The sequence below is a fragment of the Roseateles sp. genome, from assembly GCF_052436255.1.
Taxonomy (GTDB): Bacteria; Pseudomonadota; Gammaproteobacteria; order Burkholderiales; family Burkholderiaceae_C; genus Pelomonas.
This window is the reverse complement of sequence record NZ_JBQVNP010000026.1, coordinates 1-47,366: the sequence shown is the minus strand read 5'-3', so window position 1 is coordinate 47,366 and position 47,366 is coordinate 1. Positions and strand designations below refer to the sequence as shown.

The 47,366-nt window shown below is 66.0% G+C and carries 45 protein-coding genes and 2 pseudogenes; 24 read left to right on the top strand and 23 right to left on the bottom strand.

The genetic code is table 11. The annotated features are described in order from the left end of the window. Positions 1-279: 279 nt before the first annotated feature. From ACT6S0_RS08790 to ku, 7 genes are all read right to left on the bottom strand, one after another. The gene (locus tag ACT6S0_RS08790; protein ID WP_444763519.1) at positions 280-834 is read right to left on the bottom strand and encodes a nuclear transport factor 2 family protein; all 555 of its coding nucleotides are present in this window, start codon (positions 832-834) and stop codon (positions 280-282) included. A gap of 211 nt (positions 835-1,045) precedes the next feature. Beyond that, positions 1,046-1,204 carry a DUF3309 family protein gene (locus tag ACT6S0_RS08785; protein ID WP_444763518.1) on the bottom strand — a complete coding sequence of 53 codons (159 nt, stop codon included), beginning with the start codon at positions 1,202-1,204 and terminating at the stop codon, positions 1,046-1,048. A 154-nt stretch (positions 1,205-1,358) separates the two neighbouring features. After that, the gene (locus ACT6S0_RS08780) at positions 1,359-2,441 is read right to left on the bottom strand and encodes an ATP-binding protein (RefSeq protein ID WP_444763517.1); all 1,083 of its coding nucleotides are present in this window, start codon (positions 2,439-2,441) and stop codon (positions 1,359-1,361) included. 41 nt (positions 2,442-2,482) lie between these two features. Then, positions 2,483-3,286, bottom strand: coding sequence for an alpha/beta fold hydrolase (locus ACT6S0_RS08775; RefSeq protein ID WP_444763516.1), 804 nt, complete (start codon positions 3,284-3,286; stop codon positions 2,483-2,485). A gap of 184 nt (positions 3,287-3,470) precedes the next feature. Next, positions 3,471-3,950 (bottom strand): VOC family protein, encoded by a 480-nt coding sequence (locus ACT6S0_RS08770; RefSeq protein ID WP_444763515.1) that lies wholly within the window; start codon positions 3,948-3,950, stop codon positions 3,471-3,473. Positions 3,951-4,088: 138 nt separating this feature from the next. Then, positions 4,089-5,156 (bottom strand): endonuclease/exonuclease/phosphatase family protein, encoded by a 1,068-nt coding sequence (locus tag ACT6S0_RS08765; RefSeq protein WP_444763514.1) that lies wholly within the window; start codon positions 5,154-5,156, stop codon positions 4,089-4,091. Between the two features lie 57 nt (positions 5,157-5,213). Further along, a complete protein-coding gene (ku, locus tag ACT6S0_RS08760) occupies positions 5,214-6,110 on the bottom strand; it encodes a non-homologous end joining protein Ku (protein ID WP_444763513.1) in 897 nt (298 codons plus the stop codon). Between the two features lie 258 nt (positions 6,111-6,368). Here ku and ACT6S0_RS08755 point away from each other — a divergent pair, with 258 nt between their 5' ends. The 3 genes from ACT6S0_RS08755 (at position 6,369) to ACT6S0_RS08745 (ending at position 8,073) form a co-directional block, all read left to right on the top strand. After that, positions 6,369-6,719 carry a PRC-barrel domain-containing protein gene (locus ACT6S0_RS08755; protein ID WP_444763512.1) on the top strand — a complete coding sequence of 117 codons (351 nt, stop codon included), beginning with the start codon at positions 6,369-6,371 and terminating at the stop codon, positions 6,717-6,719. Positions 6,720-6,792: 73 nt separating this feature from the next. Then, positions 6,793-6,987 (top strand): hypothetical protein, encoded by a 195-nt coding sequence (locus ACT6S0_RS08750; RefSeq protein WP_444763511.1) that lies wholly within the window; start codon positions 6,793-6,795, stop codon positions 6,985-6,987. A 126-nt stretch (positions 6,988-7,113) separates the two neighbouring features. After that, positions 7,114-8,073 carry an alpha/beta hydrolase gene (locus ACT6S0_RS08745; protein ID WP_444763510.1) on the top strand — a complete coding sequence of 320 codons (960 nt, stop codon included), beginning with the start codon at positions 7,114-7,116 and terminating at the stop codon, positions 8,071-8,073. 37 nt (positions 8,074-8,110) lie between these two features. On the opposite strand, the gene ACT6S0_RS08740 is transcribed toward ACT6S0_RS08745, so the two are convergent. The 3 genes from ACT6S0_RS08740 to ACT6S0_RS08730 form a co-directional block, all read right to left on the bottom strand. Continuing rightward, on the bottom strand, positions 8,111-9,622 hold the full coding sequence (locus ACT6S0_RS08740) for an N-6 DNA methylase (protein WP_444763509.1): 1,512 nt from the start codon (positions 9,620-9,622) through the stop codon (positions 8,111-8,113). Positions 9,623-9,810: 188 nt separating this feature from the next. Continuing rightward, a complete protein-coding gene (locus tag ACT6S0_RS08735; protein ID WP_444763508.1) occupies positions 9,811-11,217 on the bottom strand; it encodes an AlbA family DNA-binding domain-containing protein in 1,407 nt (468 codons plus the stop codon). Beyond that, entirely contained in the window at positions 11,214-11,582 is a 369-nt protein-coding gene (locus ACT6S0_RS08730) for a restriction endonuclease subunit S (RefSeq protein WP_444763507.1), read from the bottom strand. The genes ACT6S0_RS08735 and ACT6S0_RS08730 overlap by 4 nt, the downstream gene beginning before the upstream one ends. An 81-nt stretch (positions 11,583-11,663) precedes the next feature. Here ACT6S0_RS08730 and ACT6S0_RS08725 point away from each other — a divergent pair. From ACT6S0_RS08725 to gapS4b, 4 genes and pseudogenes are all read left to right on the top strand, one after another. Next, positions 11,664-12,314 (top strand): annotated as a pseudogene (locus ACT6S0_RS08725) (transposase); the annotation flags it as partial. A 182-nt stretch (positions 12,315-12,496) separates the two neighbouring features. Beyond that, on the top strand, positions 12,497-13,510 hold the full coding sequence (locus tag ACT6S0_RS08720) for a nucleoid-associated protein (protein WP_444763506.1): 1,014 nt from the start codon (positions 12,497-12,499) through the stop codon (positions 13,508-13,510). Positions 13,511-13,512: 2 nt separating this feature from the next. Further along, positions 13,513-14,448 (top strand): GapS4a family protein, encoded by a 936-nt coding sequence (gene gapS4a / locus ACT6S0_RS08715; RefSeq protein ID WP_444763505.1) that lies wholly within the window; start codon positions 13,513-13,515, stop codon positions 14,446-14,448. A 1-nt stretch (position 14,449) separates the two neighbouring features. Beyond that, the gene (gapS4b, locus tag ACT6S0_RS08710) at positions 14,450-15,616 is read left to right on the top strand and encodes a GapS4b family protein (RefSeq protein ID WP_444763504.1); all 1,167 of its coding nucleotides are present in this window, start codon (positions 14,450-14,452) and stop codon (positions 15,614-15,616) included. Between the two features lie 240 nt (positions 15,617-15,856). Here gapS4b and gyrB read toward each other — a convergent pair whose 3' ends face one another. From gyrB to dnaA, 3 genes are all read right to left on the bottom strand, one after another. After that, on the bottom strand, positions 15,857-18,406 hold the full coding sequence (gene gyrB, locus ACT6S0_RS08705; RefSeq protein WP_444763503.1) for a DNA topoisomerase (ATP-hydrolyzing) subunit B: 2,550 nt from the start codon (positions 18,404-18,406) through the stop codon (positions 15,857-15,859). A 111-nt stretch (positions 18,407-18,517) separates the two neighbouring features. Further along, a complete protein-coding gene (gene dnaN, locus ACT6S0_RS08700) occupies positions 18,518-19,639 on the bottom strand; it encodes a DNA polymerase III subunit beta (protein ID WP_444763502.1) in 1,122 nt (373 codons plus the stop codon). A gap of 139 nt (positions 19,640-19,778) precedes the next feature. Then, positions 19,779-21,293 (bottom strand): chromosomal replication initiator protein DnaA, encoded by a 1,515-nt coding sequence (gene dnaA, locus ACT6S0_RS08695; RefSeq protein ID WP_444763501.1) that lies wholly within the window; start codon positions 21,291-21,293, stop codon positions 19,779-19,781. A 284-nt stretch (positions 21,294-21,577) separates the two neighbouring features. On the opposite strand from dnaA, the gene rpmH reads away from it, so the two are divergent. The 5 genes from rpmH (at position 21,578) to mnmE (ending at position 25,851) form a co-directional block, all read left to right on the top strand. Next, positions 21,578-21,712: a 50S ribosomal protein L34 gene (gene rpmH, locus ACT6S0_RS08690; RefSeq protein WP_054021782.1), complete on the top strand. Its 135-nt coding sequence runs from the start codon at positions 21,578-21,580 to the stop codon at positions 21,710-21,712. Positions 21,713-21,763: 51 nt separating this feature from the next. Next, positions 21,764-22,243 carry a ribonuclease P protein component gene (locus tag ACT6S0_RS08685; RefSeq protein ID WP_444763500.1) on the top strand — a complete coding sequence of 160 codons (480 nt, stop codon included), beginning with the start codon at positions 21,764-21,766 and terminating at the stop codon, positions 22,241-22,243. Then, positions 22,240-22,566 (top strand): membrane protein insertion efficiency factor YidD, encoded by a 327-nt coding sequence (yidD, locus tag ACT6S0_RS08680; RefSeq protein ID WP_444763499.1) that lies wholly within the window; start codon positions 22,240-22,242, stop codon positions 22,564-22,566. The genes ACT6S0_RS08685 and yidD overlap by 4 nt, the downstream gene beginning before the upstream one ends. Then, on the top strand, positions 22,559-24,277 hold the full coding sequence (yidC, locus tag ACT6S0_RS08675) for a membrane protein insertase YidC (protein WP_444763498.1): 1,719 nt from the start codon (positions 22,559-22,561) through the stop codon (positions 24,275-24,277). The genes yidD and yidC overlap by 8 nt, the downstream gene beginning before the upstream one ends. A 197-nt stretch (positions 24,278-24,474) precedes the next feature. Then, positions 24,475-25,851: a tRNA uridine-5-carboxymethylaminomethyl(34) synthesis GTPase MnmE gene (mnmE, locus tag ACT6S0_RS08670; RefSeq protein ID WP_444763497.1), complete on the top strand. Its 1,377-nt coding sequence runs from the start codon at positions 24,475-24,477 to the stop codon at positions 25,849-25,851. A 6-nt stretch (positions 25,852-25,857) separates the two neighbouring features. Here mnmE and ACT6S0_RS08665 read toward each other — a convergent pair whose 3' ends face one another. From ACT6S0_RS08665 to ACT6S0_RS08650, 4 genes are read right to left on the bottom strand one after another with little or no spacing between them, the layout of a single operon-like run. Then, entirely contained in the window at positions 25,858-26,781 is a 924-nt protein-coding gene (locus tag ACT6S0_RS08665; protein ID WP_444763496.1) for an SMP-30/gluconolactonase/LRE family protein, read from the bottom strand. Next, positions 26,771-27,241 carry an acyl-CoA thioesterase gene (locus tag ACT6S0_RS08660; RefSeq protein WP_444763495.1) on the bottom strand — a complete coding sequence of 157 codons (471 nt, stop codon included), beginning with the start codon at positions 27,239-27,241 and terminating at the stop codon, positions 26,771-26,773. The genes ACT6S0_RS08665 and ACT6S0_RS08660 overlap by 11 nt, the downstream gene beginning before the upstream one ends. A gap of 17 nt (positions 27,242-27,258) precedes the next feature. Further along, positions 27,259-28,329 carry an aldose epimerase family protein gene (locus ACT6S0_RS08655; protein WP_444763520.1) on the bottom strand — a complete coding sequence of 357 codons (1,071 nt, stop codon included), beginning with the start codon at positions 28,327-28,329 and terminating at the stop codon, positions 27,259-27,261. A gap of 2 nt (positions 28,330-28,331) precedes the next feature. Next, complete coding sequence (locus ACT6S0_RS08650; RefSeq protein ID WP_444763494.1) at positions 28,332-29,096, bottom strand: SDR family NAD(P)-dependent oxidoreductase; 765 nt, start codon at positions 29,094-29,096, stop codon at positions 28,332-28,334. 222 nt (positions 29,097-29,318) lie between these two features. Here ACT6S0_RS08650 and ACT6S0_RS08645 point away from each other — a divergent pair, with 222 nt between their 5' ends. From ACT6S0_RS08645 to ACT6S0_RS08595, 11 genes are all read left to right on the top strand, one after another. Beyond that, on the top strand, positions 29,319-30,257 hold the full coding sequence (locus tag ACT6S0_RS08645) for a dihydrodipicolinate synthase family protein (protein WP_444763493.1): 939 nt from the start codon (positions 29,319-29,321) through the stop codon (positions 30,255-30,257). A gap of 134 nt (positions 30,258-30,391) precedes the next feature. After that, a complete protein-coding gene (locus tag ACT6S0_RS08640; protein ID WP_444763492.1) occupies positions 30,392-31,318 on the top strand; it encodes an arabinan endo-1,5-alpha-L-arabinosidase in 927 nt (308 codons plus the stop codon). Positions 31,319-31,334: 16 nt separating this feature from the next. Then, a complete protein-coding gene (locus ACT6S0_RS08635; RefSeq protein ID WP_444763491.1) occupies positions 31,335-32,426 on the top strand; it encodes an ABC transporter ATP-binding protein in 1,092 nt (363 codons plus the stop codon). A 58-nt stretch (positions 32,427-32,484) separates the two neighbouring features. Continuing rightward, complete coding sequence (locus ACT6S0_RS08630; protein ID WP_444763490.1) at positions 32,485-33,378, top strand: carbohydrate ABC transporter permease; 894 nt, start codon at positions 32,485-32,487, stop codon at positions 33,376-33,378. Continuing rightward, positions 33,375-34,211 (top strand): carbohydrate ABC transporter permease, encoded by an 837-nt coding sequence (locus ACT6S0_RS08625; protein ID WP_444763489.1) that lies wholly within the window; start codon positions 33,375-33,377, stop codon positions 34,209-34,211. The genes ACT6S0_RS08630 and ACT6S0_RS08625 overlap by 4 nt, the downstream gene beginning before the upstream one ends. Next, positions 34,211-35,542 carry an extracellular solute-binding protein gene (locus ACT6S0_RS08620; RefSeq protein WP_444763488.1) on the top strand — a complete coding sequence of 444 codons (1,332 nt, stop codon included), beginning with the start codon at positions 34,211-34,213 and terminating at the stop codon, positions 35,540-35,542. Before ACT6S0_RS08625 ends, ACT6S0_RS08620 begins: the two co-directional genes overlap by 1 nt. Beyond that, entirely contained in the window at positions 35,539-37,065 is a 1,527-nt protein-coding gene (gene arfA, locus ACT6S0_RS08615) for an arabinosylfuranosidase ArfA (RefSeq protein ID WP_444763487.1), read from the top strand. Before ACT6S0_RS08620 ends, arfA begins: the two co-directional genes overlap by 4 nt. Next, positions 37,062-38,006: a glycoside hydrolase family 43 protein gene (locus tag ACT6S0_RS08610; RefSeq protein ID WP_444763486.1), complete on the top strand. Its 945-nt coding sequence runs from the start codon at positions 37,062-37,064 to the stop codon at positions 38,004-38,006. Before arfA ends, ACT6S0_RS08610 begins: the two co-directional genes overlap by 4 nt. Before the next feature lie 7 nt (positions 38,007-38,013). Beyond that, positions 38,014-39,909 (top strand): glycoside hydrolase family 97 catalytic domain-containing protein, encoded by a 1,896-nt coding sequence (locus ACT6S0_RS08605; RefSeq protein ID WP_444763485.1) that lies wholly within the window; start codon positions 38,014-38,016, stop codon positions 39,907-39,909. 26 nt (positions 39,910-39,935) lie between these two features. Further along, complete coding sequence (locus ACT6S0_RS08600) at positions 39,936-40,688, top strand: FadR/GntR family transcriptional regulator (RefSeq protein WP_444763484.1); 753 nt, start codon at positions 39,936-39,938, stop codon at positions 40,686-40,688. 125 nt (positions 40,689-40,813) lie between these two features. After that, positions 40,814-41,794 (top strand): LysR family transcriptional regulator, encoded by a 981-nt coding sequence (locus ACT6S0_RS08595; RefSeq protein WP_444763483.1) that lies wholly within the window; start codon positions 40,814-40,816, stop codon positions 41,792-41,794. A 45-nt stretch (positions 41,795-41,839) separates the two neighbouring features. On the opposite strand, the gene ACT6S0_RS08590 is transcribed toward ACT6S0_RS08595, so the two are convergent. The 3 genes from ACT6S0_RS08590 to ACT6S0_RS08580 all read right to left on the bottom strand — a co-directional run bounded on the left by ACT6S0_RS08590 (position 41,840) and on the right by ACT6S0_RS08580 (position 45,147). Next, positions 41,840-42,673: a hypothetical protein gene (locus ACT6S0_RS08590; protein ID WP_444763482.1), complete on the bottom strand. Its 834-nt coding sequence runs from the start codon at positions 42,671-42,673 to the stop codon at positions 41,840-41,842. Positions 42,674-42,790: 117 nt separating this feature from the next. Then, positions 42,791-43,093, bottom strand: a complete 303-nt coding sequence (locus ACT6S0_RS08585) for a hypothetical protein (protein ID WP_444763481.1) — start codon at positions 43,091-43,093, stop codon at positions 42,791-42,793. 200 nt (positions 43,094-43,293) lie between these two features. Next, the gene (locus ACT6S0_RS08580) at positions 43,294-45,147 is read right to left on the bottom strand and encodes an ABC transporter ATP-binding protein (RefSeq protein ID WP_444763480.1); all 1,854 of its coding nucleotides are present in this window, start codon (positions 45,145-45,147) and stop codon (positions 43,294-43,296) included. A 215-nt stretch (positions 45,148-45,362) separates the two neighbouring features. On the opposite strand from ACT6S0_RS08580, the gene truD reads away from it, so the two are divergent. Continuing rightward, positions 45,363-46,388 carry a tRNA pseudouridine(13) synthase TruD gene (truD, locus tag ACT6S0_RS08575; RefSeq protein ID WP_444763479.1) on the top strand — a complete coding sequence of 342 codons (1,026 nt, stop codon included), beginning with the start codon at positions 45,363-45,365 and terminating at the stop codon, positions 46,386-46,388. Positions 46,389-46,453: 65 nt separating this feature from the next. Here the strand turns inward: truD and ACT6S0_RS08570 are convergent, their stop codons facing one another. The 3 genes and pseudogenes from ACT6S0_RS08570 to ACT6S0_RS08560 form a co-directional block, all read right to left on the bottom strand. After that, positions 46,454-46,732 carry a DUF2277 domain-containing protein gene (locus ACT6S0_RS08570; protein WP_444763478.1) on the bottom strand — a complete coding sequence of 93 codons (279 nt, stop codon included), beginning with the start codon at positions 46,730-46,732 and terminating at the stop codon, positions 46,454-46,456. Positions 46,733-46,749: 17 nt separating this feature from the next. Continuing rightward, on the bottom strand, positions 46,750-46,929 hold the full coding sequence (locus ACT6S0_RS08565; RefSeq protein WP_444763477.1) for an oxidoreductase-like domain-containing protein: 180 nt from the start codon (positions 46,927-46,929) through the stop codon (positions 46,750-46,752). A 145-nt stretch (positions 46,930-47,074) separates the two neighbouring features. Next, positions 47,075-47,366: pseudogene (locus ACT6S0_RS08560) on the bottom strand (hypothetical protein); the annotation flags it as partial.

The following is a 47,366-nucleotide window of genomic DNA, read 5'->3' as shown; positions in this document are numbered from 1 at the left end:
CCCAGCGCCCGGCGGCCCCGCGTGCTCCGGCCGCAGCGCCCAAGGCGTCAACGGGGTTTGACGATATGGATGACGATATTCCGTTCTAAAAACCTCGTCGGTTTGGTGATGACAGGCCCGCATTTCGAGAGGAGTGCGGGCTTTTCAATCGCCCGAAGCCGCGTTGGGGCAGCGAGGCGTCCTAGCTTGGCTGCAAGCCCAGCGAGATTCGTTTCCCGTCGATGAGCGTGGGTGGGCATGAGCCGACGGCGCTCACTGGCGGGGCGATGCGCTTGAACGCTACGGCTGAACAGACGATCTCGGCTCGCCGCCGAGGCCAGGCGCCCTCGGCGCATACGGCCGATGGTCAAAACTCAACACCCGCGCCAGCCGCCACCCACCGGCCTCGCGCTTCCAAAGGTGCACGAACTTCGCCTCCTCTGAGCCCGGTTCGCCCTTCTTGGCAAAGACATGACGTCCGACCTGCACGGCGCCATAGCCCTGCATGGGATAGACCTCCAAACTCCCCGGCACCAACGTGCGGGTGACGCCGTTGTCGCGGGGGCAGGACTTCATGACCTTCACCGCCTCGCCAAAACTCGCGCCGGTCTTGTCGTGATAGAACTCGGCGTCGTCGGTGAAGATGCTTCTGAACTTGCCCGCGTCACAGGTGACGAAGGCGGCTTCGAACAACGCCGAGTCCATGCCGGCGAGTTCGTCATGGAGCGGCCCCGAGCTGGGCGTGTCCTGCGCCAGGCAGGGCGTGGCCAGGGCGGCCACGCACACGCCGGCCACCATCTGGCGTGAGCGCGAGCGGAATGCTGCGACCTGGCGCCGCATCGGCATCTGCTGCATGGAAACTCCTCGCAAAGCTGAACATCCGGGCAGTTTGGCAAAGTGCGCCGGAGCGCGGCGAGCGCCAGGCGACGAAGCGCACGGGTCGATGGACGAGGCGAAGCGCTGCCGGACAGGCCGCGCGGTCAAGTACCGCGGGCGACGCGGCGCGGGCTCGGTCTGCGCCTTGGATGGCGGCAGCCGGCCTGGCCGGATCTCCCAGCGCGAACGCCTACAGCCGCCCCATCAACAGCAACACCACCAGGATCAGCAGCACCAGACCCAGGCCGCCCGTGGGCCCATAGCCCCAGTTGCGGCTGTGCGGCCAGGCGGGCAGTACGCCGACGAGCAGCAGGATCACGACGACGAGAAGGATGGCGCTGACGCTCATGTTCATTCCTTAGAGGGGTGGCGCCGCGCCATCAACGGCGCCGCAGTCCTGCCGCACTTTCGGTTGCACAAGGACAGTCAGGTGTAGTCCGGGGGCCGGACCGCCGGTAGGCTGACGAGCAAAGGCAGGCGCGACGATGCGCCAGCTGTAGGCCTCAGCAGGCGAACACGAACTTGAACGCCGTGCCCTGCTCGCGGGACGAGGTCACGGTGACCGAGCCGCCATGGGCTTCGGCGATCGCCTTGACGATGAACAGGCCCAGGCCGACGCTGCGCTTGGAGTGATCGGGTGTGCCGCCGCGGACCAGGGGTTCGAACACACGCCCGAGCATGGCCTCCGGAATCGGCTCGCCGAGGTTGTGCACCATCAGCACGCATTCGCCGCCGTCGCCCCAGGAAGTCACCGTGATAGGCCCGCCCGGCTGGCCGTAGGTAACGGCATTGGCCACCAGGTTGCCCAGCAGCTGGGCGATGCGGTCGGCGTCGACCACGCAGGCGCCCGGGCCCTGGGCGCTATGGCTGATCAAGTAGGCCGGAAAGGCCAGCTTCAGCTCCTCGACGAGCTGGCCGACCAGCTCGTGGAGGTTGGCCGGCTTGAGCGCCACGGTCAGGCCGTGGCCAACGCGGATCAGCGTGAAGTCGAGCAGCTCGTCGATGAGGCGTCGGGCGCGGTGCGAGGAGCGCTGGATGTTGTCCAGCACCTTGGCATGCCGCGCGCCCAGCGTGGCATCGCGGCCGATGGTGGCCGCACCCATGGCGATGGCGGCCAGCGGGTTGCGCAGGTCATGGCTGACGATGCCGACCATCTGCTCGGCGAATAGCGCGCGGTCCTCGGCCTCGCGCAGCTGTTTCTGGGCCAGCTCTTCCGAGCGCTTGCGCTCGAACACCAGCTGGCGTTCGTACTTGTTCCTCTCCTCCGCGACGATGAGCGAGACGACGTCGTAGGCCGCTGCACCGGCGCCCTTGCGGACCGCGTTGAGCATGACTGTCACGACACCACCGTCGCCGCGCTGCAAGTCGAACTTGACCTCGGAGATGGACCCCTGCACCTGCAGGATGGGCATCCAGTGCGTCAGGTAGAAGATGCGCCCGCCGACGGTGAACAAGTCCTGCAGCTTCTTGCCCCCGACCAGCTCTTGCGCCCCGTAGCCCGACCAGGTGCACAGCGTTGCGTTGACGCTGGTGATGTCGCCGCGCGCGTCGGTGACCAGCAGACCGACAGGTACCTCGTCGAGCAATCTCTCAAGCGGCGGGTACGCGGGCGGCAGGGTCGACACGTTCAGAGGCCAAGCTCGGTGATGAAGCGGTCGATGGCCTGCTCGCTGGCGCTGGGCGCGCTCAGGTGCGGGCAATGGCCGACGTTGTCGACCAGAGTGAGTGTGGCGCGGGGCATCACGCGCTGCATGTATTCGCCCACCGCCAGCGGGGCAATGATGTCCTCGGTGGACTGGATGATCAGCGTCGGCTCCTGGAGCTTGGGCAGATCGGCGCGGTTGTCCGACAGGAAGGTCACGCGCGCGAACTGCTTGGCGATGTCGGGGTCGGTGCGGCAGAAGCTATCGGCCAGTTCCTGCCCGAGCTCGGGCCGCTCGGGCGCGCCCATGATGGCCGGGGCCATGTTGCTGGCCCAGCCCAGGTAGTTGGACTCCAGCATGTCGAGCAGGCCGTCGATGTCCTCGCGCGAGAAACCGCCCACATAGTCACCGTCATTGATGTAGCAGGGCGAGGGCCCGACCATCACATGGGCCGCGATGGCGCCGGGCGCACGCAGCGCGGCGACCAGTCCGATCATGGCGCTGACCGAATGGCCAACGAGGATGACCGGGCCCGAGCCGCACTCCTGGATGATCTCCAGCAGGTCGTCGGCATAGCCGCCCAGGCTGTTGTATTTCTCGCGGTCGTAGGCGCGCAGATCGGAGCTGCCGCTGCCGACATGGTCGAAGGTGACGACCCTGAAGCGGCGGGCGTACTGCGGTGCGAGCAGCCGCCACATGGCCTGATCGCAGCCAAAGCCGTGGGCGAAGATGATGGTCGCCGTGCCGAGGCCGCTGACTTTGACGTTGTTGCGCCGGGCAATGCTCATTGGGGGCCTTCGTGGGCGAATATCTACTGCTCGGCCACTGTACCCGGCTGATCGCCTGATCTCACGGTGCGGACAGACCGTTACGACCCGGTCCCGGCGCCCCCTTGTCCCTCAAGCCCGCGACGCGCCGACCCGGATTGTTACGACCCGCGGTCGCGGCAACCCGTGGCTTCCTGACGGCCGCTCAGCCCTTGAGCGCCTTTTCAATGGCCGCGACGTCGATCCTGCGCATCGTCATCATGGTCTCGAAGGCTCGCTTGGCGGCGGCCGGGTCGGGGTGGTCCATCGCCTCATTGAGAACGCGCGGGCTGATCTGCCACGACACGCCCCAGCGGTCCTTGCACCAGCCGCACTGGCTCTCCTGGCCACCGTTGCCGACGATCGCGTCCCAGAGCTGGTCGGTCTCGGCCTGGTCCTCGGTCTCGACCTGGAACGAGAAGGCCTCGCTGTGCCTGAACTCCGGCCCGCCATTCAGGCCGACGCAGGGGATGCCGTAGACCGTGAACTCGACGGTGATGACGTCGCCCTCCTTGCCTGCGGGATAGTCGCCCGGCGCGCGGCGGATGGCGCCGACCTGGCTGTCGGGAAAGGTCTGGGCGTAAAAGCGCGCCGCGTCTTCGGCGTCGCCGTTGAACCAGAGGCAGATGGTGTTCTTGCTGGCCATGGAAGTCTCCTGAGGTGGGGACGGCAAGGCGCCGCCTGCCTGTTCGACGAGCCGGACAACGCGTTTTCGACGCCTGCCGCCGGCAAGACGTGAATCGATGTTTCAGCCGGAAGTTGGAGCCCAACTCGCGCGAGCGCGTCAAGCCGCCTTGCCGATCTTTTCCTGGGCCTCCTGCTGCTCTTCGGCGTCGGGCTCGGGCTCGTCCTGCGTGGCCTGCGCATCCGGTTCAAAGCTCAGCTTGATGAAAACGGGGAAGTGGTCCGATCCCCAATGCCGCAGCCGACGGAACGCGACGAGGCGGAAGTGGGTGCTGTGGAAGACATGGTCGAGTGGAAAACGGACCAGTGGCCACTTCGAATTGAAGGTGTGGAAGAAGCCGCGGCCGATGCGGGGGTCGAGCAGGCCGCTGACCTTGCAGAACAGGTCGTTGGTGTGCGACCAGGCGACGTCGTTCATGTCACCGCAGACCAGCGCCGGCGCCTTCAGCGCCTTGATCTCCTTGCCGACCAGCATCAGTTCGGCATCGCGATCGGCCGAGCTGCTGCTTTCGCCCGGAGCGGGCGGCCGCGGATGCAGGCAGCGCAGCTCGATCTCCTGCCCGGACCGCAGCCGCACGCGGGCGTGGATGGAAGGCACGTCGCCTTCCACCAGGAAGCGCACCCGCGCATCCACCAGCGCCAGCCGCGAGTACAGCAGCAGGCCGTAAGTGTTGCCCTGGGGCTGCTGCACGGTGTGGGGGTGCGAGATCTCGAGATGCCTGAGCGCCTGCTGCCACCATGCATCGGGCTCGGCCGCCAGGATGAGGTCGGGGTCGTTCTCCTCGATGAGGCGGCACAGCCCTTCGGCACTGCGGTTGCCCATCAACACGTTGGCGCACAGCAGGCTGATCGTGGCGGCCGCATCGGCGCCTTCGCTGTCCTGCACCTCCTTGGCATGCAGCCGCGTATACGGCAGCATGCGCCAGCCCTGGTACAGCGCGCAGGCGGCGAGCAGCGCCAGCCAGACGCTGTGCAGCGGGCCGGCGTCCTCGCGCAAGAACACGCCCAGCCCCAGCACCACGACCGACACCGCCGCGATCTGCAGGCGCGGGAAGTCGAAGATGCGCACCCACCAGTCGTCCAGCCTGGCCAGCGGCAGCAGCGTCGCGATGATCATCAGCGTGCCCAGCAGGGCCAGCGTCGTTTGCAGAGTCGGCTCCTTCAGCAAATGCGGGGCTTTCCCCAAGCGCGCGGACGCGGCGACCCGCCGCACCGCGAGGCGGCCTCAAGCCGCCTTCTTGCGTGACGCCACGGGGCTCTTGGCGGCGGGCTTCTTGCCAGTCTTGGCGGCGCCGCCGCCGCCCCTCGTCTTGCCGCCAAGGCTCTGCCTCAGCAGCTCCGTCAGGTCGACCACGTTGTCAGCACCGCCAAGGTCGGGGGCCTCTTCCAGCGGCTGTACGGTGGCCTTGTCGCCGGCCTTGGCTTTCTGGCTGACCAGCGCGCGGATCGCACTGCTGAAATCGTCCTTGAACTGCCCGGGCTGCCAGGCCTGGGTCATCTGTGCGATGAGCTGCTGCGCCATCTTGAGCTCGGCGGGCTTGAGGTCGCCCGCGCCCGCCTTCGGCAGGTCCAGCGGCTCGGGCGAGCGGATTTCCTCGGCCCAGCGCAGCGTGCCCAGCATCAGCGCCGGGCCGGCCGGGATCAGCGCCGCCAGGTGCTCCTTGTTGTGCAGCACGAAGCGCGCGATGCCGATGACGCCCGACTTCTCCAGTGCCTCGCGCAGCAGCGCATAGACGCGCCCGGCGCGGCCGTCGGGGGCCAGGTAGTAGGGCTTCTCGATGTAGACGAAGGACACCTCCGTCGCCTTGACGAAGCTCTCGATCTGGATGGTTTGCGTGCGCTTGGGGTAGGCCGCCTTGATCTCGTCATCAGACAGCACCACATAGTCATCGCCTTCGAGCTTGACACCCTTGACGATGTTTTCCTTCGTGATCTCTTTGCCAGTGCGCTTGTTGATGCGCTTGTAGCCGACCGGGTCCATGCTGCGCTTGTCCAGCCAGTCGAAGTCGATCTCCTGCTCGCTGGTGGCGGTGTGCAGCGACACGGGCACATGGACGAGCCCGAATGAGATGGCACCCTTCCAGATCGCGCGGGGGTTGGCGGGTTTTGCGTCTTCTGCCATCAGTCCACTGTCGGTGCGCTGCTTCGGCAGCGTCGTCGGCGGGACGGAAACCTTCCTGTAGGTGGATGCCGACCGATGCGTCCGCGGTGTTTCGCAAGCTGACCCAGTTCCGCACACGGCCACTTCCTACAGCCCCGAAGGGCCCAGCCCGACTGCGGGAACACACGCCGCAGCGCACATTGAAGACATGGTGCACAGCACCTGCCGGGGCGCGCAATACCGCCCCGCCCGATGTTCAACCTCTCAAGGAGCTTCATCATGACAAGCGTCAATCCCACCATCTCCTCGTCCAAGGTCGAGGGCACCACGGTCTACAGCCCCAACGGCGACAAGCTGGGTTCCATCGACGACCTCGTCATCGACAAGAAGAGCGGCCAGGTCCGCTACGCCGCGCTGGAGTTCGGTGGCTTCCTGGGCATGGGTACGGACCGCTACCCCCTGCCGTGGGACCAGCTGAAGTACGACACGGTCAAGGACGGCTACGTCGTCAACGTCGACAAGACCCAGCTGGAGCGCGCCCCGCGCTACCCCATGGACGAAACCCCGACGTACAACGACGAGTACGGCCGCAAGGTCTATGACTACTACGGCTCGAGCTGGTGGGTCTGAGCGCCAGCCGCTTCGTGATTGAAGGGGGCGGCGGATGCCGCCCCTTTTTGGCTGCTACCCCTGGAGGCCACCCATGCCCGACCCCACCCGCACCCCGCCGATCCCGCCCGAGAACGCACCGGCGACACCCAGCGTCGACAACGAGCGGCCTACCGCCAAGCAAAGGCCTGCCCGCGATGTGAAGAAGGGGGCCTTCGACGACTCCGTGGCCGGCGAGGAAGACCCGGGCGCGGGCATCGATACGATGACGCCCCGCCCGGGGCGGTAGACGCGCGCACCAAGCTTGAGCCGGCTGCGCGGGCCACGCGCCTCGACGGCCCCATATCCGTCAGGGCGCTGAGCACTTTTGACCGCGCCACGCCGTGAAAGCATCGAGCTGGCAGACTGCGCCGCCATGAACCCCAAGCGCCGTCTGCTGACCCTGTCACCGCTGTTGGCCCTGCTGCCGACGCTCGCCCCGGCCGCCACGCTGCCCAACGTGCTGCCACTCTGGCCCGAGGGCGTGCCCGCCGCCACCCGCGCGGATGCGCCTGCCACGCGCGGTGACGTCGGCGCCGAGCGCTTGGACGCGAACGGCGCCATCGCCAACGTGTCGGTGCCCACGCTCACCGTCGTGCTGCCCGCCGTCGACCGTCCCAATGGCACTGCCATCGTGCTGTGCCCAGGCGGCGGCTACCGCTACCTGTCGTGGCAGCGCGAGGGCCTGCAATACGCCGCGTGGCTGAGCACGCTGGGCATCACCACCTTCATCCTGAAGAGCCGGCTGCAGGAGTGGGGCCACCCCGCCCCCCTGCAGGACGTGCTGCGCGCCATCCGCCTGGTGCGCTCGCGCGCGGCCCAGTTCGGCGTCGACCCGCAGCGCATCGGCGTCATGGGCAGCTCAGCCGGCGGCCACCTGGCGGCCAGCGCCAGCACGCTGTTCGACCATGCGGATGGCCGCACCGGCGCGGCGCTCGACAGCGTCAGCGCCCGGCCCGACTTTGCCGTCCTCGTCTACCCCGTCATCACGATGACCGACCCCGCAGCGCACCCCGGCTCGCGCCGCGCGCTGCTGGGTGCCGAGCCCGGCTTGGCGTTGCTGGCGCAGATGTCGCTGGAGCAGCAGGTGAGCGCCGCCACACCGCCCACGCTGCTGCTGCACACGCAGGGGGACAAGACGGTGCCGGTGCAGAACAGCCTGCTGTACTTCGACGCCCTCACCCGCGCTGGCGTGCCGGCGGAGCTGTACGTGTTCGAGCAGGGTGGGCACGGCATCGGCATGCGCGACGGGCTGGGCACGGCGTCGGCCTGGCCGAGGCGGGCTGAGGACTGGTTGCGGCAGCGGGGGTGGCTCAACTCGTCCGCCGCTCGATGAGCGACGCCGGCCCATCAGAGCAGCGCGTCCAGAACGATCAGGTCTTGGCGAAGCGCGGCAGCGCCGCAGCGACATCCCGGAACGCTGACAGCGCCGCCTCCAGATGCTCGATGATTTCCTGCTGCAGCACATCCGGCGTCGGCAGGTCGTCCAGGTTGTCGAGGCTTTCATCCTTCAACCAGAACACATCCAGACTGGCCTTGTCACGGGCGATCAAGTCCTCGTAGGCGTAGAACTTGAACCGGTCCGTCGCCACCCGCTCGTGCCGGTTGCCGGGGTTGTAGCAACGGATGAAGTCCTGCAGGTCGGTCAGCTTCAGCGGCCGGGTCTTCAACGTGAAGTGCTGATTGGTGCGCAGGTCGTAGAACCACACGCCCTTCGTATGCACGCGGCCGTCCTTGGGCGCGTTGTCGAAGAACACCACATTCGCCTTCACGCCCTGCGCGTAGAAGATGCCGGTGGGCAGGCGCAGCACGGTGTGCACGTCGCAGGTCTCCAGCAGCTTCTTGCGGATCTTCTCGCCCGCGCCGCCCTCGAACAGCACGTTGTCCGGCAGCACCACCGCCGCGCGGCCGCGCGCGTTGAGCATGCTGACGATGTGCTGCAGGAAGTTGAGCTGCTTGTTCGAAGTGGTTTCCCAGAAGTCCTGCCGCTCGTAGGTCAGCGCGTCGCGGTCCTCTTCGCCATCCTCGTTGGTGATGGTCATGCTGCTCTTCTTGCCGAAGGGCGGGTTGGCCAGGACCAGGTCGACCGTTCGGCGAGGCTCGGCGATCAGCGCGTCAGCACGCTCCACCGAGGGCTCGCCCACCAGGTCGCCGATGCCGTGCAGCACCAGGTTCATCAGGCACATGCGCCGCGTGCCCGCCACGATCTCGTTGCCGTGGAAGGTCGCGTCGCGCAGGAACTGCTTTTGCGTTTTCGTCAGGCGCGGCGTTTCGTGGCCCAGCCAGTCGCCGTGGTCACGTAGCCAGGGGCCGGTGCCGGTCAGCCACTCGTTGGCCGCCAGGAAGAAGCCCCCCGTCCCGCAGGCCGGGTCGGCAATCGTCTGGCCCGGCTTGGGGCGCATGCAGGCCACCATCGCCTGGATCAGCGCGCGCGGCGTGAAGTACTGGCCCGCGCCGCTCTTGGTGTCCTCGGCGTTCTTCTGCAGCAGGCCTTCGTAGAGGTCGCCCTTGGTGTCGGCATCCATGCCCACCCAGGACTGCTCGTCGATCATCTGCACCAGCCGGCTCAGCTTGGCCGGATCCTGGATCTTGTTCTGCGCCTTGAAGAAGATCGCACCCAGCATGCCGCCCTGTTGCCCCAGCTTGTGCAGCGTGGCCAGGTACTGCGCCTCCAGCGGCTCGCCCGTCAGCGGGCGCAGCGTGGCCCAGTCGTAGCCCTTGGGGATGCGGGTGTCGCGCTGGTAGGGCGGCGCGGCGTACTCGTGCGCCATCTTCAGGAACAGCAGATAGGTCAGCTGCTCCAGGTAGTCGCCATAGCCCACGCCGTCGTCGCGCAGCGTGTGGCAGAAGTTCCAGACTTTCTGGATGAGGGTGGAGGTGTTCATAGACTCTTGTGCCTTTATCTGCCGGATATCTGCCAAAGGCGTAGCCGGAATCCACGAAATCCTAAATAAATCAATGACCTGCGCAATTTATTCATTCGCGAGTTAATAAATCGGCCGCCGATTCGGCGTGCCGTGGCAGATAACTTCAGTCTTGTAGCCAGCATCTGCGGCCCGTCAACGGCGCCCGCTCATTGATCACGATTTGGGGTGGTCTGCTCGGCTGGCAGCTTGGCGGCAGAGGGCAGGGCCAGATAGGCCTGGCGCGGGTCGTTCGGGTTGGGGTAGGCACGCAGCAGCAAGCCTTCCTTCACCAGCGGGTTGAGGATGCGCTTGCGCAGGTCAGCGCCGCCCTGATCACGACGATTCAGCATCCCAGCCAGCACTCGCAGGCCCAGGTAGTGGCCGGTGCAAAGGGCCAGCACGGTTTCGCGCATCAGCTCGGGCGCCACGCGTTGCTTCGTGCTCACTGGCGTGGCGATCATCTCCAGCGCAGCGCGTAGGTCCGCCCCCAGCTGTGCCAGCTCGACAAACACCGGTATCGCGGCAACTGCCCGACCAAGCTCCGGGGTTAAGCCCCCAAGCTCCGGGGTTAAGGCGAGATGCTCCGGGGATAGCGGCGCGTCGTTGGCCGCTTCGCCCGCCAGGTCGACCAGATCCCGACGCGGGAAATGCTGAGACGACAGGAAATAGACCATCCCTCGCCCAATGCCATCTGCACCCAGCAAACCCTCCCGCACCAGCCGCCCCAGCATCTTGGTGATGTCGGCGGAGTGCTCGGTCGACAGCTCGCGAAGCCGGGAATGGTTGATCTGGCCCTCTGTGGCGGCCGTCACCACCGCCAGGCGCTCCAGCGGGCCGAGCAACGTGAACCGCGACCCCAGTTGGTTCTCCAGCAGCGCCACGGTCTCAGGCGGCAGGAGGCTGCTCATGCGCAGTTCCATCAAGGTCTGTTCCGGCGCTTCCACCTGCTGCAGCACCGGGCGCCGCCAATGCTGGCCTGCCCAGTTGCGGTAGATCTTCGGAATGCCCGAACCCGCATGGTCGCCGTAGGCCTGTACCGTGTCCAGGTCCAGATCGGCAATGTCAAAACCCTGCAGCACCCGCTCGTCGCGCGAATCCTCCACCCGCTCGGCCAGCATGCGACGAACCGTTTCATCGTCGGCCGCGTAATCACCCTCGTGGCGCCGCAGATAGGTGCCGCCGAACGGGTTGGCCCCCAGGTGCACCGGTCGCAGCTGGCGCGCCGCTCGCGGCACGCGGATGCGCAACACCGAGTGGCCGTCCATCAGCACCGGCTGCACATCGCCCTCGCCGAGGAGGTTGCTGCCGATCTGCTTGCGGTTGTGCAGGTTGTCCCACAGCGCCTTGCGCACCCGCTCCAGCCCAGGCAGGCCCAGCACCTTGAACTGGCCAGGCGGCCTCTCCTGAACCCCGAGCACGATGACCCCGCCCTCGCCGTCGGCCATGGCGCTGTAGGTCTTCCAGAGGTCGTCGGGCAGTTCGCCCCGGCCATCGCGCCCCTGGGCGGCCTTGCATTCGAGGTCACAGGCCTCTGACAGCGTGGCAAGGTCCAGCTTCTCCAGGTCCAGGCTCATGCAGTCACCTTCCTTGAACGGCTGCGCTTTGCCGCCGGCTCGGCCGCAGTCCGCTCGGCCCGGATGCGCGCCAGCAGCTCGGCGGCGGGCTCGTCGGCCGGGTCTTGTGGCACGAGCTGGCCGGCGAAGGCGGCGCGGAGGAGGTTTTGGCGTTGGGCGGTGGATTGCTGCAATGCCCTTTCGAGAGCAATCGTTAGGCTTTGCTCCTCACGTTCGGCCTCATGCAGCTTCAGCAAGATCGCAACCTGCTCTTGCAGCGGCGGCACGGGCACGGCGAGCTTTGAGAATCGTCCTAGGCTCACCTTCTTCTGCGCGACGCCCTGTGTCATTGGCTTGACTTGATCCTTGCCGATGTGGGAGTTCACAACGGCCTCCAAGAACTTCGGAAGCATCAAGCCTTTCGCACAGCGGACCTTGATGCAGTCCGCCGTGATGATGGCGAGCGGCTGACCTACCTGCCGGCCAGCGTGGTCGGCCGATGGTTCTATCTCTACCTGATCCTGGACCTGTACAGCCGCAAGATCGTGGGCTGGGAGGTGCATGACAGCGACGACTCCGTGCACGCCGCCCACCTGGTGCATCGCACAGCCCTTGCTGAGGGCATCGCCGCCATGCCGCATCGGCCTGTGCTGCACGGCGACAACGGCGCCACGCTCAAGGCCACCACGGTGCTGGCGATGCTGAACTGGCTGGGCGTGAAGCCCTCGTACTCGCGCCCACGCGTGAGCGACGACAACGCCTTCGTCGAGAGCCTGTTCCGCACCGCGAAGTACCGACCGGAGTTCCCCGAGCGCGGCTTCGACGATCTCGACGCAGCGCGCGGCTGGGCAGCCGAGTTCACGCGTTGGTACAACGTCGAGCACCGGCATAGCGGCATCCGCTACGTGAGCCCCGCGCAGCGGCATGCTGGCCATGACACGGCGATCCTGGCGGCTCGCAGCGCGGTCTACGAGCAGGCTCGCCAACGCCATCCAGCCCGCTGGTCACGCGGCACACGCGACTGGTCTCCGATCACGACGGTCACGCTCAACCCGGAGCGGGATGCGGTCGTCGAAGCCGAGCTTCGGAACCAAGGTATTCGGCCAAGAGCTGCATAACCGAGGCGACAACTACCTTGACGCGCGCCGCATCTCCCAGGGCACATTGGCCACAGGACCCTTCTCAAAGTGAAGCCGAGTTCGTAGCGGCGCGCGTTTTCCTCAGCGACGCACATCAAACAGAACGTTACATTCAGCACGCGCTGCGCGAAGGCCGCAGCAAATACAGCAGGGAGACCGAGATGCTTGACGTCAGCTCAGCGCGAGTAGTGCGCTGCGTGGTTCACCGAGTCGGGAATCGACTGCGAGAAGAGGGCTGTGAGCTATCACACCAAGAAGTACGCGGGACGGCTGAACTGCACGGTACGTTGCTTAGGCACTATCTCGCCCCGCTCGCAAAGACCGGCGAAGAATTCGAGCTGTATCACGAATCAGATATCGCTCTGAATGCCATACGGCAGTTTTCCTCTCGAATATTCTCGGAAAATGATGACTTCATAAACCTCACTCAAAATATAGCTAAGCAGCTATACGCCGCTTCCGTACATCCGAGCGTGGCCGCAGGTGAATTTATTGCCATACTTTTCCACGACGTGAGAATCCAAGGGGAGCCTCATTTCGCGCTAGGCCTATATAAGATTGAGCAGCGAGAAACTTTTTTGGATGTTGAGAAAACTGGCAATTCTCTTAATCTCGTTGAACTTAGCGGCATACCAGTTTCTAACATTCAGAAGGGTGCCCTAATTCTCGACAATTCCTTCGGCGTCCATGTCAAGGAGTCTAGTGGTCAGCAGACAAAGTATTGGGCTGAAGCTTTTCTCAAAGCAAGACCAATACAAACGGAAAAGTCCACTGCGAAGCTAGCCGCGCAATTCGTCAAGCAAGTGTGTTCACGAATCGACGTAGAAGCCGGAGTGTCCTTGCGGCGCGACCTAGTAGACGTATTTTCAGCAAACGAGACCCTGAGCTTTCGGGACGTTGAAGAGGTCTCAGAGAGATATCTAGATCGAGACGCGGTAAGTCGCCTCACGCATCAACTTGAAGAGCAATCGGGATTTTCGTCGCTGGCAACGAGTGCGATTGATTCAGCCGCATTGACACGCCAAGCCAGAAACGTTTTGCGCCAGTATCCTTTGGGTGAGGGCATCGGCATAACCATCTCGAACCCTAAAGCCCGCTTAGACAAGTGCACAATAAGCAAAACCGCGCGTGGCTATCGGGCTATTATTGATATCGATGTCGAAACGGGAGAATAGAAATGGCAGGGGAGAAATCAAAAAGCTCGGGCGAGAATGGGGAGAAGATTGCCAGCGGCATCTTGGATCGGATTGGATGGGGGAATGGCCTTCGAAACATACCAATCAAATGCAATACCCCCTCGCATAAGAATGCCGCTGGCAACCAAAAGACGAGCCACGGCGAAGATCAGATCTTTATCTATAACAATCCCTTTCACGACACTCGGACAGATATCGTCCATGTATCAGTGAAGAATAAACTAGGCGCGTATCCGTCGTCGGAAGCGACCCTGAAAAAGGAATTCAAAGAGCATCTTGCGGAGATTCACGAGATTATTGAGTGCGCTAAGTACAGCGAAGAAATATCGCAGGTGGCATCAACATTCAAGGCGCGAAAACATCTTTCTCACTCGGGATTGCTCATTTGGGTCCACAATGACGATTCGGACATTGACAGAGATATTAAGCCTGTTTTGTCAAAGATTCGACTTGAGCAAGATTCTGATATACCGGTTTACCTCATTGACGGAGGACGGGCGGGATTTCTTTGGAAGGTAATGGACGATATCAAGCAGAAGGGTAAGCCATGGAGCTTCTTCTATCCGCTAATTGGAACCGTTACAACAGTGGATGAACCACGAACCGGATCTTTCCTGCCACTAGAGCTAATCGCATCAGATGTATTTCCCATCGTCGTCGACGACGGTGACAAGAAAGAGATGATCTTGTATGCGAACCAACCGTTCAGCGCGGATGCGTACAAAAAGCTAATGGCTTACGCGCTTCGGTTCTGCACAAGCCTGGTTACCAACATCAAGATCGGCATGCCCGATTACAACGCTGCCACCGACAAGAGTCAGGCAGATATGGCGCGCCTAGCCTTTTCAGATCGGCAAGAGAAGATTGAACCTTTCTCGTTCAATCGTTCCTTCCTTACTCTGCTGAATGGGGGTTGACATGAGTGCGGCGCAAGCGATTGATCTGAAGTCCACTATCGTTTCCGGTTCGGATCTCCGTATTCTTTTAGGAAGCGATCATGTCACCTATGGCGACATCTACGCATCATTGAAGGAAAAGGGCATATTTGTCGGCAATTCTGACAAGTCAATCACGGTGCCTTTGCTTTCGGCCACACTCTTAACGCCAGACAACTTTACTCGCCTTATCGAAAGCGGTGTTAATCGGGAATCTCTCCCTAAGGTGAAAGTGGCTGGGTTGGACCTTGTTGCAAAGGAGTCCGACTGGATCACCCCGCTGAAGAAAGACCTTTTCGATGATTCATTTGACATCTTGGGCTCAATGTCCGGGGTGGATTTCGTAACCAATCCACAGATCGTCGTCGATGGCGACAAGATTTCCATTCCATACCAAGTAGTACGACAAGACTACAGTAAGGATTGGATTCAACGAGAGCTTAGTTTCGATGCTCAGGTCACCATTGAGCGCCAAGGTGGAGCATTGAAGCTCGAATTCACCTCGACGCACTCTTCAAAGGAGACAGAGCAGGTCAATAAGAAGATTGCAGCTCGCGTCGCAAAGCTGCTGCATGGACAGAATTTAGTGAAGGAAGATGAGCCGCTTACCGTTACCTTCGGAGCATTGACTAACGAAGAGCGAGTCCGCTATTTCAAGCGACTAACCGCAGGACACGCCGGCTGCCTTTCGCCAGGGGGCGTAAACGATATTGAAATTTGCCTTGATTCAAATGGCCCTGCACTGCCAGATGATCCGCAGATTTCTTGGATGAAGCAAACGGTGAGGAAATTCAATGTCGACGGCGAGCGGCTTAACGATATTTTTCTCATCAGTGACGAAAAATATTACAAACACTATTACATCCTACGGATGGACGTGACTTTCCCATTTAAGGTCGCAGCCAACGAAGGGGAGTGTCGCGTCACCTTTTCCTTCAGTGGAACTCGAATAGTGTCACCAAGCTCCGAATTGATATTCGAAGTAGCACGCTGGTCTTTCAAAGACTCCCCGAATGCCGACGCAAAGAGGCTAATTTCCTCCGAAGTACAGAATGGGCTGAGATCAGTTATCGAACAGAAGTTCAATCAAGCCATTGCGGAACGGTCACAGTCGACGCCTGCATCAGCAGCGAGTATGTCCACGGCTTGAAAGCCAGTCCACTGTTCGGTAGCCCCGAAGAAATCACCATTACGCCTGCGTCCGAATTCATTTTCGCGAGACGAAGAAGTAGGTCGCTGGCTTCAAAGATTTCCTAGTGCAATAAAAAACGCCCGGTAAGTCCGGGCGTTCGCTTTACAAGGTCCAGCGGACCGTTCCACTATCTGCGGCAAAAAGTTTTCACTTACTTGGCAAAGATTCCACTTTCTGTGGCACCCGACAGCAATCGAATCAAACGTCGATATTCCCCGCCCTCAGCGCATTGCTCTCGATGAAGTCGCGCCGCGGCTCGACCTCGTCGCCCATCAGCATGGTGAAGACCTTGTCCGCCTCGATGGCGTCGTCGATCTGCACGCGCAGCAGGCGGCGCACGGTGGGGTCCATGGTCGTTTCCCAGAGCTGGCTGGGGTTCATCTCGCCCAGGCCCTTGTAGCGCTGACGGCCGACGGCCCCTTCGGCCTGGCTCATCAGCCAGGCCATGGCGGCGCGGAAGTCTTCGACCTTGGCTTCCTTGGCCTTCTCGCCCTCGCCCTTGCGCACGATGGCGCCAGGCTGGATGAGGCCCTGGAAGCTCAGGCCCGCGTCGGCCAGCACCTCGTAGTCGGCGCCGTGGACGAAGTCGGCGTGGATGACGCTGGCGCGCACGTTGCCGTGGTGGGTGCGGGCGATCTTCAGGAAGAACTTGTCGGTGCGCGGGTCGGTCTCGACCGTCACCAGCGCATCGTGCAGCAGGCCCTTCAGGCTGGCGGCGCTGGCGTCGGCTTCCTCGCGGGTATCGAGCTTGAGGGCCAGGCCGTTGGCCAGCACGTGCAGGGCCTCGATGTCCATCCAGTTGGACAGGCGGGTGATGACCGACTGGGCGGCCACGTACTTGCGGGCCAGCGTGTCGAGGGTGTCGCCCTTCAAGGTGTTGCCCGTGCCGGTGTCCAGGCTCGCATCCTGCAGCGCGACCTTGAGCAGGAAGCTGTCGAGCTCGGGCGCGTCTTTCAGGTATTGCTCGTGCTTGCCGACCTTGACCTTGTAGAGCGGCGGCTGGGCGATGTAGATGTGGCCGCGCTCGCAGAGCTCGGGCATCTGGCGATAGAAGAAGGTCAGCAGCAGGGTGCGGATGTGGGCGCCGTCGACGTCCGCGTCGGTCATGATGATGATGCGGTGGTAGCGGAGCTTGTCGGGGTTGAAGTCGTCGCTGCCGGCGCCGCGGCCGATGCCGGTGCCTAACGCGGTGATCAGCGTGATGATTTCATTGCTGGTCAGCAGCTTCTCGTAGCGCGCCTTCTCGACGTTGAGGATCTTGCCGCGCAGCGGCAGGATGGCCTGGAACTTGCGATCTCTCCCCTGCTTGGCCGAGCCGCCGGCGGAGTCGCCCTCGACGATGTAGATCTCGCACAGCGCCGGATCTTTCTCCTGGCAGTCGGCGAGCTTGCCGGGCAGGCCCAGGCCGTCGAGAACGCCCTTGCGGCGCGTCATCTCGCGGGCCTTGCGCGCAGCCTCGCGGGCGCGAGCGGCGTCGAGGATCTTGCCGCAGATGATCTTGGCGTCGGCGGGGTTCTCGAGCAGGTAGTCGGTCAGCAGGCGCGAGACGATGTCTTCCACCGGGCCGCGCACTTCCGAGCTGACCAGCTTGTCCTTGGTCTGCGAGCTGAACTTGGGCTCGGGCACCTTGACGCTGACGACGCAGGCCAGGCCTTCGCGCATGTCGTCGCCGGCAACTTCGACCTTGGCCTTCTTGGCCAGCTCGTTGTCCTCGATGTACTTGTTGATGACGCGGGTCATCGCGGCGCGCAGGCCGGTGAGATGGGTGCCGCCGTCGCGCTGCGGGATGTTGTTGGTGAAGCAGAGGACGTTCTCGTTGAAGCCGTCGTTCCACTGCATGGCGACTTCGACGCCGATGTTGGTCTGCTGGTCGCTCATCTTGTCGCCGATGGCGTGGAAGATGTTCGGGTGCAGCGTGGTCTTGCCCTTGTTGATGAACTCGACGAAGCCCTTGACGCCACCGACATAGGCGAAGTTGTCTTCCTTGTTGTTGCGCTCGTCGACCAGGCGGATCTTGACGCCGTTGTTCAGGAACGAGAGCTCGCGCAGGCGCTTGGCGAGGATGTCGTAGTGGTAGTCGTTGTTCTCTTTGAAGATCTCGGTGTCGGGCAGGAAGTGGACTTCGGTGCCGCGCTTGTCGGTCTCGCCGGTGATCTTCATCGGGCTGGTCTCGACGCCGCCCACCATGACGATCTCACGGTCCTGCGGGATGCCCTGGGCGAACTCCATGAAGTGCACCTTGCCGTTCTGGCGCACCGTCAGGCGCAGGAACTTGGACAGGCCGTTCACGCAGCTCACGCCCACACCGTGCAGGCCGCCGGAGACCTTGTAGCTGTTCTGGTTGAACTTGCCGCCGGCATGCAGCTCGGTCAGCGCGATCTCGGCAGCCGAGCGCTTGGGCTCGTGCTTGTCATCCATCTTCACGCCGGTGGGGATGCCGCGGCCGTTGTCGATGACTGAGATGGAGTTGTCGGTATGGATGGTGACGACGATGTCGTCGCAGTGGCCGGCCAGGGCCTCGTCGATGGAGTTGTCCACCACCTCGAAGACGAGGTGGTGCAGGCCGGTGCCGTCGGAGGTGTCGCCGATGTACATCCCCGGGCGCTTGCGCACGGCTTCCAGGCCTTCCAGGATCTGGATGGAGTTGGCGTCGTAGACCGCGCCCGATTTGGCCTCGGCCGCTGCGGCCGCCTGTTGGTTGGCGTTCAGGCCATCGGGGTGGTCGGCGCTGCTGGAAACATCACTCATGGGGCACTCTCAAGGCCGCGGAGCGGCCCTCCAAACTCAAACTAGAGCCCCCCGCTCGGCGGGGGGCTGGGGGGTGCAGACCGTTCAGGCATGCAATGCCTATGCGGATCGTCAGATCCGCATAGGCATCACGACGTACTTGAAGCCGGTGGTATCGGGGATGGTCAACAGCGCGCTGCTGGCGCTGTCGTTGAGGTCGATGCAGACCATGTCCTGGCTCATGTTGGCCAGGGCGTCCATCAGATAGGTGACGTTGAAGCCGGTCTCGATCCTGTCGCCGGCGTAGTCGATCTCGATCTCTTCCTTGGCCTCCTCCTGCTCGGCGTTGCTGGACGCGATGGACAGCAGGCCGGGCTCGAAGCTCAGGCGCACGGCCTTGAACTTCTCGCTGGTCAGGATGGCGGCGCGCTGCAGGCTGGACAGCAGCGGCGCGCGGCCGAGCGTCAGGCGGAACTTGTGGTTCTTGGGAATGACGCGGTTGTAGTCGGGGAACTTGCCCTCGACGAGCTTGGTGACGAACTCCATGCCGCCGAAGCTGAACTTGGCCTGGTTGCCGGCGAAGCGCATCTCGATGGCAGCGTTCTCGTCTTCACCCTTGCCGTCCTTGAGCAGGCGTTGCAGCTCCAGGACCGTCTTGCGCGGCAGGATGACTTCCTGCTTGGGGATATCGGTGTCCAGCTCGGCCTGGGCCAGGGCCAGGCGGTGGCCGTCGGTGGCGACGAGCGTCAGGTTCTTGCCTTCGGCGACGAACAGGATGCCATTGAGGTAGTAGCGGATGTCATGCACCGCCATCGCGAAGTGAACCTGGTTGATCAGGCCCTTGAGCGCCTTCTGCGGCACGCTGAACGCGGGGCCGAAGTCGGCAGCCTCCTGCACCAGCGGGAAATCGTCGGACGGCAGGGTCTGCAGTGTGAAGCGACTCTTGCCACCCTGCAGCGTCATCTTGTTGGCGTTGCTCGTCAGGCTGACGACCTGGTCGCTCGGCATGGAGCGCAGGATGTCGATGAGCTTGCGCGCGCCGACGGTGGTGGACAGGTTGCCGGCGTCGCCGTCGAACTGCACCGTGGTGCGTACCTGGATCTCGAGGTCGCTGGTCGTCAGCTCCACCTGGTTGCCGGTCTTGCGGATCAACACATTGGCCAGGATGGGCAGCGTATGGCGCCGCTCGACGATGCCGGCCACTGCTTGCAGCGCGCCGAGCACCTGATCCTGGGGAGCTTTCAAAACGATCATGAGGACCTCTTGGAGGGAGAGATTTCAGCTGGGGTCAAGCCCAAAAACGCGCGCGCGCGTGAAGCTGCGATTGTCGCCCGGAAACGGTGCCCCGCCGGTTTGGCGGGTCCTGCGGGTCAACCCGAAGCGGCAATCCGCCTCAGCCCTTCAAGGTCTGCTCCAGCACGTGCAGCTGCTGGTTCAGCTCGGTGTTCTTCTGACGCTCGCCGCCGATCTTGCGCACCGCGTGCAGCACGGTCGTGTGGTCGCGGCCACCGAAGAGTTCGCCGATCTCGGGCAGGCTCTTTTGCGTCAGCTCCTTGGCCAGGTACATCGCGATCTGGCGCGGCCGGGCAATGCTGGCCGGACGCTTCTTGGAGTACATGTCGGCGACCTTGATCTTGTAGAAGTCGGCCACCGTCTTTTGGATGTTCTCCACGCCGATCTGGCGGTTCTGGATGGACAGCAGGTCCTTGAGCGCCTCGCGGGCCAGCGTGATGCTGATTTCCTTGTGCGAGAACTTGGCATAGGCCAGCACCTTGCGCAGCGCACCCTCCAGCTCGCGCACATTGGCACGCACGTTCTTGGCGACAAAGAAGGCGACGTCCTCGGGCATCGGCGTGCCCTCGGCCTCGGCCTTCTTGATCAGGATGGCCACGCGCATCTCCAGCTCGGGCGGCTCGATGGCGACGGTCAGGCCGGCGTCGAAGCGGGACGTCAGGCGCTCGTCGATGTCCACCAGCCCCTTGGGGTAGGTGTCCGACGTCATGATGATGTGCGCCTTCTTGGCCAGCAGCGCCTCGAAGGCGTTGAAGAACTCTTCCTGCGTGCGGTCCTTGCCGGCGAAGAACTGCACGTCGTCGATGAGCAGCAGGTCCAGCGAGTGGTACTTGGCCTTGAGCTCGTCGAAGGTCTTGCGCTGGTAGTTCTTGACGACGTCGGAGATGAACTGCTCGGCGTGCAGGTAGAGCACGCGGGCGTCCGGGCGGTCCTTCAGCAGCGCGTTGCCGACAGCATGGATCAGGTGAGTCTTGCCCAGGCCGACGCCGCCGTAGATGAACAGCGGGTTGTAGGTGATGCCCGGCGCGCCGGCCACGTGCAGGGCGGCGGTGCGTGCCATCTGGTTGGCGCGCCCCGGCACCAGCGTGTCGAAGGTCAGCAGCGGGTTGATGCGGTGCTTGGCCGAGGCAGGCGCCTGCGAGGGCAGCATCATGGTGCTGGCCGTGGTGGCGGTGGGCCGCTGGGCGGCGCCGGACTCCGGCTGCCCCGATGCCTGCGGCGACGGTGCGGCACCTGGGGCCGATGCAGGCGTGGCGACGGGCGCGCCGGACGGCTCGCGCGCCGTCAGCGACAGCTCCAGCCGAGTCGGCCGACCGGCCAGTTCGGTCAGGATGGCCTCGATGCGGGCCGCGTACTGGCGGCGGATCCAGTCGCGCTTGAAGTGGTTGGGCACCTTCAGCGTTGCGACCAGGGCGGTTTCAGGGGCGCCTTCGCCGGCCAGCGTGGCCGGCGGCAGGGGGCGGATCCAGGTATTGAACTGCTGCTCGGGCAGCTCGGTGGCCAGGCGCTCGCACCCACGACGCCACAGCTCCGTTGCCCAATCCGCCGAACCGACGCTCTGTTCGCCCACCTTCAAAACCTGCACCCCATCCACCCTCTGTTCTTCTTGGCTCATTGTGGAAAACTTCTTTTCGAGCGGCCGGATTGTACGGACCGGAGGCCACCGAAGGACGGGTTATCCACAGAATTCGGACGGGGGTCAATCCCTGGCAAACCCGGCTTGAGACGGGTGACTTATTGACCGGTGTTGCGGCATCTGCTGTAATGCCGGGTTTTCGCGCACTGCGATTTATCGCCGTGCGCTTTTCTTGCCCGACATGCTTCGGGCATTTCCTGCCCGGGTGCCAACCGCTGTGCCCGGACCGAACAAACCCTCAAAAGCCTCAAAAGGGGTTCCCCATGAAGCGTACCTACCAAGCCTCCAAGACCCGCCGCGCCCGCACCCATGGCTTCCTCGTGCGCATGAAGACGCGCGGTGGCCGTGCGGTCATCGCCGCTCGCCGCGCCAAGGGCCGCAAGCGCCTGGCCGTCTAAGGTCTTGTCGCACAAGGCGGCGCTCCCGCGTCGCCCGCATCCGGGCTCCCGATGATCGGTCGCATCCAACGCCCGGTGGACTTCGAGCGGGTTCTTGCCCGCCCGAGCCGCTCGCGCAGCGTCCACTTCGCGCTGCATCATCTCTCGGCCAACCCGGCGCCGAAGCCCTGGGCAGCTGCAAAGTTACGCACAGCCCAGGCCGAGTTATCAACAGGCGACACACAAGCTGCCCACAATGTTGTGGAACAGAGCCCGCCCCGCGACTGCTGGGTGGGCATCGTCGTGCCCAAGCGGCACGCCAAGCGCTCGGTGACGCGGGCACTCTTGAAGCGCCAGATCCGCGCCGCATTTGCCGAGCGCCCCGGCATGCCACCGGGTTTGTGGGTCGTCCGCTTGCGTTCGCCGTTTGACCGCCAGAAGTTCCCGAGCGCCGCATCCGATGCGCTGCGCCAGGCCGCACGTGCCGAGCTGGCCCAGTTGCTGGACCGCGCGTTGGCCCCTGCCGCGCCGAAAGCCGGAGCGCCAGCATGAGGCCGAGCTGGCCCGCCCGCGTGCTGATGGCCGTCGTGCGCGGCTACCGTCTCCTGCTCAGCCCCTGGCTGGGCAACGCCTGCCGCTTCGAGCCCACCTGTTCGCGCTATTCGCTCGCCGCGCTTGAAAAGCACGGTGCGCTGGCCGGCAGCTACCTGACCGTGCATCGCATCCTGCGCTGCCACCCGCTGTGCGCCGGCGGGCACGACCCCGTGCCTGACCGCGTGCTTGACAATGCGCCGCGGCTGTTTTCGCGCCTCATCTGTCCCTCCCTGGCGCGCACCTGCGCGTCCTCTTCCTCGTCCGAGTCTCCCAATGACTGATATTCGCCGCACCGTGCTGTGGGTGGTGTTCACCATGTCCCTCGTCCTGCTCTGGGACGGCTGGCAGAAGCACAACGGGCAACCCTCGATGTTCAGCCCCGCGCCGCCCAAGGCCGTGTCGACGGCGCCGGGCACGCCCGCGTCCGGCGGCGTGCCCTCCGCCATCGTCGGTGCGGGACAGGCGACCGGCACCGCGCCCGCGCCCGCCGCAGCAGCGCCGTCCGAGAAGATCACCATCAGCACCGACGTGCTGACCGTCACGGTCGACACGCTTGGCGGCGACATCGTCCGTGCCGAGCTGCCCAAGTACCTGACGTCCTACGACCCCGACGTCACCGACCAGCTGCTGCAGATGATCGGACTGCAGAAGAAGCCCGAGTTCAAGCCGCAGCCGGTCGTGCTGTTCAACGCGGGCCAGCAGTACCGCGCCCAGACCGGTCTGGTGGGCGGCCCGGCGCCGCTGCCGACGCACAACACGCCAATGACGGCCGTTGAAGGCCCGCGCGAGCTGGAGGCCGGCGCTGACGAGGTCAAGCTGCGCCTGGAGTCACCCGAGGTGGGTGGCGTCAAGCTGATCAAGACCTACACCTTCAAGCGCGGCGCCTACGCGATCGGCGTCACGCACGAGGTCATCAACGCCGGCAGCGCTGCCGTCACGCCGCAGGTCTACCTGCAACTGGTGCGCGATGGCAGCACCGTGACCGGCGGAGCGGCCTTCACGCCCAGCTTCACCGGCCCCGCCGTCTACAGCGACAAGGCCAAGTTCCAGACCGTCACCTTCGAGGACATCGACAAGAACAAGGTCGACATCGAGAAGCAGGCGACCGACGGCTGGGTGTCGATGATCCAGCACTACTTCGCCAGCGCCTGGCTCGTCAACGAGCAGGCCAGCCGCGAGTTCTTCGTGCGCAAGCTGCCCGGCCAGGCCGGCGTGCGCGGCGACACCTATGCCACTGGCATGGTCTTCACGCTGCCCACGCTGGCGCCCGGCGCCAGCACGACGCAGCAGGCCACGCTCTTCGCCGGTCCGCAGGAGGAGAACAACCTCGCCAAGCTCGCCCCCGGCCTGGAGCGCGTCAAGGACTACGGTGTGCTGACCATCCTGGCCGAGCCGCTGTTCTGGCTGCTCGACAAGCTGCACGGCTTCATCGGCAACTGGGGCTGGACCATCGTCGCCCTCGTCGTGCTGCTGAAGATCGCGCTGTACTGGCTGAATGCCAGCGCCTACAAGTCCATGGCCAAGATGAAGGCCGTCGCGCCCCGCGTCGCCGAACTCAAGGAGCGCTACAAGGACAAGCCGCAGGAAATGCAGCAGGAGATGATGAAGATCTACCGCGAGGAGAAGGTCAACCCCATCGGCGGCTGCCTGCCCATCTTTGCGCAGATGCCCATCTTCATGGCGCTGTACTGGGTGCTGCTGTCCACCGTCGAGATGCGCCAGGCGCCGTGGATTCTGTGGATCACCGACCTGTCCGTGCGGGACCCCTACTTCATCCTGCCGCTGCTGATGATGGCGACCAGCCTGTTCCAGGTCTGGCTCAACCCGCCGGCCGCCGACCCCATGCAGCAGAAGATGATGTGGATCATGCCCGTGGCCTTCGGCGTCATGTTCTTCGTCTTCCCGGCCGGCCTGGTGCTGTACTGGCTGACGAACAACATCCTGTCCATCGCTCAGCAGTGGATGATCAACAAGCAAATGGGCGTGAACTGAGTCACGTGAATCTGCACAGCCCCCGCAGCCGGGGGCTACTTTCTGCCTGCGGTTAGCAGTTCAATGGCTTCGCGGGGCAGAGAACACCGGCCTGGACGGGGCTCACGAGAGCGACCGAAACTGGCCTCCCCCGCGCCAATGCCCGACACAGCCGCTCATCGAGCGGCTGTTTCTTTTCGGGCCGCGACAATCGCACCATGCTCGCCCGCTCACTGACCCGACATGGCGACCCGATTGCCGCCATCGCCACCGCGCCCGGGCGCGGCGCCGTCGGCATCGTGCGCGTGTCGTCGCCGCAAGACCTGGCACCGATCATCGAAGCCGTCTGTGGCCGCACGCTCAAACCACGTGAGGCCACCTACCTGCCGTTCCGAGACGCAAGCGGCAGCTCAATAGACCAGGGCCTGGCGCTGCACTTCCCGGCCCCGCATTCCTATACCGGTGAACACGTGCTGGAACTCCAGGCCCACGGCGGGGCTGTCGTCATGCAGCTGCTGCTGGCACGCGTGATCCAAGCCGGCAGCGGCGTGCGGCTGGCCGAGCCGGGCGAGTTCACGCAGCGCGCCTTCCTGAATGGCAAGCTCGACCTGGCCCAGGCCGAGGCCGTCGCCGACCTCATCGACGCCAGCACCGAAGCGGCCGCGCGCAGCGCCAGCCGCGCACTCGGCGGCGCGCTGTCGCACGAGGTCGGTGTGCTGCGCGACCAGCTGATCCAGCTGCGCATGCTGGTCGAGGCGACGCTGGACTTCCCGGAAGAAGAGATCGACTTCCTGGAGAAGGCCGATGCCTTCGGCCGGCTGGATCGGCTGACGGCGCAATTGGGCGCCGTGCAGGCGCGCACGCGCCAGGGCGCGCTGCTGCGCGACGGACTCAAGGTCGTGCTCGCCGGCCAGCCCAACGTCGGAAAAAGCTCGCTGCTGAACGCGCTGGCCGGCGCCGAACTGGCCATCGTCACACCCATCCCCGGCACGACGCGCGACAAGGTCAGCCAGACCATCCAGATCGAAGGCGTGCCGCTGCACATCACCGACACGGCCGGCCTGCGCGACGCGACCGCCGACGAGGTCGAGCGCATCGGCGTGTCACGCAGCTGGGATGCCATCGCCGATGCCGACGTGCTGCTCTTCCTGCACGACCTGGGCCGCGTCGGCCAGGCGGACTACGAGACCGAGGACGAGCGCATCCGCGCGCGGCTGACCGGCGTCGATGCGAGCCGCATCGTGCAGGTCTTCAACAAGGCCGACCTCGCCGCCGCGCCCGAGGGCGAAATTGCGCTGAGCCTGAAGACGGGGGCCGGGCTCGAAGCACTGCGCCAGCGCCTGCTGCGGACGGCCGGCTGGCAGGCCGTGCCGGAAGGCCTCTTCATCGCCCGCGAGCGGCATGTGCAGGCACTGGCCCGCACGGCCGAGCACCTGGCGCTGGCACGCGAGGTCGCCGCTCAGCGCGATGCGGCGCTGGACCTGCTGGCCGAGGAGCTGCGCCTGGCGCACGACGCCCTCGGCGAGATCACCGGCGCCTTCTCCGCCGACGAGCTGCTGGGTGTCATCTTCAGCAGCTTTTGCATTGGCAAATGACGCCGATCAGGCGTCGTTGAACAGCACCTCGGCCAGGTAGAGCCCAGGCTCGACGGCCATGCCGAACAGGCTGCCGGACAGCGGCCGGGCCATCAGGTCGGCCGTGCTGAGGCCCTCGCGCGCGGTGCTGACCATGAGCTGGTCGCCGGCAGGCCCGCCAAGGGCCGGGCAGGTGGTGTTGCTGACGGGGACCGAATAGCGGCCCAGTTGCCGGCCGTCGGGTGCGTAGCGCGCCACCGTCCCTGCACCCCATTCGGCGTTCCACAGGCAGCCCTTGGCATCAACGCAGGAGCCGTCGGGATAGCCGTCCTGCGCGTCCTTCTTCACGAACACCCGCGGCTCGCTGACGCGGGCGCTGGCCGAGTCGTAGTCGCAGACCAAGATGCGGCGGCTCGGCGTGTCGCAGTAGTACATGCGCTGGCCGTTGGGGCTGAAGCAGATGCTGTTGGCGATGGCCACACCGTCGAGCGGCAGGCGGCGCAGGCCCCTCGCCAGGGTGTATTGGTAGAAGCTGCCGATGGGCTGGCGCGGCTCGGCCTCGTCCAACGTGCCGAAGACGAAGGCGCCGCTGCGGTCGCAGCGGCCGTCATTGGCGCGCGTGGTGGGCAGCTGGGCTTCCAGCGGCGCGATGGTTTCGGGTTCGCCGGCGATGCTGCCGGTGGCCTGCAGGTCGGGCAGCGTCAGGCGTGCAAGCCGCTTGGCCATCGCCAGCACGATGGCGCCGGAGCGCGCGTGAACGAAGCAGCCAACACGCTCGGGCAGGCGCACCTGCAGCGTGGCGCCGGCGCCGGCGCCGGGCGTCCAGGCATAGATGCAGGCCCCTTCGATGTCGGTCCACCACCAGCGGCCGCTGGGCGCATGCCATTGCAGGCCTTCACCGAGACCGTGGGCCTGGGCGACGGCGAGGACGAATGGGTGTTCAGTGGGCATCGGGCGAGGTTTCCAGGCTGGCGCGCGCCTGCTTGCGGGCGAGGGCCGCGGCGTGGCGGCGGCGTTCGTCCGGGGTGAAAGGCCGCAGCGGCGGGACGGCCACGGGTTTGTTGTCGTCGCCCACGGCCACCATCGTGAAGTAGCAGCTGTTGACGTGGCGGGTTGCCTGCGTGCGGATGTTCTCGGCCACGACCTTGATGCCGACTTCCATCGACGAGGTGCCGGTCATGTTGATGCTGGCCAGGAAGGTGACCAGCTCGCCGACGTGGATGGCCTGGCGGAAGATGACGCGGTCGACCGACAGCGTGACGACATAGCGGCCGGCGTAGCGGCTGGCGCATGCGTAAGCCACCTGGTCGAGCAGCTTGAGGATGTTGCCGCCGTGGACGTTGCCGGCGAAATTCGCGGTGTCCGGTGTCATCAGCACCGTCATCGTCAGCTGGTGGGCGGGCAGGTCCATGGCGATGCTTCAGCGGTTCACGAGAAGCGGTGGATTGTGGTGCTGCGGAACACCTGGCCCGGCCTCAGCACGGTGCTGGGCCAGTCGTCGCTGGCTTCGTGGTGCGGCGAGTCGGGGTTGTGCTGGGTCTCCAGGCACAGGCCGTCGCCTTGACGATAGATGCGCCCGCCGGGGCCCGCCAGGCTGGCGTCGAGGAAGTTGCCGGAATAGAACTGGATGGCGGGCTCGCTCGTCAGCACGTCCATGCGACGCCCGGAATGCGGGTCTTCCAGCGTCGCGGCTGGGCGCAGGCCGTCGGCATCGAGATCGCCGTCGAGCAGCCAGTTGTGGTCATAGCCTTTGGCGAGCAGCAGTTGCGGGTGGGCCTTGCGGATGCGCGTGACGATGGCACTGGGCGCGCGGAAGTCGAACGGCGTGCCCGCCACCGACGCATGACGCTGCGGGATCAGGTGGGCGTCGACCTCGCTGTAGCGCGACGCCGGAATCGTCAGCCGGTGGCGCAGCACGCTGCCATCGCCGGCGAGGTTGAAGTAGTCGTGATGGGTCAGATTGACGACAGTGGCGCGGTCGGTCGTGGCCAGGTAGTCGATGCGCCAACTGTTGTCGGTTGCGCTCAGCGAGTAGCGCACGCTGACCTGCAGCTCGCCGGGGAAACCTTGCTCGCCATGCGGGCTGGTCAGGTTGAAGATCAGCGCCTCGGCCTCGCCGGGCAGGCGATCCGGGGGCTCGACGGGCGCGGCCGTCCACAGGCGGTGGCCGAAGCCCTCGGTGCCGCCATGCAGGCAGTTGGGGCCGTCGTTGCAGCTGAGCGTGTGGGTCTGGCCGTCAAGTTCGAAGCTGGCACCGGCAATGCGGTTGCCGTAGCGGCCGACGATGATGCCGAAGGATGGGTTGCGGTGGACGTAGTCGTCGAGGTTGTCGAAGCCGAGCACGACATTGCCTGCCTGGCCCTGCCTGTCCGGCACCCAAAGGCCGGTGACGATGCCGCCCAGCGTGATGGCGGTCAACTTCAGGCCGAGGCCGTTGCCCAGCGTGTACTCGTGGACAGCGCGGCCATCGGGCAGCTGCCCGTACTCGCGGCATTCCATGCTCACGCCCAACCGCCGTCGACGATGAAGTCCTGCGCCGTGCACATGGCGCTGTCGTCCGCCGCAAGGAACAGCGCCATCGCGGCGATGTGCCGTGGCATCAGCGGCGCGTTGATGCACTGGCCCTTGGCGATCTCCTGCTTGGTCTCTTCGGTGACCCAGAGCTTGAGCTGCTTCTCGGTCATCACCCAGCCCGGTACCAACGTGTTGACGCGGATCCCGTGCGGACCGAAGTCGCGCGCCAGGCAGCGCGTGAGGCCCTGCGCTGCGGCCTTGCTGGCGGTGTACGCCGGCATGCCGCCCTGCTTGAGCATCCAGCTGATGGAGCCGAAGTTGATGATGCTGCCGCCACCGGCGGCCTTCATGTCGGGCAGCACGGCCTGGGCGGTGAAGAACTGGTGCTTGATGTTGACGGCGACGCTGGCGTCCCAGAACTCGGGCGTGGTGTCTTCAACAGCGTGGCGCTTGTCGTTGGCGGCGTTGTTCAGCAGCACCGTGAAGGGGCCGCTGCGTTCGCGCAGTGCGGCTATTGCCCCGCGCAGGGCCTCGACGTTGGACAGGTCGGCCGCCATGAAAAGCGGCGTATGGCGCGAACCGGCCAGGCGGGCGGCCAAAGCGCCGCCTTCTTCGGCGGCCAGGTCGATGAAGGCCACCTTGGCGCCCTGTTCCGCAAAGGCCTCCACCAGGGTTTCGCCGATGCCGGTGGCCCCGCCGGTGATCAGGACGCTGCGGTCCTGCAGGCTGGGGTAGCGGGCGTAAGAACTCATCGGGCGGTCTCCTGCAGCATGCGACCCGGCTGCATGGGCCAGGCGATGCGGGCATTATTAGTCATACTTTTTTGTTTGCAAAGGCGGTGGATTTCGGGTTAACCCCGATGATCAATCATAAATAGTCATACTTTAATGAACACCATGCCGGCGATGACAGCTGGCCGTGCGCCGCCTGCCGGTGCCTGATCCAACTTCCCACAGAGACAAGGGACCGCATCCATGAGCGCATCCGCCACCCCATTCGCACGACCTTACCGCGGCGTGTTCCCCGTCGTCCCGACCATCTTCCACGCCGACGGCACGCTGGACCTCCCCGGCCAGCTGCGCTGCATCGACTTCATGATCGACGCCGGCTCCACGGGCCTGTGCATCCTGGCCAACTTCTCCGAGCAGTTCGTGCTGTCCGACGCCGAGCGCGAGACGTTGACCCGCGCCATTCTTGAACACGTGGCCGGCCGCGTGCCCGTCATCGTCACGACAACGCACTACTCGACGCAGATCTGCATCGAGCGCAGCCAGCTCGCGCAATCGCTGGGCGCGGCCATGGTCATGGTCATGCCGCCGTACCACGGCGCCACCTTCCGCGTGTCGGAAGGCCAGATCGAGAGCTTTTATCAGCGCCTGTCCGACGCGATCTCGATCCCGATCATGATCCAGGACGCCCCGGTGGCCGGCACACCGCTGTCGGTGCCGCTGCTGGCGCGCATGGCTTCAACGATCGCCAACGTGAAGTACTTCAAGCTGGAGATGCCGCAGGCCGCCAGCAAGATGCGAGAGCTGATCCGCGTCGGCGGCGCGGCCATCGAAGGCCCCTGGGACGGCGAGGAAGCCATCACGCTGCTGGCCGACCTCGACGCCGGCGCCACCGGCGCGATGACGGGCGGCGGCTTCCCCGACGGCATCCGGCTGATCTTCGACGCCTTCCACCGTGGCGATCGCGAAGAGGCCGTCGTCCAGTACGGCCGCTGGCTGCCGCTGATCAATTACGAGAATCGCCAGGGCGGCATCCTGACCGCCAAGGCGCTGATGAAGGAAGGCGGCGTCATCAACAGCGATGCGCCGCGCCATCCCTTCCCCGCGATGACCCCTGAGGTGCGTGCCGGCCTGCTGGACGCGGCCAAGCGCCTCGACCCCCTCGTCCTGCGCTGGAGCAAATAGCCCACCCTCCGACCGGCTGCGCCGGCCCCCTCAAGGGGGCGCCGCTGTGGGCCCGGCAAAGCCGGATCCACGGCAGTCGCGCGAAGGCCGGCATCCTGCGTCGCCGGAATGCGGCGCTCCAAAAGGAGCATGAAATGCGACTGCTGATGATCCTGTCTTTGGCCTGGCTCCTTGCCGGACAGGCCTTCGCGCTGGAAACCGAGGGCGACACGGGCGCGCATGACCCGACGCTGCTGATCCAGGGCGAGCGCTGGTTCGTCTTCACGACCGGCAGGGGCCTGCAGCGGCTGGCGTCGACCGACCAGGGCAAGACCTGGCGCCGGCTGGCGCCCGTCTTCAGCGAGGCTCCCGCCTGGTGGCGTGACGCCGTGCCCGAGCAGAAGAACCTCGACGTCTGGGCGCCCAAGGTCTTCCAGCACCAGGGCCGCACCTGGCTGCTGTACTCGATCTCGACCTTTGGCAAGAACCGCTCGGCCATCGGCCTGGCCAGCAGCGAGGGGCCGGACGCCAGCGAATGGCGGGACGATGGCCTGATCGTGCAAAGCGTGGCGACGGACAACTTCAACGCCATCGACCCCGACCTTTTCGTCGACCGCGACGGCCAGCCGTGGCTGAGCTACGGCTCCTTCTGGGGCGGCCTGCGGCTGACGGCTCTGGATGCCAGGACCCTGCGCCCGACGGGCAGCACGCGCTTCATCGCGCGCAGCCCGGCCATCGAGGCGCCGACGATCGTGCGTCGTGGCGACTGGGTCTACCTGTTCGCCTCGTATGACCTGTGCTGCAAGGGCGCCGACAGCACCTACAACGTCCGTGTGGGCCGCGCCCGAAGCGTGACCGGGCCCTACCTCGACCGCGACGGCAAGGACCTGATGGACGCCGGCGGCACCCCGCTGCTGGCGGCCACCGGTGCGCGCTGGAAGGGCCCTGGCCACCAGGATGTCATCGGCGACTGGCTGGTCCACCATGCCTATGACACCACGCGGGGCGGCAAGCCGCATCTGCGCCTCAAGCGCCTGGCCTGGTCCGACGACGGCTGGCCCGTGGTCGCACAAGAAGAATGAACCGGAGACGAGCACCGTGGCTGGCCTGAAGTTGGAGAACGTCCGCAAGCGCTACGGCGCTGTGCAGGTCATCGAGAACCTGTCGCTGGAGGTTGCCGAGGGCGAGTTCGTCGTCTTCCTCGGCCCCTCGGGTTGCGGCAAGACCAGCTTGCTGCGCATGGTGGCGGGGCTGGAGGAGGTCAGCGGTGGCCGCATCCTCATCGGCGACCGCGACGTGACGGTCGCCCCGCCGGGGCAGCGCAACCTGGCCATGGTGTTCCAGCACTACGCGCTGTACCCGCACATGAGCGTGCGCGAGAACCTGGCGTTCGGGCTGAAGAACATCGGCATCCCTGCTGAAGAGATCGCCAGGCGCATCACCGAGTCGGCCCGCATGCTGGAGCTGGACACGCTGCTGGACCGCAAGCCGGGTCAGCTGTCGGGCGGGCAGCGCCAGCGCGTTGCCATTGGCCGCGCGGTGGTCAAGGAGCCGGGCATCTTCCTGTTCGACGAGCCGCTGTCCAACCTGGATGCGGCCCTGCGCGGGCGCACGCGGCTGGAGCTGGCGCAGCTGCACCAGCGCCTGGGCGCGACGATGGTGTTCGTCACGCATGACCAGATCGAGGCGATGACCCTGGCGACGCGCATTGTCGTGATGCGGGCCGGCGCCATCGAGCAGGTGGCCACACCGGCGGAGCTGTATCGCAGGCCGGCGACGCGCTTCGTCGCCAGCTTCATCGGCACACCGGGCATGGGCTTCGTGCCGGTGCAGCGCGCACCGGATGACCGCGGGCGTGTCGTCGTGACGGTGCCGGGTGGCCAGTGGGTGACGACGCGCGTCGCCACCGAGGGCATGCCGGCACACGGCCTGACGCTCGGCGTGCGACCGGAGAACCTGCGTGTTGCAGAGCAGGGCCCGCTGCGAGGCCGCGTCGAACTGGTTGAGTTCCTCGGCGAGCGCACGCTGGCGCATTTGAAGCTGGAAGGCGGCACGCCGTTGATCGTGACGGTGCCGGCCGGCGTGGCGCCAAAGCTCGGCTCGCATGTGGCGGTGAGCCTGGATGTGGCGGAGGCACACCTGTTTGATGACAGTGGGCGGGCGCATCACGCGCAGGAGGCCTTGTCGTGAGCGGCGGCCTGGTGGCATGCCCCGGTCGCCAGCCCTGCACGGCGAAAGGCGCGGACAAATGAGCGCCGCCGCGACCGTCGGCCTGCGCGCTCCGCGCCCTGCCTACGCCCTCTTCGTCCTCCCCTTCGTCGCCCTCTACGCGCTGCTGCTGCTGTGGCCGCTGGCCAAGGGCGTGTGGATCAGTTTCCACGACCACGACCTGCTGTCCAACGACAGCTTCTGGGTGGGCCTGGGCAACTACCGGGAGCTGCTCGATGACGAGGTCTTCCACCAGGTCATCTGGAACACCATCCGCTTTGTCGCGATCAGCACGCCGATCTTCGTGATCCTGTCGCTGATGCTGGCGCTGGCGCTCAACCGCCCGGGCAAGCTGGCCACCCTGCTGCGTGCCACCTTCTTCTGCGCGTCCGTCTTCTCGGTCACGCTGATCACCCTGGTCTGGAAGCTCGCGCTGATGCCGGAGCGGGGCCTCATCGCGCAGTTTTTCCATGCGTTGGGCCTGCCCGACCTGCCGCTGCTGACCAGCGACAACCTCGCGCTGCTGACGGTCGCCCTCGTCACGGTGTGGTGGATCATCGGCCTGCCGATGATCCTGTTCCTGTCGGCGCTGCAGCAGATCCCGAGTGACATCTACGAGGCCGCCGCGCTGGACAACACGCCGCGCTGGCGCGTGCTGACCCACATCACGTTGCCCAGCCTCAAGCGCGCCATCGTGCTGGTGGCGTTGATCGAGATCATTCGCCAGTTCCAGGTCTTCCCGCAGATCATGCTGATGACCAACGGCGGGCCCAACAACACGACGCGGCCCATCGTGCAGTTCATCTACGAGCAGGCCTTCATGCAACTGTCGCTGGGCTACGCCACCGCCGCCTCTCAGGTGCTGCTGGCGATCATGCTGGTCGGCGTGTCGACGCAGCTCTGGCTCGAACGAGACAAGGGAGGCCAGCGATGAACCCGCTGTTGCGCCGCGGTTGGTTCGACCGCTTCGTCATGGCCGCCCTCACACTCCTGGCGCTGGCCTGGATGGCGCCGCTGCTGTGGGTGCTGGCGCTGTCGTTCAAACCCAACGACTTCCTGCTGACCCGCACCGACGTCTTCCTCGCGCCGCCCTACACGCTGGCCAACTACCTCGACATCCTGCAGACCTCGCAGGTGTTCCGCTGGCTGGCCAACAGTGCCATCGTGGCGCTGCTGCAAACGGCCGGCGTGCTGGTGCTTTCGTCGCTGGCCGGCTACGGTTTTGCGCGCTGCGAGTTCCCGGGCCGCAAGATCCTGTTCGCCATCGTCATGTTCGGCCTGGCCGTACCGTCGCAGTCGGTCTTCATCCCGCTGCACCGGCTGTTCTCGGACTGGAACCTGCAGAACACGATTGCCGGCCTGACATTGCCGGGACTGGCAGCGCCTTTCGGGGTGTATCTGATGACGCAGTACTTCAAGGCCATTCCGGCCGAGTTGGAGGAAGCGGCCCTGTTGGACAACGCGTCCCGCTTCAAGACCTTCCTGCGCATCATCCTGCCGCTGAGTCTGCCGGCGCAGGCCACGCTCGGCATCTTCACTTTCCTGGCCTGCTGGAACGACTATCTGTGGCCGCTGGTGATCGCGACGCAGCCGGAGATGTACACGCTGACCCGCGGCCTCGCCTCCACGCAGACCAACTTCGCGCAGTCGGAAGGGCTGGGCTTCCTGATGGCTCAAGCCGTTTTTGCCGGCATGCCGGCGCTGATGCTCTACCTCTTCTTCCAGCGCCATCTGGTGACGGCCGTCGCAGGGACGGGCAAATCATGATGAAGCGCGCCACCCTGTTGCTGTGCGCCGCGCTGCTTGCGGCCTGCGGCGCCCGCACGCCCGAGGCCGGCAAGACCGAGATCACGCTGATGCGCTTCTTCGGCAGCTGCGAGTCGCAGTTCGGCCAGGTGATGAAGGCGTCCGAAGGCGTCGGCGAGTGCGGCATCGTCACGGCCCTGGTCAACGAGTTCAACGCGACGAATACCGACGGCATCGTCGTGCGCACGCAGATCGGCGAGTGGGGCCCCTACTACGACCAGCTCACCGCGCGGCTCGTCGCCAAGGACATCCCCACCGTCGCCGTCATGCACGAGTCTGCCCTGGGCGACTACGTGCGCCGCAAACTGGTGCTGCCGCTGGACGCGGACTTCAAGCGCATCGGCGTGCCGATGGACGACTTCACCGAGCATGCCCGCCGCGGCACCACCTTCAACGGCGAGACCTACGCGCTGCCCTTGGACACCTGGGCCTGGCTGTGGCATATCAACACCCGCCTGATGAAGCAGGCCGGCCTGACGGGCGCCGACGGCCAGCCGGTGCTGCCACGCTCGCCCGGGGAGCTGCTGGCGCAGGCACGGCAGTTCAAGCAGCGCACCGGCAAGCCCTATTTCGCCTGGGCCGTGGCCAACGAGACGGCGGCCAACAACCGCAGCTTCCTGACCCTGGTGGCCCAGCAGAACGCGCAGCTGTTCGCGCCCGACGGCAAGGCCATCCACATGCAGCAGCCGGCGGTGACCAACGCCCTGACGCTGATGCAGACGCTCTACCGCGAGGGCCATGTGCGGCCCAACCTCGACTACGCCGCCGCCAACCAGACGTTCCTGAACGGCGGGGCGGGCGTCGTCGTGGTCGGCACCTGGACCATCGACCAGTTCCTGCGCGAATCGAAGAAACCCGAGTCCGCGCTGCAAGACGGCTACGCGGTGCGCCCCTTCCCACAGCTGTACGAGAAGCCGGCCGTGTTCGCCGACGGCCACGCCTGGGCCCTGTTCAAGGGCGGCACCCAGGACACGAAGGCGCATGAAGCGGCGCTGAAGTTCCTGAAGTTCGTCTGGGACCGCAGCGCCGAATGGTCCCGCACGGGCCACCTGCCGGTCAGCAAGACCGTGGCCGAGAGCGCTGCCTTCCGGGCGCTGCCCATGCGCGAGGCGCTGGCCGAGATCACCACCACCGGCACGGGCATGCCCGGCAATGTGCCGACCCAGCGCGCCATCGAACTGCTGATCGGCGAGGACGTGGCCAACCTGCTCATCTCCGCCAAGCCCGTGGCCGAGGTGCAGGCCAGCGTCGAGAAGCGCGTCAACAAAGCCTTGCAGAAAGCCCGTCGATGACGTTCCAAGCCTCTCTCACCGTCGACCGCGACTTCGACCTCGCCCCGCTGGACCGCCGCCTGTTCGGCGTCTTCGTCGAGCATCTGGGCCGCTGCGTCTACACCGGCATCTACGAACCCGGCCACCCGACCGCGGACGAGCAGGGCTTCCGCGGCGACGTCGCCGCGCTGACGCGCGAACTGGGCGCCACCCTCGTGCGCTACCCCGGCGGCAATTTCATGTCGGGCTACAACTGGGAAGACGGCGTCGGCCCCCAGGACCAGCGCCCGCGCCGGCTGGACCTGGCCTGGTTCTCGACCGAGACCAATCAGGTCGGCACGCACGAGTTCATGGCCTGGTGCGAACGCGTCGGCATCGAGCCGATGTTCGGCGTCAACCTCGGCACGCGCGGGCCGGACGAAGCGCGGCACTACCTCGAGTACTGCAACCATCCAGGCGCCACGGCGCTGTCGGAGCTGCGGCGCGCCAACGGCGCCGAGCAGCCGTTCGGCATCAAGTCCTGGTGCCTGGGCAACGAGATGGACGGCCCCTGGCAGATCTGCCAGAAGACCCCTGACGAATACGGCCGCATCGCCAAGGAGACGGCCAAGGTCATGCGCTGGGTGGACCCGTCCATCGAACTCTTCGTGTGTGGCTCGTCGGCCCATGACATGCCCACCTACGGCATCTGGGAAGACCGCGTGCTCGACCACTGCTACGAGTTCGTCGACTACCTCTCGCTGCACAGCTATTTCGTCAAGCCACCCGCGGACACCAGCACCGAGAGCTTCCTGGCGCAGATCGAGACGAATGCCCGCTTCATCCGGGACACGGTGGCGATTGCCGATTCGGTCGCGGCGCGCAAGCGCTCGGGCAAGCGTTTGATGCTGTCCTTCGACGAATGGAACGTCTGGTACCGCGCCCGCCACGGCGAGCATCTCAGGCAGGCCGGCTGGCCGGAGGCGCCGCGGCTGCTGGAGGAGGTCTACACCGCTGAAGACGCGCTGCTGATCGGCGGCATGCTGACGATGATGATGAACCACGCGGACCGGCTCAAGGTGGCCTGCATGGCGCAACTGGTCAACGTCATCGGCCCCATCATGACCGAGCCCGGCGGGCCGGCCTGGCGGCAGACGATCTTCCACCCGTTCGCCCAGGCGGCGCGCTGGGCGCGGGGCCAGGTCTTGCGGCCGGTGGTGAGGTCGCCGGGTTATGCAAATGCGCTGCATGGGCAGGTGCCCTATCTCTGCGCCAGCGTCGTCGACGACGCGGCCACGGGGCAGACCGCCGTGTTCCTGCTCAACCGCAGCCTGACCGACGAGATGGACCTGTCCATCACGCTGCGCGGCCTGGGTGGCGCGCGCCAGCTCGTGCTGGCCGAGCAACTGCACTCGGCCGACCTGCACGCCACCAACACCGCCGACGCGCCCGATCGCGTCGCGCCGCAGCCGCTGCCCGGCGTGCTCATCGACGGCGAGCAGCTGCGCGTGCTGCTCAAGCCCGCCTCGTGGAATGTCATCGTCACGAAGGCCGTCCGCTCATGAGCCCCACCTGGCGCAACCCTGTGGTCGAGCAGCGCGCCGACCCCCACCTGACACTGGTCGATGGCCGCTACTGGTTCACCGCCTCGGTGCCGCGCTACGACGCCATCGAGATCCGCGGCGCCGACAGCGTCGCCGGCCTCGCGGCCGCGCCGACGAAGCTGATCTGGCGCGCACACGACAGCGGCCCGATGAGCTTTCACGTCTGGGCACCGGAACTGCACCGCATCGATGGACGCTGGTACGTCTATTTCGCCGCCAGCGAGCGCGAAGACATCTGGAAGCTGCGCATGTATGTCCTCGAATGCTCGGGGCAAGATCCGATGATTGATCCATGGGTCGAGCGCGGCCAGATCCTCACCCCCGAGGAAGGCTTCTCGCTCGACGCGACGCCCTTCGAGCACGCCGGCAGACGCTTCCTGTGCTGGGCGCAGAAGAGTCCACCGGCCGAGAGCAACCTCTACCTGGCCGAACTGGCCAACCCGTGGACGCTGGCCGGCGCGCCGGTGTGCATCAGCCGGCCCGAGCTGGCCTGGGAGCGCATCGGTTTCTGCGTCAACGAGGGGCCCGCGCTCCTCAAGCGCCATGGCCGCGTCCTGATCGCGTACTCGGCCGCCGCGACCGACGCCAACTACTGCATGGGCCTGCTGTGGGCCGGCGAGAGCGCCGACCTGCTGGACCGGAACAGCTGGCACAAGTCCTCCACGCCGGTGTTCTGCAGCAACGAATCAGCGAGCCAGTTCGGGCCCGGCCACAACAGCTTCACGACGACGCCCGACGGCGCGACCGACCTGCTGGTCTATCACGCGCGCAACTACCGCGACATCGTCGGGGATCCGTTGAACGACCCCAACCGCCATGCGCGCGTGCAGGCCTTCGGCTGGCGCGCGGACGGCTTCCCAGACTTCGGCACGCCGGTGGCCGACGGCCCCTATTCCATCTGAGACAACCATGCGCTACATCACCTCGCTTCTGCTCGCCCTGCCCGCGCTCGCCCAGGCGCTGAGCAGCCCCGATGGCCAGCTCCAGGTCGACGTGTCCGTCAACGAGCAGCAGCAGCTGGTCTACACCGTGCAGCGCGCCGGCCAGCCGGTGCTGCTGGCTTCGCGGCTGGGCCTGCTGCTGGAGCAAGGCGATTTCGCCAACGGCCTGAAGCTCGTGGGCAGCTCCCAGGTGAAGCCCCATCGCGAGCAGTACGCGCTGGCTGCCGGCAAGAAGCGCCAGGTGGACTACCGCGCCAACGAGCAGAGCTTCACCGTCGCGAACGCCAAGGGTCGGCAGTTCAGCGTCACGCTGCGCGCCTCCAACGACGGCCTGGCGCTGCGCTATACGGTGGCCGGTGCGGGCCGCAAGACTTTCAAGGACGAGCTGACCGGTTTCGCATTCGCGGCCGACGCGCGCGCCTGGTTGCAGCCCATGGCCGTGGCCAAGACGGGCTTTGCGCGCACCAACCCGTCCTATGAAGAGCACTACCAGGCCGACATCCCGGTGGGCACCAAGGCGCCCTCGCACGCCGGCTGGGTGTTCCCGGCGCTGTTCCGCACCGGCAGCACCTGGGTGGCCCTCACCGAGGCCGGCATGGACGGCCGCTTCCACGCGTCGCGCCTGCACAGCGATGCCACCGGCGGCGTCTACCGCATCGGCCTGCCCGAGGCCAGCGAGGTCTCCACCGGCGGCCACTTGCTGGCCAACATCGACGGAACGTTGACGACGCCGTGGCGCGTGCTGGCCATCGGCTCGCTGAAGACGGTCATGGAGTCCACGCTGGGCACCGACCTCGCCGCGCCCGCCGTGGCCTTCGACAAGGCCAGGCTCAAGCCCGGCCACGCATCCTGGAGCTGGGCCCTGCTGAAGGACGACGGCACCGTGTTCGCCACGCAGAAGCGCTTCATCGACTACGCCGCTGACATGGGCTGGAACTACACGCTGGTGGATGCCTACTGGGACAGCAAGATCGGCGACGCCAAGATGAAGGAACTGGCCGACTACGCGAAGAGCAAGAACGTCGGCCTGCTCGCCTGGTACAACTCCTCGGGCGCCTGGAACGACACCGACATGACCCCGAAGAGCGCGCTGCTGACCCCGGCCGACCGCGCCAAGGAGTTCGCACGCATGAAGGCACTGGGCATCCAGGGCCTGAAGGTGGACTTCTTCGGCGGCGACGGCGCGTCGATGATGGGCTACTACGTGGACCTGTTGAAGGAGTCCGCGGCGGCCGGCCTGCTGATGAACTTCCATGGCGCCACGCTGCCGCGCGGCTGGAGCCGCACCTATCCCCACCTGATGACGGTGGAGGCGGTGCGGGGCTTCGAGTTCGCCACCTTCACGCAGGACGACCAGGACAAGGTGGCCCGCCAGGCGGCCATGATCCCGTTCACGCGCAACCTGTTCGACCCCATGGACTTCACGCCCATGGTGTTCGGCGACATCCCCAACATCAAGCGTGCCACGCGCAATGGCTTCGAGCTGGCGCAGAGCGTGCTGTTCCTGTCCGGCATCCAGCACTACGCCGAGACGCCCGACGGCATGGCCACCGTGCCGGCCTATGTGAAGGGCTTCCTGCGCGAACTGCCGCGCCGGTGGGACGAAGTGCGCTTCCTGGACGGTGAGCCGGGACATTTCGCCGTCATCGCGCGCCGCGCCGGCAAACAGTGGTTCGTCGCCGGCTTCAACGCGGGCGAGCAGCCGCGCGAGATCTCGCTGGACCTGGGCTGGCTCGGCCAGGCCGAAGGCCAGCTCATTACCGACGGCACCGGCGAGCGCGAGTTCGCCGAGGGCAAGCTCGCCGCGCCGGCCGCCAAGCTGACGTTGGCGCCACGCGGCGGCTTCGTCGCGCGCTTTCGATAATGCGGGCTTTTCCAGGCCTGGCGCCCATGCGAACCCGAGCGGACCATTCCACCTACAGCGCCCAGACCGAGGGCAAGAGCCAGCACGGCCGCATCGTCAGCGAGCTGGGCCTGGCCATCGTCGGCGGCGAGCTGCGGCCCGGCGACAAGCTGCCGCCCGAGGCCCAGCTGCTGGAGCGCTACGAGATCAGCCGCCCGGTGCTGCGCGAGGCCGTGCGCGTGCTCGTCGCCAAGGGCCTGGTCGTGTCGCGCCAGCGCGCCGGCGCCATCGTGCGGCCGCGCAACGAGTGGCATCTGCTGGACCCCGACGTGCTGTACTGGCTCATCCAGTCCCGCCCGCAGCGCGACTTCGTGCAGACGCTGCTGGAAGTGCGGCAGATCTTCGAGCCCGCCGCCGCGGCGCTGGCCGCCCGCGCCGCAACGGACGAGCAGCTCGCGTCCATCGCCAAGGCCTATGAAGGCATGGCCGCCGCCAGGACGACCGAGGAGCTGCTGGAGCCCGACCTGGCCTTCCACCGCCGCATCGCCGAGGCCACGGGCAACGACCTGCTGGCCTACATCGGCAACATGCTGTCGCTGGCCCTGCGCGAGTCCATCACCCTGTCCAGCCAGCTGCCCAACACGCACGAGCTCTCGCTGCCGCGCCACAAGGCCATCCTGACCGCATTGCAGGCCCGCGACCCGCTCGGCGCCCGCCAGGCCACGCTGGTGCAGCTGGACGAAACGGGTGACGACATCAACAGCGTGCTGGCCAACGACGGGCGTGTGAACCTCGCTTGATATGAAAACCAAAACGCAACCACAAAGGCACAGTGACACCGAGGAATGCAATGAGGCTGCTTGTCTGCGCCTCTGTGCCTCTGTGGTTGCATTGACTGTGTCGTCGCGTGCAACGGACAGCTGACATGGCCCGCCCAGACGACGATGACGCCAGCGGCCTGACCGACGCCAGCCCCAACCCCAACTGGTTCCTGCGCGCGCGGCTGAAGACGCGCCAGCTGCTGTTGCTGATCGCGCTGGACGATGAGCGCAACATCCACCGCGCCGCCGAAGTCCTCTGCATGACGCAGCCCGCCGCGTCCAAGCAGCTCAAGGACCTGGAGGACATGCTGGACGTGAAGCTCTTCGAGCGCCACCCGCGCGGCATGGAGCCCACGCTCTACGGCGAAACCATGATCCGTCACGCGCGCATGGCGCTGACGTCGCTTTCGGCGGCACATGACGACATCGTCGCCCTCAAACATGGCCTGTCCGGCCAGGTCGAGGTGGGCGTCATCATGACCCCCGCCATGGGCCTGCTGCCGCGCGCCATCTCACGCATCAAGCTGCAGGCGCCCCGCCTGCGCATCGGCGTGCAGATGGACAGCAGCAAGGCGCTGCTGGACATGCTGAGCCGCGGCAAGCTGGACTTCATGATTGGCCGCATCGTCGAAGAGGAAGGTGCGGCCGGCATGCACTACGAGGAGCTGACGGTCGAGCCCGCCTGCGCGGTGGCGCGCGTGGGGCATCCGCTGCTCAAGTCCGGCAACTTGAAGCTCGCCGACCTGGCAACCCAGCCGTGGATACTCCCGCCGGTCGGGAGTGTGCTGCGGCATCGGTGGGAGTTGATGTTCCGCCGCGCGGCGCTGGAGCCGCCGGGCAATGTGGTGGACACGACGGCCTTGCTCCTGATCACGGCGCTGTTGCAGCAGACGGATTCACTGCATGTGATGCCCGTGGAGGTGGCGCGTTATTACGCATCGCTGAATGTGCTGGCGATCCTGCCGATCGAGCTGCCGTGCCACATGGATGCATTCGGGATCATCACGCGCGAAGGGCATCTGATGTCACCGGGGGCGAGGCAGCTGCTGCAGGAGGTGAGGCTGGCGGCGCGGGATCTGTATTGACGCGACGAACGGGCAGGCGTGTTGCAGCGGCTGCGGCTGTTCCCGTCAGCCCAGCGGCGCCAGGCGCCGCCGTGCAGCCGACGCTGCCAGCGCCAGGCCGGCGAGCAGCAATGTGCCCGGCTCGCCCAGCAGCGTTGGGGGCGCCACCACCATCGCGTCGGAACCCGAGCCCACGATGTTCCTGCCGAAGCCGTTGAGCGTGGCGGTGGACAGCCGATTGCTGTCGCTCAACATGTCGGTCAGGCTGCCGTACGTGACAACGTCGGCGCCTACCGCGGATTCGCCTTCGATATTGAAGACGTTCCAGTAGTGCATGCCATCGGACCCCGAGCCGACGATGTTGCGGCCGAAGCCGTTGAGCGTGTGGGTGCCTAGCCGGTTGCTGTCGCTCATCATGTCCAGCAAGCTGCCGTAGGTGACGATGTCGGCGCCGATCGCCGACTCGCCTTCGATGTTGAAGACACTCCAGTAGAACCTGCCGTCCGAGCCGGCGTCCACGATGTTCCGGCCGAAACCGCCCAGCGTGAAGGTGCCCAGCCGGTTGCCATCCGTCAGCATGTCCTGCAGGCTCGCATAGGTGGCGATGTCCGCAGCGACCGCCGATTCACCTTCGATGTTGAAGACGTTCCAGTAGCGGCTGCCATCAGAGCCGGAGCCGACGATGTTGCGGCCGAAGCCGTTGAGCGTGTGGGTGCCCAGCCGGTTGCTGTCGCCTAGCATGTCGGCCAAGGTGGCATAGGTGACGATGTCCGCGCCGACGGCCGACTCCCCTTCGATATTGAAGACGTTCCAGTACGCCGCCCGCGCGGGGGCGCCGATGACCAGCAGCGCCACCAGCGCCGCCCACCGCCAGTTGAAACCTCGTGTGCCTGTCGCCATGTTGCGTTCCCCTTGATCGAGAGCCGCGAGTGAATGTCGATGGCCCGCGGCTGTCAATCCCGAACCGCCTGGCCGGCGCGCGCGGCAGGGCATGGCCCCACCTTGCGGGCGGCAGCTTCAGTCCTCGGCAGGGTCGCCCAACGCCGCCTGGAACGCGCCCGCAAACTCGGCCGACGCGCTCAACGTCAGCGTCACGGTCACCCACCCGCCCGCCTCGTGCTGCACCAGCAGTTCGTGGTCCCAGGCGTTGCCATCTTCCACCGCCCCCTGCCGGCCGCCGAACTCGGTCTGCGCCCAGGCCAGAACTTGATGCACCTCGTCCATCACGGCCGCATGCCCCGCCGCCCGCGTGGAGGCCATGGCTTGCAGCGTGAGGATGCCGTCGGAGCTGTCGGTGAGGTCGAAGCTGAGGTATTCCATCGCGGAATTGTCAGGTCGCGAAGCGCTGTGCTGCAGCGGCGCAGCTGCAAGCGGCATCAAGATGTCGCCCCATCCGCCCTGTTCTGCGGGGGGTCCGCCAAGTGTTGGCGGTCGATGGTCCAGGCAGCATGTCAATGGCCAACCCCGCGGATGAAACGACCCCACCCCGTCCACCGTGCATTGCCGGTGGCGAAACCCTCTCAGTCGTCCAGCCCCAGGAAACCGCCGCTCTGGTGCGACCACAGCCGTGCATAGATGCCGCCCTGCGCCAGCAGCTCGGCATGCGAGCCCTGCTCGACGATGCGACCGGCGTCCATGACGACGAGGCGGTCCAGCGCGGCAATGGTCGACAGACGGTGGGCGATGGCCACGACGGTCTTGCCCTCCATCAGCGTGTAGAGCGACTGCTGGATGGCGGCCTCGACTTCGCTGTCGAGGGCGCTGGTGGCTTCGTCCAGCAGCAGGATGGGCGCGTCCTTGAGCATCACCCGGGCGATGGCGATGCGCTGGCGCTGGCCGCCGCTGAGCTTGACGCCACGCTCGCCGACATGGGCCTCGTAGCCGGTGCGTCCCTTGGCGTCGGACAGGCTGCCGATGAACTCGTCGGCATGGGCGCGCTCGGCCGCACGCTCCAGCTCGGCCTGGGTGGCGCCGGGACGGCCGTAGAGGATGTTGTCGGCCACCGAGCGGTGCAGCAGCGAGGTGTCCTGCGTGACCATGCCGATGTGGCGGCGCAGCGAGTCCTGCGTGACGTGGCGGATGTCCTGGCCGTCGATGAGGATGCGGCCGCCGCCTTCCGGAATGTCGTACAGGCGCAGCAGCAAGTTGACGAGCGTGCTCTTGCCCGCACCGCTGCGGCCGACCAGGCCGATCTTCTCGCCGGGCCTGATCTTCAGGTCCAGGTTGTCGACGACGACCTTGCCGTTCGGATAGGCGAAGCGCAGGTTCTCGAAATGAACTTCCCCGCGCGGCACGGTCAGCTCGGTGGCGCCGTTCGCATCGGCGATCGCATGCGGCTTGGCCAGCGTGGCCAGGCCGTCCTGCACGGTGCCGATGTGCTCGAACAGCGAGGCCATCTCCCACATCACCCAGTGCGAGATGCCGTTGAGCCGCATCGCCATCGCGGTGGCCGCGGCAACCGCGCCGACGCCGATGGCCGAAACGCCCCACAGCCAAAGCGCCAGCAACGCCGTGCTGCCCACCAGCAGCGCCGACAGGAAGGTGTTGACGATCTCGAAGCCGGTCACCAGGCGCATCTGGGCGTAGGCGGTGACCATGAAGTCCTGCATCGCCGACTTGGCATAGCCGGCCTCGCGGCGACCGTGGGCGAACAGCTTGACGGTGGCGATGTTGGTATAGGCGTCGGTGATGCGGCCGGTCATCAGGCTGCGCGCGTCGGCCTGGGCCTGGGCCACCTTGCCCAGGCGCGGCACAAAGAAGCGCAGCGCGACGACATACAGGGCCAGCCAGACAGCGAAAGGCGCCATCAGCCAGGCATCGAAGCTGGCGACGATGGCGACCAGGGTGCCGAAGTAGACCGCCACGTAGACCAGGATGTCGACGACGATGAGCCAGGTGTCGCGCACGGCCAGCGCCGTCTGCATCACCTTGGTCGCGATGCGACCGGCGAACTCGTCGCCGAAGAAGGTCAGGCTCTGGGCCAGCATGCGGCGATGAAAGAGCCAGCGCAGCCGCATCGGGAAGTTGCCGAACACGCCCTGGTACTTCATCAGCGCCTGCACCGTCGCCAGCACGATGCTGACGCCCAGCACGGCCAGCAGCATGGCGACGACCGGCTGCGGCTTGTCCCACAGCTCGGCCGGCTTGACGCTGGCCAGCCAGTCCACCAGCGAGGCCATCAGGCTGAACAGCAGCGCCTCCGCCGCCGCGATGCCGGCCGTGAACAGCGTGACGGCCAGCAGGTGCGGCCGCACGCCATCGGCACAGCGCCACAGAAAGGGGAAGAAACCCGTCGGCGGCGAGGCGCCGGAAGTGTCGGGATAGGGGTCGACGAGGCGCTCGAAGCGCGCGGACACGGACTGGAAAAGCGACATCCAGCTAGTGTCGCCGGACACCGCTGTCAGAGCGTGGCATCAGCATGACGGGGTGATCGCCGCGGCTGACGGCCGGGCAACCTGCTGGGCAGCGCCACCTGACGTTTGGACGTCGCTTTTGCACTCGTGCGGGCGAAGAGCGCCCTACAGTCACGACCCCGCCCGTTGCTGCCTGGACAGCCTGTCCTGGTCCACGGGGGTCCATCAGACCGCGCATGACCGACGTTCAGTACACCACCTTGCCGCCCTGGCCCAACGCCTACCCGGCCAGCGGCGCCAGCGCCACCCTGAAAGGCCTCAACGAGGATTTCATCGTGACCGAATTGCCGCTGCACCTGCCCAGCGGTGAGGGCGAACACATCTGGCTGGAGGTGGAGAAGAACGGAGCCAACACCGCCTTCGTCGCCGAGCAGCTGGCAGCGGCCGCCGGCGTGCAGGTCAACGACGTGGGCTATGCCGGCCTCAAGGACCGCCACGCCATCACCCGTCAGTGGTTCAGCATCTATCTGCCGACTGGGAAAGGGAAAGGCGAGACGCCCGACCTGACCCCGCTTCAGCACCCGGAGTTCAAGGTCCTGAGCCAGAGCCGCCACGTGAAAAAGCTGCGCCGCGGCGATCTGCAGGGCAACCGGTTCCGCATCGTGCTGCGCGATCTGAGCGGCGACCTGGATGCCATCGAGACCAATCTCAAGGCCGTGGCCTTCCAGGGCGCTCCCAACTACTTCGGCGCTCAGCGTTTCGGCCATGACGGTGGCAACGTCGAGCAGGGCCGGGCCATGCTGGCGCGCGAAATCCGCGTGCGCAACCCGAAGAAAAAGGGCATCTACCTGTCGGCGGTGCGCTCCTTTGTCTTCAATGAGGTGCTGGCATTGCGGATTCGGCAGGGACTCTGGGGCAGGCCCCTGCCCGGCGACGTGATGGACGGGGCGGGCCTGCCCACCGGGCCGCTCTGGGGACGGGGCCGCGTGATCACCAGCGATCAAGCGCAGGCCCTGGAAAACGGTGTGGCTGAACGCCATGCCATCTTGTGCAACGGCATGGAACACGCCGGACTGGACCAGGAGCGCCGTGCCCTGGTGGCCAGGCCGGTGGACATGTCATGGGAATGGCCGCAAGCCGATCAACTGGTGCTCACGTTCTCGTTGCCGGCCGGGAGCTACGCCACTTCCGTCCTGAACGAAATCCTCCGCACCACGGAGCCCGACCGGCAAGCGGAGAGCGAGCCGGGGGCTGTCGAGTGACGGGGAGCCTCACTCGAAACGTTGGCTGGTGCCGAACAGCGCGCGGCCAACTGCGGGCCTTCGGGTCAGCTATTGCGCGAACCGAAGCGCTCGGCCGAACGCGCCCTGGCCTTGGCCGCCTCGATCTCGCGGTTCTTCGGCTCGGTCGTCGTCACGAGGGATGCGATCAACGTGCGCGCCTCGGCGGCTATCGCCGCGACCGCATGGTCGAAGGCCGCTGCATTGGCCTGCGACGGCACGTTGAAGCCGCTGAGCTTGCGCACGAACTGCAGCGCGGCGTCGCGGATCTCGAGCTCGGTGGCGGGGGGCTCGAAGTTGAAGAGGGTGCGGATGTTGCGGCACATGGTTGAAGACCTCTTGTTCAGCGGACGTCGGGATGCCGCTCGCGCCACGCCTTCAGCGCCCGGCGGTAATCGTCCTTGGCCAGGTCGTACAGGTCGAAGATGCAGGGGTCGCAGCCATTGCCGCAGCAGGCATCGAGGTCGGGCTCGGGCGGCGGCTGGGGCATCGGGTCGGTGTCGGAAACGGCAGGATCGGTCATCGACACCGATTTTGAAGCAGCGAAGATCGCGCCATGTTCGCCAGCACGACGCCCCCCGGGAGACGGCGCTGAACTTCAAGCTCTACCGACAGGCGACGGACACGATCGCCGGCCTCAGCTGGCAGCTGCGGCGGTGCGACCGGGGTCAGTGAACGCCGGCGAGCAGGGCCGCATTGCCGCCGGCGGCCGCCGTGTTGACCGTCAGCGTCTGCTCGGCCGTGAAGCGGTAGAGCTGGCGCATATGGCCGGCCGCGGTGACCAGCGGCAGGATGGCGCCCGGTCGTGCGGCCAGGGCCTTGGCCAGCCCATGGGCGGCCGCCGGGTCTGACGAGGCGAGGGCCACGCCGGCCAGTTGCGGCGCGGCCAGCAGGCCGGCCAGCGCCGATTCGGGCAGCAGGGTCAGCGCGTTGACTGGCAGGCCGGCGCGCAGCAGGGCC

Coding starts and splice junctions, on each gene's coding strand:
- ACT6S0_RS08595 (WP_444763483.1), top strand. CDS start 40,814: ATGGCCCGCCCAGACGACGATGACGCCAGCGGCCTGACCGACGCCAGC.
- ACT6S0_RS08620 (WP_444763488.1), top strand. CDS start 34,211: ATGAAGCGCGCCACCCTGTTGCTGTGCGCCGCGCTGCTTGCGGCCTGC.
- ACT6S0_RS08775 (WP_444763516.1), bottom strand. CDS start 3,286: ATGAGCATTGCCCGGCGCAACAACGTCAAAGTCAGCGGCCTCGGCACG.
- ACT6S0_RS08785 (WP_444763518.1), bottom strand. CDS start 1,204: ATGAGCGTCAGCGCCATCCTTCTCGTCGTCGTGATCCTGCTGCTCGTC.
- ACT6S0_RS08790 (WP_444763519.1), bottom strand. CDS start 834: ATGCAGCAGATGCCGATGCGGCGCCAGGTCGCAGCATTCCGCTCGCGC.
- ACT6S0_RS08720 (WP_444763506.1), top strand. CDS start 12,497: ATGCTTGACGTCAGCTCAGCGCGAGTAGTGCGCTGCGTGGTTCACCGA.
- rpmH (WP_054021782.1), top strand. CDS start 21,578: ATGAAGCGTACCTACCAAGCCTCCAAGACCCGCCGCGCCCGCACCCAT.
- ACT6S0_RS08665 (WP_444763496.1), bottom strand. CDS start 26,781: ATGCCCACTGAACACCCATTCGTCCTCGCCGTCGCCCAGGCCCACGGT.
- gapS4b (WP_444763504.1), top strand. CDS start 14,450: ATGAGTGCGGCGCAAGCGATTGATCTGAAGTCCACTATCGTTTCCGGT.
- ACT6S0_RS08770 (WP_444763515.1), bottom strand. CDS start 3,950: ATGGCCAGCAAGAACACCATCTGCCTCTGGTTCAACGGCGACGCCGAA.
- arfA (WP_444763487.1), top strand. CDS start 35,539: ATGACGTTCCAAGCCTCTCTCACCGTCGACCGCGACTTCGACCTCGCC.
- ACT6S0_RS08660 (WP_444763495.1), bottom strand. CDS start 27,241: ATGGACCTGCCCGCCCACCAGCTGACGATGACGGTGCTGATGACACCG.
- ku (WP_444763513.1), bottom strand. CDS start 6,110: ATGGCAGAAGACGCAAAACCCGCCAACCCCCGCGCGATCTGGAAGGGT.
- ACT6S0_RS08565 (WP_444763477.1), bottom strand. CDS start 46,929: ATGACCGATCCTGCCGTTTCCGACACCGACCCGATGCCCCAGCCGCCG.
- ACT6S0_RS08570 (WP_444763478.1), bottom strand. CDS start 46,732: ATGTGCCGCAACATCCGCACCCTCTTCAACTTCGAGCCCCCCGCCACC.
- ACT6S0_RS08755 (WP_444763512.1), top strand. CDS start 6,369: ATGACAAGCGTCAATCCCACCATCTCCTCGTCCAAGGTCGAGGGCACC.
- gapS4a (WP_444763505.1), top strand. CDS start 13,513: ATGGCAGGGGAGAAATCAAAAAGCTCGGGCGAGAATGGGGAGAAGATT.
- ACT6S0_RS08590 (WP_444763482.1), bottom strand. CDS start 42,673: ATGGCGACAGGCACACGAGGTTTCAACTGGCGGTGGGCGGCGCTGGTG.
- mnmE (WP_444763497.1), top strand. CDS start 24,475: ATGCTCGCCCGCTCACTGACCCGACATGGCGACCCGATTGCCGCCATC.
- ACT6S0_RS08750 (WP_444763511.1), top strand. CDS start 6,793: ATGCCCGACCCCACCCGCACCCCGCCGATCCCGCCCGAGAACGCACCG.
- ACT6S0_RS08740 (WP_444763509.1), bottom strand. CDS start 9,622: ATGAACACCTCCACCCTCATCCAGAAAGTCTGGAACTTCTGCCACACG.
- ACT6S0_RS08645 (WP_444763493.1), top strand. CDS start 29,319: ATGAGCGCATCCGCCACCCCATTCGCACGACCTTACCGCGGCGTGTTC.
- yidC (WP_444763498.1), top strand. CDS start 22,559: ATGACTGATATTCGCCGCACCGTGCTGTGGGTGGTGTTCACCATGTCC.
- yidD (WP_444763499.1), top strand. CDS start 22,240: ATGAGGCCGAGCTGGCCCGCCCGCGTGCTGATGGCCGTCGTGCGCGGC.
- ACT6S0_RS08630 (WP_444763490.1), top strand. CDS start 32,485: ATGAGCGCCGCCGCGACCGTCGGCCTGCGCGCTCCGCGCCCTGCCTAC.
- ACT6S0_RS08745 (WP_444763510.1), top strand. CDS start 7,114: ATGAACCCCAAGCGCCGTCTGCTGACCCTGTCACCGCTGTTGGCCCTG.
- ACT6S0_RS08650 (WP_444763494.1), bottom strand. CDS start 29,096: ATGAGTTCTTACGCCCGCTACCCCAGCCTGCAGGACCGCAGCGTCCTG.
- dnaN (WP_444763502.1), bottom strand. CDS start 19,639: ATGATCGTTTTGAAAGCTCCCCAGGATCAGGTGCTCGGCGCGCTGCAA.
- ACT6S0_RS08640 (WP_444763492.1), top strand. CDS start 30,392: ATGCGACTGCTGATGATCCTGTCTTTGGCCTGGCTCCTTGCCGGACAG.
- gyrB (WP_444763503.1), bottom strand. CDS start 18,406: ATGAGTGATGTTTCCAGCAGCGCCGACCACCCCGATGGCCTGAACGCC.
- dnaA (WP_444763501.1), bottom strand. CDS start 21,293: ATGAGCCAAGAAGAACAGAGGGTGGATGGGGTGCAGGTTTTGAAGGTG.
- ACT6S0_RS08600 (WP_444763484.1), top strand. CDS start 39,936: ATGCGAACCCGAGCGGACCATTCCACCTACAGCGCCCAGACCGAGGGC.
- ACT6S0_RS08685 (WP_444763500.1), top strand. CDS start 21,764: ATGATCGGTCGCATCCAACGCCCGGTGGACTTCGAGCGGGTTCTTGCC.
- ACT6S0_RS08625 (WP_444763489.1), top strand. CDS start 33,375: ATGAACCCGCTGTTGCGCCGCGGTTGGTTCGACCGCTTCGTCATGGCC.
- ACT6S0_RS08585 (WP_444763481.1), bottom strand. CDS start 43,093: ATGGAATACCTCAGCTTCGACCTCACCGACAGCTCCGACGGCATCCTC.
- ACT6S0_RS08605 (WP_444763485.1), top strand. CDS start 38,014: ATGCGCTACATCACCTCGCTTCTGCTCGCCCTGCCCGCGCTCGCCCAG.
- ACT6S0_RS08580 (WP_444763480.1), bottom strand. CDS start 45,147: ATGTCGCTTTTCCAGTCCGTGTCCGCGCGCTTCGAGCGCCTCGTCGAC.
- ACT6S0_RS08610 (WP_444763486.1), top strand. CDS start 37,062: ATGAGCCCCACCTGGCGCAACCCTGTGGTCGAGCAGCGCGCCGACCCC.
- truD (WP_444763479.1), top strand. CDS start 45,363: ATGACCGACGTTCAGTACACCACCTTGCCGCCCTGGCCCAACGCCTAC.
- ACT6S0_RS08735 (WP_444763508.1), bottom strand. CDS start 11,217: ATGAGCCTGGACCTGGAGAAGCTGGACCTTGCCACGCTGTCAGAGGCC.
- ACT6S0_RS08655 (WP_444763520.1), bottom strand. CDS start 28,329: ATGGAATGCCGCGAGTACGGGCAGCTGCCCGATGGCCGCGCTGTCCAC.